Raw genomic sequence first — 57,671 nt, 5'->3', positions numbered from 1 at the left:
GGTGTTGATGTGAACCTCTTTAATAACAAGATCAGCATTGTTGCAGATTACTTCAAGAACAACATTACCGGTTTATTGCTGAATGCCCCTGTATTGTATACTGTAGGTATTCCAAATGCATCTGTTACCACCAACATCGGTTCTATGTACAACACCGGTTTTGAATTTACAGCAAATGCTACAGTACTAACATTAAAAGACTTTACCTGGACCAGCTCTGTAAACTTTACCTGGGTTAAGAATAAAGTTACCGGACTGGTAACTTCCTCTGATATCGTAGATGCTAACTTTTCTGCCGGTGTTGCAAGTGTTGGCAGACCGTTAGGCGAGTATAAATTGATCCGTTGGGCAGGTGTAGATGAGAACAATGGTAACTCCATGTTCTATGCTGCCAATGGTGATATTAAATCTTACGATCCCGTTACTAAAAGATGGACATTAGACGGTAAGGATACTACTGCTATCAGCAGCCGTGATGCCGTTTATACCGGCAAATCCGGTATTCCTAAATTCTATGGCGGTTGGGATAACACCTTTACCTACAAGAATTTTGATCTTAACATATCCCTGGTATACACTGGAGGTTTCTACGTGTACAACTCTACCAAATCTGCTATGCTTACCAACTATTTCCAGAATAACTATGTAGATATTATGGACCGTTGGACTACTCCAGGACAGGAAACAGATGTTCCTAAAATGTACATGAATGATAACGTAGGTAACCAAACCTCTACCCGGTTCCTGGAGAAAGGTGATTTCCTGCGTGCACGTACCATTGGCCTGGGCTACACCTTCAGACAACCGGTATTTTCCAGAATGGGTATCTCCAATCTGCGGTTATATGGCCAGGTGTATAATGCATTTGTGATCACTGGTTACAGCGGCCCTGATCCGGAAGTGAACTACAACCGGAATAACACAAACATTGCTACAGCAGTGGATAACCGCGCTGTTCCGCAACCAAGAACATATACACTGGGTTTAAATGTTGGTTTCTAATTGTTTTAAACAGCACACATGAAAAAGATGAGATTTTTGATAAATATGGGCGTGATCGGATGCATGCTCACCTTAGGTTCCTGTGAGAAACAGGTTTTCGAAGAACCTTTTGCGAACCTTTCTCCGGCCGATGCTTTCAGCTCTCCTGAAAGAATAGCAAAAGCTGCTACCGGTATGTATGATCAGCTGCAGAACGCTGAATTTTTTGGCGGCCGCATTTTGATCTATGCGGATATCAGGGGTATTGATGCAGGGGTGCCATCTTATTTTGGCCCTATGTCTCAGTTTTCGGGCTTATTGTCGGATAATAGTACTGTGAGTATTTCATGGAGAGACGCTTACCGTACCATTTACGAAGCCAACAACTTTCTGAAAGGGCTGGAAGCTAATCCCGGTAAGGTTTCTGCTGAGCAAACAGCACAGTATACGGGCGAAGCTAAGTTCATTCGCTCTCTGTGCTATTTTTACCTGGTGAACATGTGGGCACAACCTTACAAATTCACTGCCGGCGCCAGCCATCCTGGTGTGCCTTTGATCCTGACCGTTGCTGATGATCCTTTTTCTTCCAGCAACCAGGTACCCCGTAATACGGTAGCAGAAGTATATAATCAAATGGAAGCCGACCTGCTGGATGCAGAAGCTAAGCTGGCCTACCCTGCCGGACAGGTAAGGGAGTTTGCCGACGTTGCACGCGCCACCAAAGGTGCCGCACAAGGTTTGCTGATGCGTTTGTACCTGTACAAAGGCGATTATCAGAAAGCGCTGGATTATTCCAATAAGCTGATCACTTCCGGTAAATATGCGTTGAATACAGATGGCCCCGCAACAGCTTTCCGTACGTATACTACCAATGAAAGCATTTTCTCCGTTGCGCATAACGGTGCGGATAATCCGAATACCAATAATGCTTTGGGCCAGCATTATGCTCCGGATAAAAGAGGGGATATTCCCATCAGCCCTGGATATGTTGCCTTAATGGATACTGCTGATAAACGCAGAAAAGACCTGGTAAGAGATTATGCACCTACTCCCGGAACTTTATGGACCACCAAATATACCAGCATTACCGACTGGGTGCCGGTACTGCGTTATAGCGAAGTACTGCTGACGAAAGCAGAAGCACTGGCTAACCTGGGCACTGCGGTAGATGCAAATGCGATAGCCCTGATCAATGAAGTACGTACAAGGTCTAAAGCTAAACCTGTAGCGCCGCTGACCAAACAGGCTTTAATTGATGCCGTGTTACTGGAAAGAAGGATTGAGCTGGCATTTGAAGGTCAGGGAGAGCTGGATTTCTTACGCACTGGCAGAGGCATACCCGCGCACTCTACTGTGAATGCACAGCCTTACGGCTCTGACTTAGTTGTATTGCCTATACCTAAATATGATACGGATCAGAATCCGAATCTTCAACAGAACCACGGTTATTAATAGCGATTAACCAAGGAAACGTGAAAGGCTACCAATTTGGTAGCCTTTCACGTTTTATAATGCCGCTGTAACACTACTAGCTTAACTACTTCACCACTTCCTGCAGCTTCTGCTCCAGCGCATCGCCTCTTAAATTAGCAGCGATCACCTTACCCTGCGGATCCAGCAAAAAGTTAGTAGGAATAGCATTAATACCAAACAAAGGCACTACTGCGGAATCCCAGAACTTCAGGTCACTTACATGGTTCCAGGCCAGGCCATCAGATTGAATAGCTTTGAGCCAGGCATCTTTTTTCTGATCCAGGGACACGCCTAATACCGTAAAGTTCTTATTCTTGTATTGCTGGTAAGCTTTTACAACGTTAGGGTTTTCCATGCGGCTGCGTTGGCACCAGCTGGCCCAGAAATCACCCAGCACATATTTGCCACGGAAAGATTTCAGGCTTACCACTTTACCGGAAGGGTCGGGTAAGGAAAAATCCGGGGCAGTATCGCCTACTTTTACCGCGGTCATGTTTTCTTCTTCTTCGCCACCACCGCTGGCATTAGCGCCGCCCTGCTGCTCCATTTCCGTCATGCGTGCGGCCAGGCTTTGTACCAGGGTATTTTCCGGGAAACGTTTTTCTATGCTGCCTACTATCTGTTTTTCCTGGATCAGGATGTTCGGGTTATTGATCATGCTCAGGGCAAAAACAGCATTAGCGGGGTAGGGTGTTTTTTCTGCATAGCTCAGGAAAGACTGTTGCAGGTCCTGCTCTTTTTGCTGTAAGGCTTTTACTTTTTCCTGCAGAACGCTGTCCGGGATCTTAGCCGTTTGCAGGCTGTCGATCACGCGCATTTCGCCGGTGAGGGCCTGGCCCTTTTCATTGGCATCTGCCAGCAATTGCTGCAATGCTTCAGAGGCTTCAGAACCTTCTATTTTAATTTTATCCAGGTTATCGTAATCACCTTCTATTTTCATATCGCCGGCATCCAGCGCCAGGATAATATATTTACTGTTACCAAACCGGATACGGTACAGGCCCTGCTCCGGTACGGTGCCTTTCAGGGTAAATTTACCGCTGGCATCTTTCAGGGAGGTAGTATCCGCTACCTTTACTTCCTTCAGGGTCAGCTCCTCCAAAAATACGGGACCCAGGGGGGCATTGGTTAAATGAACGGCTATATTAAAAGTTCCTTTCTCCGCCTGCTGACCGCAACTTGCCAGCAACACGCCCAGGGCCAGCCAATATGTTATTTTTTTCATGAAAAATATTTTACGCTCTATATGCAATGTGCATTCCATCATTATCCTATCCGGCAAAAAAAGGAGTGCTGATGAACAATTGATCACCCAAAAGTAAGAAACAATGCTGGAATTAGTCCATGCTGCACGGCCCATGGTTCATAGCCCGGTTCATAATAGCGGATGCTGCATTAAAAGCAGGAGGGAAAATGGAGCTGTCACATCTATAAAAGGCTGTGAACCATACACTATTAATCCTGGCCAAAACTACTTTAATTTTTCTGCCAGCAGCTGGTTGGTCAGCTTGGGGTCTGCCTTACCCTGCGACAGTTTCATTACCTCACCTACAAACAGTCCTATCAGGCCTTTTTTACCGGCCTTATATTCGGCTACTTTGCCGGGGTATTTTGCCAGCACTTCATCAATAATTGGGGAGATATTGTCCACATTGGTATCCTGCAGCAGGTTAAGCGCCGTGGCTATTTCCAGCGGTGTTTTGCCGGGCTGCTGTATCATTTCCGGGAATATGCGTGAGGAGGCTATGGAAAAGCTCACCTTACCGGCTTCCACCAGCTGTATTAACGCTGCCATTCCGGCGGCCGTTAAAGGGAATTGCTCCAACCCGCAGGAGTGCTCATTAAGGTACTGTTTTACAGGCCCTAACAGCCAGTTGGCAGCGGCTTTATGTTGCGGCGCCACGGTTATTACCTGCTCAAAATAATCGGCGGTAGCTTTATCGTCGCACAGCACACGGGCATCGTATTCCGGCAGCCCGTATTGCTGTGTGTATTTCTGTACTAATTCATCCGGCAGGGCAGGTAAAGCACGCTGAATGCTTTCCAGGTAATCTGCCGTAATGCGGAAGGGGGCCAGGTCCGGCTCGGGGAAATAACGGTAATCATTGGCTTCTTCCTTGGAGCGCAGTGAAAAAGAGCTGCCATTGGAGGCATCAAAACTGCGGGTTTCCTGTACAATAGTGCCGCCGGTTTCAATGATCTCTATCTGCCGTTTGATCTCGTTCTCAATGGCCCTTTTCACGTTACGGATGGAGTTCATATTCTTTACCTCCACCTTGGTGCCCAGGGTAGTTACGCCTTTTAAGCGTACGGAAATATTGGCATCGCAGCGCATGCTGCCTTCTTCCATATTCCCATCGCATACTTCCAGGTAGCGCACCAGCCTTCTCAGGTTGGTGAGGTAAACATAAGCCTCATCTGCGTTGAATAAGTCTGGTTCTGTTACAATCTCTACCAACGGCACGCCGGCACGGTTGTAATCTACCAGGGTATTGGCAGGGTCCTGGTCGTGCAGGGATTTACCGGCATCTTCCTCCAGGTGTATGCGGTTCAACTGTATATTACGCTCTCCGGTAGCAGTGGTAATGGCTACATAACCACCATTACAAATGGGAGCAGTATGTTGGGATACCTGGTAACCTTTGGGAAGGTCCGGGTAAAAGTAGTTCTTGCGGGCAAAGTAATTTTCCTGCGCTATTTCGCAATGGCAGGCCAGTCCTAGCCTTACGGCATATTCCACCGCTTTGTGGTTCATGCGGGGCAGGGTGCCGGGATGCCCCAGTGTAATGGGACTGATATGAGTATTGGGAGCGCCGCCAAACGCTGCACTGTCGTTACAGAATAGCTTACTTTCTGTTAATAACTGGGCATGCACTTCCAGCCCTATCACGGCCTCATACTTGTTATAATCGATCGTTGCGCTCATAATTATCAATGTGCAAATTCTGCAAATGGGCAGGGGCGAAGATATATTTTTATTCGCACATCTTCCATACGGCGCGCGCTGCACTCATTTTTAGTAAATTGTAAACATGACTATAGGTGAAATACATGCAGCCCAACAAGCCTTTTTTGAATCGGGGCAAACCTTACCGTTATCCTTCCGTAAAACCCAGTTAAAAAAGCTAAAGCAGGGCATCAAAAAATATGAAAACGCACTCCTGGATGCGCTGTATGCCGATATGCGCAAACACCCTATGGAAGCTTATGGCAGCGAAGTAGGATTTGCCTATACAGAGATAGATCATATCCTTTCCTCCCTGCGTGAGTGGATGCGCCCACAGGAGGTTTCCAGCCCGCTGGAGCATTATCCCAGCCATAGTAAAGTGATCCGTTCGCCCCTGGGGTTAACGTTGATCATTGCGCCCTGGAACTACCCGTTTAACTTACTTATGGGCCCTCTGGCCGGCGCTATTGCGGGAGGTAACTGCGCCATATTAAAACCCTCCGAGCTGGCGCCGCACACGGCTGCCGTAATGGAGCAGCTGATCAAAGATACTTTTGACCCTGCCTATATCACACTGCTGCAGGGCGATGGCGGCCAGGTGATCCCTGAGCTGATGACCCACCGTTTTGATCATGTGTTCTTTACCGGCAGCATACCGGTGGGTAAAAAGATCCTGGAAATGGCGGCGCCGCATTTAACGCCTGTTACCCTGGAGCTGGGTGGAAAATCGCCCTGCCTGGTAGATGATAAAGTGAATATAAAAGTGGCGGCACGCCGCATTATATGGGGTAAATACTGGAATGCCGGGCAAACCTGCGTAGCGCCGGATTATGTGCTGGTGCACAGCCGTATAAAAGAGGCTTTTATTGCTGCCATGCAGCAGGCTATTGTGGATTTTTATGGAGATGATCCCGCTGCCAGCCCGGATTATAGCCGTATCATTAACGCCAAACGGTTTGATGTATTACAGGCTTATTTAAATCAGGGCCGTATTATTCACGGTGGTAATACCAACCGTGATGACCTGTACATAGCCCCTACCTTACTGGCAGATGTACCCTGGGATGTTCCGCTGATGCAGGAAGAGATCTTCGGGCCTATACTGCCTGTTATTACGTTTGATGAGCTGCCGCAGGCTGTGCAAATGATCCGCCGGCATCCGTATCCTTTATCATTATACGTGTTTACAAAACGTGCGTCTACCCGTAAGCTGTTTGAGGAGCAGGTACGTTTTGGCGGTGGTTGTATCAATAACACGCTGGTGCACCTTACTAATCCTGAGCTGCCCTTTGGCGGCATAGGACCCAGTGGCAGCGGGCGTTACCACGGCCGTTACAGTTTTGAAACCTTTACGCATCCCAAAGGTATTATGCGCTCCGCCACCTGGCTGGATGTGCCGCTGAAATATCCGCCCTTTAAAAAGAAGCTGAAGTATGTAAAAATGCTCATAAAGTAAAGTGCCCGTTCACCATTGGCGAACGGGCATCTTTACACACTTAAAACCATATCAAAAACTAAATCTTATAGATAGATGGATGAATGCTGAAATCAATGATCAATCGCTCCCGCATTTTCATCTTCACTTACAGGTCTGCTTTATTTAATTTTTTAGGAACACTGATAGAAAGGGTTTCCGTTTTATTGTTACGTTTAACCTTTGCTGTTATAGTGCCCTTCTCTTTATTTTCCTGGTAGGTATTTACTACATCTTTGGCAGAGGTAATGGCCTCGCCGGCTATTTCCGTAATAATATCATCCTGTTTAAATCCTGCTTTGGCAGCGGCGGAACCTTCGCTTACATTCAGTACACGGGCGCCATCGCCATTCTCTGTATCCTGTACAGACAAGCCCAGGCGGGTGCTGTTGCTGTTATCATCATTGAACCAGTTAAAGTCATTGCCAAATGGCTGACGGCCGCGTGGCTGGAAACGGAAATAATTATCATTACCGTCACGGGAGTTAGGTGGTGCAAAGTTGAAAATATTGGCGCCTTTGCGCTCATCCAGCTTAACGCTGACTTTGCTCTCCTTTTTATTACGCAGGAAGGTAACCGTTACTTTATCGCCCGGATCATGCGCGCCTATTTTTTCAAACAGGTCCTGCGGTTCCAGGATCTTATCGGCGTCTACTGCCGTAATAATATCTCCCTGTTGTATACCAGCTTTGGCGGCCGGGCTGCCTTTAGATACTTCCCGTACCGTTACACCGGCGGCTTCTTTCTTTTCTGTGATCACACCCAGCAGTGCTTTGCCACCGCGGATCTCCATGCCGTTATCATTATCCCCATCATTATTAAAGAACTGCAGGCCACGGTGCTGGTTTGCGAAGGGAAAAGCATTCCCGTCTACCGGGGTAATTTTACGCTTGTATACGGAAATATCACCGTCGTAATCTTCCAGCTTTTTACCATCTGCCCATACTTCTCCATCTTTGATCTCAACCGTTACTTTTCCGTCCTGGTTGTTCTTACGTTTGATGATGATCTCATCATACTCGCCCAGCTTATCGTTCTTTTTACCGGGAGCGGTATCCTGCGCTTGTACAGTAAGCGCTGTTGTGAGTGTGTAGCAGGTAAATCCTGCGAGGGTCAGTGTTTGGAGTAACTTGCCCATGTTCAATTCAGATTTTTATATAACAAATTTAAAGGGTACGGGTAACAAGGAAAAGTTAAAAGATGAGGAGGGGGAGTGAAGGGAATGTTAAAAAATAAGTCGTTTTGAAGCAAAATAGAATAACCTACGTTTAAGATCAGCCATTTATTTTTATAGCGTATTGTATTTCAGGTTATTATGTGATGGGTTGTCGATATTTTTTCGTAAATTTACAGATGCCAGGAGGGTCAAAATATCACATTAATATAGAGATTGACAAACTGACAAATAGTATAGTAAATACTATATCTGGAGATAGTTTTGAAACAGAAGTTTTACCTGTAGATGGGTCTGATCTAAAGGGGGTAACAAAGGGCAATAAATGGAATTTTAATTGGAAAGCAGAACTTAAACTTACAGACCGGCAGGTATATAAGCTCACGATTGTGGGTAATCCAAATATTATTCAGGGACTTGTGAGCATTAGCGATTATAAAGACCATTTTTATCTGCATTTAATTGAAAGCGCTCCGTTTAACATGGGAAGCCCTAAATTATATGAAGGTGTACCTGGGAATTTATTTGCGTTTACCTGTAAAGTTTCCAGTGAAAAAGGATATGATGGTTTTGTGGCTTTTACATCTAAAACCAGGCTAATAGCACATTATGAAAAGGCATTGGGTGCAGTTCATATTGGTAACCATAAAATGATTATCTTTCCTGAAACTGCCATGAGGCTTATTAACAGATACTATAAATTATAAAACATGGGATACATTAAAGAACCGAAAGGCATTGATTTTGTGGTTGATCCCCAGCCTTTAACTGAGAATGATAAATCTTTGATCAGTGAGGCCATTATTCACTATAAGCAAACTGGCCGCAAAAAGCGCGTTACCACAAAAAAACACATAAGTAATACAAAAAAGAAGACTAAACACTAAAAACAAAAACCCGCATAAAACTTTCGTCTTACGCGGGCCTGCTTATTCTTAATCCATTAATTCTTACCCCAACAACCCCTTCACTTTCTCCACCACTTCCTGCAGTTTCCCAACTTCCTGGCCGCCGGCTGTAGCAAAAGACTTTTGTCCGCCGCCACCGCCTTTGATCAGCGGAGCTACCTGCTCCTTAATGATCCTGGTAGCATCCCATCCTTTGGCAGCTACCAGGCTATCGGCTACCAGCAGGGCCACACTGGCTTTTCCGCCAATATTAGCTGCCAGCACTATTACATGGTTATCAATGCTTTTAAGCGCAGTACCCAATTGTTTCAGGCCTTCGGCATTGGTCAGGCTTACTACCTGGCCAATGAAGTTAACTCCATTAACAGGGCTTACCTGCTGTTTCAGCTCTGCAGCCAGGGCATTCACTTTTTCCAGCTCCAGCTGGGCCAGCTGTTTTTCCAGCCCGGCTTTATCCTGCACCAGGCTTTCAACCGCTTTAAGGGCATCTTTAGGCCCTTTCAGCGCGCCTTTAATATCTTTCAGCTGTTGCAGCTGCTCATTTACAAAAGACAGGGCTTTTGCGCCGGTTACGGCTTCTATACGGCGTACGCCGGCAGCCACCGCATTTTCTGCTAAAAATTTGAACAGGCCCAGCTCCCCGGTAGCGCCTACGTGGGTGCCGCCGCAAAGCTCAACAGAATAAGCGGGGTCCATGATCACTACGCGTACCACATCTCCGTACTTTTCGCCAAACAGGGCCATAGCGCCGGATTGCATGGCTTCTTCCTTACCCATTTCCTTAATGATAACGGGAATGTTCTGGCGGATCTTTTCATTTACAATATCCTCTATGCGGGCCAGCTCTTCGTCTGTTACCTTGGCAAAGTGAGAGAAGTCAAAACGCAGGTAATCTGCATTCACCAGTGATCCCTTTTGGGCTACATGTGTACCCAGCACCTGGCGTAATGCCGCGTGCAGCAGGTGTGTAGCGGAGTGGTGACGGGCAGTATCCTGTCGTTTATCTTTAGCTATTACCGCTTTAACGGCAACGGCTATATTAGCCGGCAGGTTATCTGTAAAATGAACAATGAGGTCATTTTCCTTTTTGGTATCTGTAACCGCAATAGTTTCGCCATCAAAGTACAGCAGGCCGGTACCACCTACCTGCCCGCCGCTTTCGGCATAAAAAGGCGTTTGTTCCAGTACCAGCTGGTACTGCTCTTTGCCTTTTGCCTTTATTTTACGGTACTTGGTAACCCGGGTGGTATTTTCCAGCAGCTCATAACCTACAAAGGTGGTAGCTGGTACTTCGTCCAGCACTACCCAGTCGCCCATATCCAGCTCAGTGGCGGCGCGGGAGCGGTTCTTCTGCTCCAGCATAGCGGTTTCAAAACCTTTCTCATCAACGGTAAGCCCGTTCTCAGTAGCAATCAGGCTGGTAAGGTCAAAGGGAAAACCGTAGGTATCGTATAGCTCAAAAGCGGCCCTGCCATCAATTACTTTACCGTTGGCTGTTTTGGCCACATCTTCCATCCGCTTAATGCCGCTGTCCAGCGTTCTTAAAAAGTTATTCTCTTCCTCAAATACTACCTTCTTCACAAAATCCAGCTGTTGCTGCAGCTCCGGGAACACTTTTCCAAACTGCTGCGCCAGTACAGGCACCAGCTCATGCAGCACAGGTTTTTTAGCATCCAGGAAAGAATAATAATACCGTACAGCCCTGCGTAAAATGCGGCGTATTACGTAACCGGCGCCGGTATTGGAAGGCAGCTGCCCATCGGCAATGGTAAAACAAATGGCGCGCAGGTGATCGGCTATTACGCGGAAAGCCACGTCGCGCTTTTCATCTGTGCCCTTATAGGTATGCCCGGTAAGTTTTTCCGTAGCATGAATGGTACCCATGAAAAGGTCCGTATCGTAGTTGGAGGTTTTACCCTGCAGCACACGCACCAGGCGTTCCAGGCCCATACCGGTATCCACATGTTTGGCTGGCAGCGGTTCCAGGCTGCCATTCTTCAGGCGGTTGAACTGCATGAACACGTTGTTCCAGATCTCTATCACCTGCGGGTGGTCGGCATTTACCAGGGTACGGCCATCCACCTGCTGCCTTTCGGCATCCGGGCGGCAGTCCACATGAATTTCTGAGCAGGGGCCACAAGGGCCGGTATCACCCATTTCCCAGAAGTTATCTTTTTTATTACCCAGCAGTATGCGGTCTTCGGCAATATGCCGTTTCCAGAAATTGTAGGCATCCTCGTCTTTAGGCAGGTTTTCTTTGGTATCCCCCTCAAAAACAGTCACATACAGGCGGTCTTTAGGTATTTTATAGATATCGGCCAGCAGCTCCCAGCTCCAGGCAATGGCTTCTTCTTTAAAATAGTCGCCAAAGCTCCAGTTGCCCAGCATTTCAAACATGGTATGGTGGTAGGTATCAATGCCCACCTCTTCCAGGTCGTTATGTTTGCCGCTTACCCGCAGGCATTTCTGGGTATCTGCCACCCGCGCGTAGGCGGAGGTTTTGTTACCCAAAAAATAGTCCTTGAACTGGTTCATGCCCGCATTGGTAAATAACAGGGTAGGGTCATTTTTTACCACAATAGGGGCAGAAGGCACGATATGGTGCCCTTTGGATGCAAAAAAGTCCAGGAATTGCTGTCGGATCTCGGATGCTGTCATAAGTATTATAGCCTGATGATATGTAATTAAAATTGTATAAATAAAATTGTGTTAGACCTAAATTTGACTTTAATTTGTATTTTAAGCCAAGCAGTGGGACTTAGAAAATTGACATTCAAAAGATTGCCATTGTAGTCTAATTCCATTAGGTTTGCACGCCCCTTGCCCGCTAAACCGTGGATTTGCTGAAGGGAGTGCAAAAATATTGAAACCTATAACATTATTCAAAAAAGCTGTGAGCAGTACGCATGAAGGTAGCCATCCCGGGAGGGAGGACCAGCCCTGCAGTACCCGCCGGCAGCATTTTATCCATGAGTTTGAGATGCCCTTTACACTAAAAAAGAAGGAATGACGTTAGGACATAGTCCTGGCTAAAAGCGAACCTGGTCCAATGAAGAAGGTCAAATACTTTTACAATACACAAACCCTTAAGTATGAAAAGCTCGTAATTTCCGTACGGGTAAAGATCCTCCGCATCCTGGGGTTTGTGTCCGCCGCCATTGTTACCGGCGTCCTCTTCCTGTCCGTTTCTTACCGGTTCCTGGATTCCCCCAAGGAAAAATCCCTGCGCCGTGACATTGACAATATGAAAGAGCAGTACGATGCCTTACAGCACCGTATGAATGAAGCCAAGATCCAGCTAACAGAATTACAGCAGCGCGATAATGAAATATACCGGGTGATCTTTGAAGCCTCTCCCATACCGGACAGCACCCGCGCCGGTAAAATTGAAAAGGACGAGGAGCTGGCCCAGCTGCAATCTTTTTCCAGCAACGATATTATTGCCAGTACCGCAGTATTGCTGAAAGAGCTGCTGAACCGCATTAAATCCCAGGAAAAATCTTACACTGAAATAGACGAGCTGGTAAAGAACAAACAAAAAATGCTGGCCTCCATACCGGCCATACAACCCGTTGCCAATAAAGACCTGAAGCGCATAGCCTCCGGCTTTGGCTACCGTATAGATCCCATTTACAAAACAGTGAAGTATCACGCCGGCCTGGATTTCTCCGCCCCCAGCGGCACCCCCATTTATGTAACCGGCGATGGGGTAGTTGAAGAAGCAGCCCTGAGTGATGTTGGTTACGGCAACCACGTTGTTGTACGCCATGGTTACGGCTACAAAACCCTGTACGGGCATATGCTGCGTACCAAGGTAAAAGCCGGGCAAACCGTAAAACGCGGCGATGTACTGGGCTGGGTAGGCAGCACCGGGAAATCTACCGGGCCCCACTGCCACTATGAAGTAATGAAAAACGGCGAAAAAGTAGACCCTGTATATTTCTTCTTTAACGACCTCTCACCCGAAGAATTTGACCGCATGTTAAAAATTGCCCGCTCGGGTAACCAGTCTTTTGATTAATTTGGCCTAGCTTTAAACCGTACGGCAGTACCTGATAATCATCGGAATTTGAGAATATAGCATGGTAATTGCAAAGCTTGACGGATATTTGTCACATTGATTTTCTGCCATGATGCACCAATTGGACCTTTTTGGCTCCCTGGAACCCGCTCCACCACCGGTGGAGAAGGCAGTAACAACACCGCCCGAAGCAGGGGTAGCCGCAGCCGTAAAACACAATACCGCTGCACCCGTAACAACCGCTACGCTTGCGCCGGTGAAAAAAAAGCGCGGGCGTAAATCTTTGAAGGAAGTAAGTGAAGATACAGATGTGATCAAAGAGCTGGACAAAATAACGCTGGACAAACAATACTACTCCATTAGTGAAGTAGCGGGCATGTTCCGTGTAAACACTTCCCTGATCCGCTACTGGGAAAATGAATTTGATATTCTGCAGCCCAAAAAGAACCGTAAAGGCGACCGCCTTTTCCGGCAGGAGGACATTCACAGCCTGAAACTGATCTATCACCTGCTGCGGGAAAGAAAATATACGATCGAAGGCGCCAAACAAAAACTAAAGGAAGATAAAAAGTTAGCCGCCCGGAATTTTGAAATGGTACAGGCTTTGCTAAAAGTAAGAGGTTTCTTAACAGAACTCAAAGATCAATTATAAAAAAACGGTTATGCGATTAAAAACATTATTACTGGGAGGTTTATTCTTATTTGCTGCAACTCTGGCCCAGGCGCAAAATGGCGGTAAGGTGCTGAAAGGCAAGCTGGATCTGAAGGCGTTAACCAGCGACAGTGCATATGCCTGGTTCTATACCGGCGTAAATAAATACCAGCCTAACGAAAGTATGCTGAACTATATTAAAGCCAACCGCGATAAATTTAATGTAGTAGCCCTGATAGGTACCTGGGATGCGCAAAGCCGCGACCTGTTCCCGAAACTATATAAGGTGATGGTGCTGGCCGGCAGCCCGGAAACACAGATGCTGATCTTTGGCGCAGATGAAAAGCTGGATACCGGCGCCCCCCAGGAATATAAGCTGAAAAGAGTACCCACCTTTATTATACAGAAAGAAGGGAAGGAAATAGGCCGCATTTCCGGCGATGTAAATGAATCTGTAGAAGCTGAGATCTCCCGCATTCTGCTGAAGAATGATACCAGCGATAAAAATAAAGGCAATGATTAAATAATGTGCAGGTGTGCAAATGTGCAGATATGCAAATGTACAACCATATGCACCTTACAAAACTTACATAAACCAAAAAAGTCCGGATCATTGACCCGGACTTTTTTATTAAACGGCGTACTGCCTACATCACGCACTTCCCAATTATTAATTCTTAATTATTAATCATTAATTCCCCAGCTGCACATCAATCTTTGTGCTCGGCAGCTTTATGCCCCGCTGCTCAAGCGCGCGGATAATGCCCAGGTTCACAGCCTCGCGCAGGGCTGCATATTGCAGGCCCTCTATAATATAGGTATTATAGACCACCTGCACCAGGTAAGTATCCTTATTAAAATCATGCAGGTTCACGGTAAAACCAGGCAGCACGCTGCTGTTATTCCGTAATATATCCTGTATATCCTGCAGTATTTTCAGCAGGGTATCGGAAGGTGTTTCTGTAGGCAGCTCCAGCTTCATGGCCACGCGTTGCTGCGTGCGCAGGGTCAGGTTGTCCAGGATACTGTCTACCATCTTTTTATTTGGCACGGTTACAAATGTTTTTTCAAGGGTTCGGATGCGGGTACTGCGTAAGCCGATCTTTTCCACGGTACCCTGGTAACTGTCTACTTTAACGCTATCGCCTACACGGAAAGGTTTGTCAAAGAAAATAATGAAAGAGCCAATGAGGTTCTCTATACTTTCCTTAGCAGCCAAAGCCAGGGCCGCCGCACCTATGCCCAGGCCTGCGATCAGCTTATTTACCAGCTCAGAGCCGAATAAAATGCGTATCAGCACTATAAAGCCCAGTATGGAAATAATGGCTTTGAAAAAGTCCCGGAAGAAAACAATGAACTGGTTATCCGTCAGATCTTCCGTGAGGTCGGCCTGTTTTTCCAGTATCAGCGCTATGAAATCAATGAGGCGCAGCAGGATCCATAAAACGCACACGCAGAAAGCGATCTGCATCAGTGTGCTGCTAAGATTCTTAAGCGTAAAGCCATTGTACACCGTTACATTCAGCTCCGGCGGAAACCGGAAATGATCTATGGTAAGCATAAAGGCCAGCAGCAACAGGAAAAACTCCAGCGGGCGTAATAACAGGTGGGCCAGCTCCCTTCTTTCTATCTGGGGCGACAGGTGTTTAACCAGGTTAAAACCCAGGGAAGCGATCCCCTTGGAAAGGAACCGTTTAACGGCAAACACTACCAGCAGCACTATTGCGAGTATAAGATAGCTGCGTATAGGGTTGCCTAAGATCAACAGGTCCAGGAAAGATTGCATGTTACAGTAATTCAGGCTGCAAATATAATAGTATAAAACTATATATATCTTTAGTTAATACCGCGGGAATATTTCTGATAAGATCCAAAATGCCTCATAATTGCTCCGTATAGCTATATTCCCACTCTCCTGCATTCCTTCCCAATCACCACCACCCCCGGTTGCTTCCCTTTTTCAAAACTTCCATACCGCCCTTCAATACCCAATGCACGGGCGCCATTCAGCGTAGCCCATTGTAACAGCTCTGCCAGCGGTATCTCCGGGAATTGCGCTTGTATAACCTGTATCTCTGCCCAAATGGATAACAGGTGATTAGAGGCCAGGCTGTCCGTACCCAGCGTAAGGGTAGCGCCCATGCGGCGCAGCAGCATTATATCCGGCAGGCGGCCTTCAATATACAGGTTGGCCAAAGGGCACAGGCACCAGTATACCGGCAGGGCGCGTTGCAGGGCGGCCTGTATATCTGCCGCATCGCTAAAGGTATTATGCACCAGCAGCAAAGGGCTATTGGCTAAATAAGGCAGGCAGGCCTGCAGGCTGTTGGTTTGCGGGGCGGTAAACCCGCTGATGTCCATGCTAAAGCGCTGGTAAAAATCCAGAAAAGCGCCGGTTTTATGCCGGTACAGCTCGTTTTCAGCCGCACATTCCTGGTTATGGATGCTGAGCGGTGCATTATCCTGCAACCCGGCCAGCAGCTCAAATAAAGCCGCGCTTACCGAATAAGGGGCATGGGGTACCAGGGAGCTGTTATGCCGGGGCCCGTTCAGCGCCCGGAACTGCTGGTATACCTCCTGGCTTTGGGCCAGCCGCTGGGGGGCAGCCGCCGGAATAAAACCCATGCATTCTATAAAGGAATGATAGTAAAGCGGGCTGTTTTGCTTCAAAGGCAGGGTCGTGGTAGTATTGCAAATATCGCCCACGGCTGCAATGCCTTCCTGCCACATGGCCGTTGCGGCCGCTTCCATGGCAGTTGTGGGGTCAACGGCAAAAGTGCCCCTTTGCGTCATTACCGTAGTCAGGAACGTGGGTAAACCGGTTTTTTCCGGTATTACGCCCTGCATATGGGACAGCTCCAGGTGGCAGTGGGTATTTACAAAACCGGGGCAAAGCATGCCATCCAGTAATTGTACGCCTTCACCGGCATCTGCCCGGTTCAGTATATCCAGTACCGTGCCTTGCTGATCCAGCACCAGCACCTTGTCAGCGCCTAAAAATTGCCTTCCGTTAAACAGATCTATGCCGCTTAATTTAACCGGTTGGGACATACCTTGTATTATTTTAATGAATTGGTGTTAATTTTGTGCCCGCCTAATAAGGCATCAAAGATAAACATGATAGATAAACTCGACGCGATAAAAGGCCGGTTTGAGCAGGTGTCACTGGCCCTGACCAACCCGGAAATAGTAAGTGATAACAAGAAGTTCAGCAAGCTGAGTAAGGAATACCGGCAGCTGGAAAAGGTGGTAACGGCCTATGATGCCTACCGCAAGCTGCTGGATGCGCTGGCCTTTAACAAGGAAGTGCTGGAAAGCGGCGATGATGAAATGCGCGAGCTGGCCAAGGAAGAAACCGAATCCCTGCACCAGCAGAAGGAGGAGCAGGAAGCTGCCATCCGCAACCTGCTGATACCCAAAGACCCGCAGGATGAAAGGAATGCCATCCTGGAAATACGGGGTGGTACCGGCGGCGATGAAGCCAGCCTTTTTGCCGGCGACCTGCTGCGCATGTACCTGCGCTTTTGTGAGAACAAGGGCTGGAGCGCTAACCTGATGAGCGAAACCCCCGGTGCAGTAGGCGGTTATAAAGAAGCCGTAGTAGAAGTAAGCGGGGATGATGTATATGGCACCCTTAAATTTGAGTCCGGCGTACACCGCGTACAGCGGGTACCCGCTACAGAAGCATCCGGCCGTGTGCATACCTCTGCCGCTACCATAGCCGTACTGCCCGAAGCTGATGAGGTGGATGTGGAAATACGGGATGCCGATATTAAGATGGACACCTTCCGTTCATCCGGCGCAGGCGGGCAGCACGTAAACAAAACGGAATCTGCCGTACGCTTAACGCACATTCCCACCGGAACAGTGGTGGAATGCCAGGAGGGCCGCAGCCAGCACTCCAACCGGGATATAGCTATGAAAATGCTGCGTACCCGTATCTATGAAGCTGCTGTGCGCAAGCATGAGGAGGCCATTGCCTCCCAGCGTAAAAGCCTGGTATCTACCGGCGACCGCTCCGCCAAAATACGTACCTATAACTACCCCCAGGGCCGTATTACGGACCACCGCATTGGCATGACCATCTATAACCTGGATGCTTTCATGAACGGGGAGATCCAGGAAATGATAGAAGCCCTGCAGTTTGCAGAGAACGCGGAAAAGCTGAAACAGGGCGGGATGTAAAAATCCCGGCGGCCGAACAATTTAAGCACCGGGGCTGTTTTACTACAATAACTTCATAAAGCTACACACCATGCTGGACCAACTCTTAAACCTCGTTAAGGAAAACGCACAAGGTGCGGTTATAAATAATCCCGCTGTTCCCAATGAGCAGAATGAGGCGGTTATACATGCTGCTACCGAATCCATTGCATCCGGCCTGCAGGATGAAATGGCCAATGGCAATACCAGCCAGGTAGTAAGCCTGCTGGGCGGCGCCGGTTCGGCAACAGACCCGCAAAACCCGGTAGTGAACAAGCTCTCCGGTAACCTGGCAGGTACCCTGCTGGAAAAATTTAACCTGCCTGCAGGTACCGCGCAGCAAATAGCCGGCAGCCTTATTCCTGCTGTATTAGGCTCGCTGGTAAAGAAAACAAACGATCCTAACGACCATAGCTTTAACCTGCAGGGCATCCTGAATTCCCTTACAGGTGGGCAGGCGTCCGGCATCAATTTGTCCGGCATACTGGGCCGCCTTTCCGGTGGGCTGGATAAGGATGGTGATGGTGATGTGGATCTGCAGGACCTGATGGGCGTACTCTCCAATGGCGCCAAACAACAACAGCAGCAACAGCCTTCTGAAGGCGGTTTGGGCGGCATGCTCAAAAATCTGCTGGGATAAAATTCGTAGTCATACCAGGCTAATTATCCACATAACTATTATGTGTATAAAATTTATTGTCTGTACTTCCGTAATGTCCAGTAATTTGGCGGCGGAATAAATGCGCCGGTTTTTGACTTTGGCAAAGAATTTGAATACAGCTTGTGTTATAAAACGGATACACTGGGGAAAACCCCGGTGTTACGTTACAACAAATCAAAATGACCTGGCCCATTCAATGCTCCTGCAAAACGAGCCGGTAATAATCAGCAACTCAATACTAGAATCCTTAGAAAATTAAAAAATTGTACGATGAAAAAATTGAATGCAATTGTAGCAATAGCCTTATCTGCCACTGTACTTTTTGGCTGCTCCACCTGGCAGGGTATGGACAATACTAAAAAAGGTGCCGTTATTGGCGTAGGCGGTGGTGCAGCTACCGGCGCTGCTATTGGTAAAGCAGCCGGTAACACTGCCCTGGGTGCCATTATAGGCGCTGCAGTAGGTGGTACAGCCGGTGTGCTGATCGGTAAAAAAATGGATAAGCAGGCACAGGAAATTAAAACAGAAGTACCCAATGCTACCGTAGAGCGTGTAGGTGAAGGTATCAATGTTACCTTCTCATCCGGTGTGCTGTTTGGCTTTGATAAAACAGATCTTTCAGCCACTGCGCAGGATAACATTAAACAGCTGGCACAGGTGCTTAACAAATACCCGGATACTTATGTACGGGTAGAAGGGCATACCGATGATAAAGGTACAGACGAGTATAACATGACCCTGTCTGAAAAGCGCGCTAATAACGTTGCCGCTTTCCTGAAAGCACAAGGAATAGCCGCTAACCGCGTACAGGCATACTGGTATGGTGAAAGCCAGCCTAAAGTGCCCAATGATTCTGACGAGAACAGGGCTAAGAACCGCCGCGTAGAGTTTGCGATCTTTGCCAATGACAAAATGAAAACAGACGCTAAGAACGATGCTGGCAAGCAATAAATAAACATCACTTATTTCTTATAAGGCCTGATGGGTGTAAACCTGTCGGGCCTTATTGTTTTTAAGGAACAGTTGAATTGTATTAAGAAATTGTTAAGCGCTGCTGCTTTAAATTATAAAGGCATTTTCCCGGGATAGTAGGCGGCCGGTAAAGGTAATGCTGGTAATAGTGAAGCTGAAGAAGAGGGGAATTATTTAATAGCGTTATTGGTACCTGGTTTCAGGAACCAGCGCCGGAACATGCGGAAGATCCATACACCGGCAATAGCGCCCAGTGCATCTGCAGCCGCATCGGTCATGTCAAAGCTGCGGTCTATCGTCAGGTACTTTTGAATATACTCAATAGCCAGGCCGTAAAGGGCCGCAAACACTACAAACATTAAAAGGGTTGCTGCGGAAAAACGGCCTTTATGCCAGTAAACCCCCAGGCACAGGAAAAATACAATACCGGCAAACAGGCCAAAGTGCACTATTTTATCCATATGTATCCGCTCCATCCAGCTTTCATGGGGAATATCCTTGCCGGGCAATGTACACATCACCAGGATAAAAAAAAGCCACACAATAGCCGGAATGTAATAACGAACTGTCTTCATGAATGGTTATACGAATGTGCAGATGTGCAAATGAGTTGTTGTGTCTTATGGATGATGTTCACTGTATAAATATGCAGCTGTGCAGGTATGCGGAAGGCCTTGATCTGCACATCTGCATATTTGCACAGCTACACATTAAATTATTGTTATTCTCCTACTAATGCCTGGTAAGCTGCTGCATCCAGCAGGGCTTCCACATCAGCGGGGTTCTTAACGGTTACTTTTACCATCCAGCCATCACCGTAAGGGTCTGTGTTCACCAGCTCAGGCGTGCCTTCCAGCTCCTGGTTAATTTCATTGATGGTGCCTGCAACGGGCAGGAACAGGTCAGAAACCGTTTTAACCGCTTCTACGGTGCCAAATACATCTTCTGCATCCAGGCTTTTGCCTACAGTAGGAATATCTACAAATACAATATCCCCTAATTCACGTTGCGCAAATTCAGTGATACCAATGGTGGCTATATTGCCTTCCAGCAATATCCATTCATGATCTTTTGTGTAACGCAGATTTGACGGAAAGTTCATAGTTAGTTTGATTTTGGCGGTAAAAGTAAGGAAATTACAATACTCTCCAATGCGGTTAGAACAGCAGCCACTTTTTCACCAGCCGTATCTTCATGGGCACATCTGTTAAGGGACGGTCGTTCCCATCTGTTTTCATGCCTGCGATCTTATCGATCACTTCCATCCCTGCTATTACCTGTCCAAAGATGGTGTAGCTCTGATCCAGCTGTGGGGTGCCGCCAATAGTTTTGTAGATCTCCCGCTGGTCTACCGGTATTTTACGGCCACCCAGGCGTCCCTGCTCCAGCTGGTCCAGCTCCGCATCCGTCCACTTTTTGCCCTGCACAATATAGAACTGGCAGCCGGACGATGCTTTGGCCGGGTTATCATCCCGCGCAGCAGCCAGCACACCTTTCTTGTGAAACAGGTCCAGGCGGAACTCTGCCGGCACCGTATAGCCGTTTTCCCCGTTACCCAGCATAACGCCGGGCTGCGCGTGTTTGGATTCAGGATCGCCACCCTGTATCATAAAGCCTTTTATTACGCGGTGAAACAGTATGCTGTCATAAAAATGTGCTTTCGCCAGCTTAATAAAGTTATTCCGGTGCAGGGGTGTTTGATCATACAGCTGAATGATCATGGTGCCATAAGGGGTGGTTACTTTTACCTTGCGGTGTTTGCTCATGGCTCCAAAGCCAGTGGATAGCAACAGTAATAACAGTAGTAGTTTTTTCATAAGATTATTAACAGCTCTTTTTTAATAACCAGTCCGTATCTGATTGCTGGCCTACCTTAAAAGTGTGCTCGCCAAACTTTTCAAAACCTTCCGATGCATAAAAGCGGAGGGCTTTGGTATTATGCTCCCATACACCCAGCCAAATGGTGGCTGCCTGGTGCTCCCGGGCCATGATATAGGCATGTTGTATTAAGGCTTTGCCCAGCTTATGGCCCTGGTAGGCTTTCAGCACATAGATCTTTTCCAGCTCTACGGGCGATGGCAGCTGCGTATGCGCCGCATCATCCGGCTGTTTGCCCAGGTTTAGCTTTATAAAACCAGCTATGTTCTCACCATAGTAAAGCAGGTAGTACAGGCTGCCCGGCTGCAGCAGCTGTTCCCGCAGGGCGGCAGCATCCTTTCTTTCCTGCATAAAAACAGCCAGGTCGTCCGGTTGGTGGGTAGGCCCAAAAGTTTCCATAAAGGTTTGCTGCTCCAGCTGTACCAGGGTTTCCAGCATGTTGGGTTCCACTGGTTTAATGACAATGGGTTGCATGGTTTATTCTTCTCCCTCTTCCTCAAAATACGCAATGATATGCTCCTGCAGAAATCTTTCCTGCTCGGCCATACCCATCTTGGGAATGGGCGCTGTTTCCTTAAAATGCGGCCAACCGTCCTGGTCATAGCCGTCCAGCTCGTAATAGCCGCTTTGGCTTAGCAGGGTACAGGTAGCAATATGCATCAGGTCCTGTTTCTGCTCTTTGGTATATTTCTTTTTCAGTTTTCCTAACTCCTGAATGCCTATCAGGAACAGGATTGCTTCCATATTCGGCTTCTTACCAAAACGTTCGGTTAACTGGTTGATAACCCCGTTCCATTGCTGCTCAAAATCGCTCATAAGTATATATGTGATTGTCAGGTAATGATTTGTTATAGCTGTAAAGGTACGTTATAAAAAAAGATGATATAAATATGGCAGGGCTTTATTAACTTGGGGCCGCCGGGTTAATTACGAATTATTCAATTATGACTCCGCGAAGCGGAGCATGAATGCAATTGAAAATCATTATGATATGAATAATTAGAATTTTGACCATTTGCTACAGCTGTTTACAGTACGTAATTAATAATTCTTAATTATATTAACAGCACTTTAACTGCCTAACCCGGCTGTGCTACAGCGTTTTGTGAGTAGAATGTTTATTTTAGCAAACTTGAAAAACACATACATCGCATGGAGAATACATCGCAAGATATCCGTCAATTGAATGAAAAGATCCACCAGGCCAGCGCATTCGTTGACCTGTTGAATATTGAGCTGGGAAAAGTGATAGTTGGCCAGCGCTACATGGTAGAACGCCTTTTAATTGGCCTGCTGGCCCAGGGGCACGTGCTGCTGGAAGGGGTGCCTGGTCTGGCAAAAACCTTGTCCATCAAGTCTTTAGCATCCGCTATTAATGCAAAATTCAGCCGTATACAGTTCACACCGGACCTTTTACCGGCCGATGTGGTAGGTACCATGATCTATAACCAGCAGCGCAATGAGTTTGTGGTGCGTAAAGGGCCCATCTTTGCCAACTTTATCCTGGCAGATGAAATTAACCGTGCCCCGGCAAAAGTGCAGAGCGCCCTGCTGGAAGCCATGCAGGAAAAGCAGATCACTATTGGCGATACTACCTTTAAGCTGGAAGAGCCTTTCCTGGTACTGGCCACCCAGAACCCGATAGAGCAGGAAGGTACCTATACCCTGCCCGAAGCACAGGTAGACCGTTTCATGCTGAAAGTAGTGATCGGCTATCCCACCAAGGAAGAAGAAAGACACATCATCCGCCAGAACCTGAACCCCGACGGTATGAGCGCCATTAACCCGGTAATAAACCCGGCCGATATTGTGCAGGCCCGCAAGCTGGTTAGGGAAGTGTATATGGATGAGAAAATAGAACGTTATATACTGGATATTGTATTTGCTACCCGCCACCCGGAAGAGTATAAGCTGCAAAAGCTGAAACCGCTGATCTCCTACGGCGGATCGCCCCGCGCCAGCATTAGTTTGGCCTGGGCTGCAAAATCCTATGCGTTCATGAAACGCCGCGGATACGTGATACCGGAAGATGTGCGCAGCATTTGTTTTGATGTAATGCGCCACCGCGTAGGCCTTACCTACGAAGCAGAAGCAGAGAACGTAACCTCTGAGAACATCCTGAGCGAAATACTGAATGCCGTTGAAGTACCATAAGCTAACCGGCCTTCACTATTAATTATTAATTATTCATTCTTAATTATTTGACTGGGTGGATACAGCAGAAATACTCAAAAAGGTAAGACGCATAGAAATGAAGACCCGCGGGCTCTCCAACCACATTTTTTCCGGGGAGTACCACAGCGCCTTTAAAGGAAGGGGCATGTCGTTCAGTGAGGTAAGGGAATACCAGTTTGGAGATGATGTACGGTCTATTGACTGGAATGTAACAGCACGGTTCAACCATCCCTTTGTAAAGATCTTTGAAGAGGAAAGAGAGCTAACGGTAATGCTGCTGGTGGATGTAAGTGAAAGCTCTGCATTTGGTACCGTGCACCAGAATAAACGTAACCTTACAACGGAAATATGCGCCGTACTGGCCTTTTCCGCTATCAATAACAATGATAAGGTGGGGGTGATATTTTTTAGCGATGGGGTGGAGAAATACATTCCTCCCAAAAAGGGCAAATCACATATCCTGTTCATTATCCGCGAGCTGCTGTCTTTCAAACCTAAAAAGAAAGGCACCAATATCCGGGAAACCCTTCGCTTCTTCAACAATGCCGCTAAAAAGCGGAGTATTGTTTTCCTGCTGAGCGATTTCCTGGCAGGCGACTACCAGGATGCATTAACCATAGCCTCCCGCCGGCATGATATGGTAGGTATACATGTGTATGACCAGCGCGATAAAGAGCTGCCGCCGGTAGGCCTTATACAGACCGTGGATGCTGAAACAGGCGGCCGCCAGTGGGTGGATGCTGCTGATAAACGGGTGCAGCAATATTACACCCAGCAGTTCCTGCAGCACACACAATACTGCCGCAGCGCATTCCTGAAAAGCGGGGCTGAGCTGGTAAGCGTACGTACCGACGAAGATTACGTAAAAGCATTGCAAACATTTTTCCTGAACCGGGCATAAGTTTTAAAGCGGAGCAAAAACCATCATGCGAAAAAGAATAATCTTACAGCGTATTTTTTTATGTGTATTGCTGGGATACCTGTGTCCTTTCCGCTTGCTGGCCCAGGACCATTACCAGGTAAAAGCCCTGGCCGATACCGATAAGATACGTATAGGCGAACAGGTTAAAGTGGAGCTGTCTGCCAAAGTAGATCTGAACCAGCTGAAAGCCGCCAGCCTGCGGCTCACTTTCCCTAACCTGCCGGATTCCTTTAATCATTGGGAGGTAGTAGACCGCTCTAAGCTGGATACTGTTACCAATGCCGGTAACAACGAAACATTTTTTAAACAAACCTTTACCCTTACCAGCTTTGACTCCGGCCGCTGGGATATACCCGCACTGCGGTTTGATGTATTTTCCCCTGCCGGTATGGTGGACTCTGCTTTTTCGGAGCCCATTGGTATAGATGTAAACACTGTTGCCGTAGATACTACCAAAGCATTTAAGCCTATTAAAAGTGTGCGCACCGTATCCTGGAACATTTGGGATTACTGGCTGTACATGGCTATTGGCGCAGCGGTAGTGCTGTTGGCCCTTGGCCTGTGGTTATACTTCCGTAAGCGACCGGTTAAGGAAAAAGTGGCGCCCGCAGTGCCGCTGGAACCGGTGTACGACCGTACCCTGCGCCTGTTAAAAGAGCTGGATGCAGAAAAAGTATGGCAACAGGGTAATGTGAAAGAATATTATACAAGGCTCACGGATATTTTGCGTACCTATTTTGAGGAGCAATTCGGCATAGCTGCGCTGGAACAAACTACGGCAGAACTGTTGCAGAACATAAAACCGGTGACCATCCTGAACCAGCAGCGCGATAAGCTGCGGGCGCTGTTGTCGCTGGCCGACCTGGCGAAGTTTGCAAAGCTGCAGCCTACACCGCAGGAGCACGAAGAAAGTATGTACAAAGCCGTTGAAATAGTGGAGTGGACCAAACCGGCCGCAAAACCGGAGGTAACGCAGAACGCAGAAAGCGCAAAACAGAAAGCATAACGCTGAAAGCACAAAGCACAAAGCAAACGTCTGCAACAAAACACGATCCGCATTTAGCATTAAGCCTTCAGCATAATTAATTGATTAATTTGTAATTGAACTAATGGACCTGTCGATCTGGAAAAATATAACATTTGCCTATCCCTGGTGTTTCTGGTTATTGTTACTGGTACCGGTGCTTATTTACTGGTATTTTAAACAACAGCAGCGGCAGCAGGGTGCTTTGCAGGTATCTTCCATACAGGGCCTTAAAGGGCTGCCGGTATCCTGGAAAGTACAGTTCCGGCCGGTGCTGCTGGTACTGCGTGTACTGGCTTTTACAGCCCTGGTTACAGCGCTGGCCCGCCCGCAAACCAGCAATACCTCTGAAAATATTGACAGTGAGGGTATAGACATTACCCTGAGTATAGACATTTCCGGCAGTATGCTGGCAGAAGACCTGCAGCCTAACCGCCTGGAAGCCGCCAAGAAAGTAGCCGTGGATTTTGTGAATAAACGCATCAGCGACCGTATTGGCCTGGTGATCTTTTCCGGCGAAAGTTTTACGCAATGCCCTATCACTACAGACCATGCGGTGCTGGAAAACCAGATCATGCAGGTAAAAAGCGGTATGCTGCAGGATGGTACTGCCATTGGAATGGGACTGGCCACCGCGGTAGACCGTTTACGCAGCAGCAAAGCCCAGAGTAAGGTCATTATCCTGCTTACAGATGGGGTGAATAATACCGGTCTGGTAGATCCCATTACCGCGCTGGAAATAGCCAAAGCCTTTAAGATCCGGGTATATACCATTGGTATTGGTACTTATGGCAAAGCGCCCTTCCCCATGACTATGCCGGATGGCAGCATACAGATGCAAATGCAGGATGTGCAGATCGATGAGCAGCTGATGAAAAAAATATCTTCTGAAACCGGCGGTAAATACTTCCGCGCCACCAATACCGTAGCCTTACAGCGCATTTACGATGAAATTGATAAGCTGGAAAAAACCAAGGTAGAGATCACCTCTTATAAACGTTACGCAGAACATTTCTTCCCGCTGGCTATGCTGGCCCTGGCCTGCCTGCTGCTGGAAGTGGTGCTGCGGTACACGGCTTTCCGTAGTTTACCGTAACTTCGCCCCTTCATGCAAGGAACCGTTTACAGATCTACCGGCAGCTGGTACCAGGTAAAAACAGTGGATGGCGGGTTTTACCAGGCCCGTATGAAAGGTGTTTTTAAGATGGATGAGGACATTACCTCTACCAATCCCATTGCCGTGGGCGACATTGTAGAAGTAGTGGAAGAAGAAAAAGAGGCGGCCAATGCCATGATCACGGAAATTGCGCCACGCCGCAATTACATTGTCCGCAGCTCTCCCCATAAAAGATCGCACAAACATATTGTAGCCGCCAACCTGGATCAGGCAGTGCTGGTATGCACCATTAAGGAGCCCCGCACCTCCCGCGGGTTTATAGACCGCTTCCTGGTAACGGCCGCTGCCTACCACATTCCAGCTGTTCTGGTGTTTAATAAAAAAGACCTGCTGAAAGAAAAGGACCGGGAAAAATTCCTGGAAATGGCAGATGTGTATACGGATATTGGCTACCCGGTGCTGCTTATTTCCGCCGCTAAGGGCGAAGGGATAACCGAGGTACAGGAAGTGCTGAAGGATAAGGTAACCTTAATGTCCGGCCACTCCGGGGTAGGCAAATCCTCCCTTATTAACCAGCTGCTGCCCGGTATGCAGCTGCGTACAAAAGAAGTAAGCGGCTGGAGCGGTAAAGGCCTGCACACCACCACTTTTGCAGAAATGTTTGACCTGCCGGGCGGCGGGCAAATAATAGATACCCCCGGTTTGCGGGAGTTCGGGATCATAGACATCCCTAAAACAGAATTATCGCATTACTTCCTGGAAATGCAGTCCTATATTACACAGTGCCAGTTTAATAACTGCCTGCATATCAATGAGCCTGGCTGCGCGGTAAAAGCCGCCGTAGAAGGGGGGGAGATAGATACAGATAGGTACATCAGCTACGCTACCATCCTGGAAACCATAGAAGAAGAACGTTATTAACCCCGTTTCTTGGGTTTATTCAGCTCATCCAGCACTTTTTCCGCACCCCAGTTCTTTTTGGGTTGAGGACAGCCGGTTTTCTGTGTTTTGCAGGCGCTCATGGTCAGCAGGCCGGCAACAATCAGTAATAGGGTAATTTTGTGTCGCATAGGGTATGGAATAGCTTAGAATACGCGGCTGTCCATTTGTTTACGGGCCTTCCGGTTCTCACTTTTATTGCCTTTGGTATAAAAGTTATTGGCGGGGCAGCCGTTTTGTGTAGCACACCCGGTAGCCACCATAGCGGTAAGCCACATCAGGAGTAAAAGTTTCTTCATAGGTATCTGTAATTTGTAATTTACTGCAATATAATGATTTTTTACTATTTGAACCAGCCTGAATACATGAGGTAATTGTTAGCAATCCGGTCTATTTCGCCGCTGATCAACTCCTGGCTGATGTCTTTTACCTTTTTAGCCGGCACCCCGGCATAAATGGTACCTGCCTCTACCTGGGTACCTTCCAGCACCACTGCCCCGGCGGCAATAATGCTGTTGCTGCCAATACGGGCATTATCCATTACAATGGCGCCCATGCCTATCAGCACATTATCATCTACGGTACAGCCATGCACAATGGCGTTATGGCCTATGGATACATTGTTGCCAATAATGGCTTTTGTTTTTTCGTAGGTGCAGTGAATAACGGCGCCGTCCTGTATATTCACCTTATTGCCTATACGAATACTGTTCACATCGCCCCGCACCACGGCATTAAACCATATGCTGCAATCGTTGCCCATAGTTACATCGCCTACAATGGTAGCGTTGGGAGCAATAAAACAGTTGTTGCCAAATTCCGGCTGTATTCCTTTTACTGGTAGTATAACAGGCATCATTTATAGATTTAATAGCAGTTAGCAATTAACTTTTAACCGTTAGTTGTAATAGCTGCAAGTTATTAGTTAACCGCTACAAATAATAATCCATAATGGCCCATCAGATAGAACGCATATTCTTTCTATTCTATTATAACCGGCCATTTTTCTTTCCCAAAGCTAAGCGCTGATCACCAACAGCTAAAAGCTTGTATAATTACTACCTTCGCATTTGTATGAACAACCGGCAGCTTTTTTTACGGCATGTAGCACAAACTTCAGATGCCCCGCTGGCGCTGGAGATCACCAAAGCCCAGGGAATGTATATGTGGGATGCAGCAGGCAAGCGCATCATGGATCTTATTGCAGGCATCAGTGTATGTAATATTGGGCACTGCCATCCAAAGGTGGTAAAGGCCATACAGGATCAGGCGCAGCAATACATGCACCTGCTGGTGTATGGTGAGCTGGTACAATCGCCCCAGGTAGCTTTTGCCGCCAGATTAACGGAGCACCTGCCTGCTGCGCTGGATAGCGTGTACTTTACCAACTCCGGTACAGAAGCAGTAGAAGGCGCCATGAAGCTGGCCAAACGATATACCGGCCGTACAGAGATCATTGCCTTTAAGAATAGCTACCATGGCTCTACCCAGGGCTCGTTGAGTATTATGGGGCAGGAGGAATGGCGCAATGCCTACCGCCCCCTGCTGCCGGATATTCAGCACCTGGATTATAATAATTTCAGCTCACTGGAGCATATTACTACCCGCACTGCCTGCGTAATTGCAGAAACCGTGCAGGCCGAAGCAGGCGTACGCCCGCCCCAACAGGAATGGCTACACGCCCTGCGCGAAAAGTGTACCCAAACCGGCACCCTCCTGGTGCTGGACGAGATACAATGTGGTCTGGGCCGCAACGGCGCCTTATGGGGTTTTGAGCGGTTTGGCATTGTGCCGGATGTATTATTGCTGGGCAAAGCCCTGGGCGGCGGTATGCCGCTAGGGGCCTTTATTTCCTCCCGCGATATTATGTGGAGCCTTACCCATAACCCGGTGCTGGGGCATATTACCACTTTTGGCGGCCACCCTGTTAGCTGCGCCGCCGGCTTAGCAGCCCTGAATGCCTTGCTGGATGAAGATATTATTCCATCGGTTAAAGAAAAGGAGCAGCTTTTTCACCAATACCTGCAGCACCCGGCCATTAAAGCAGTACGCTCCCAGGGCCTGCTGATGGCAATTGAGTTAGCGGACTTTCCCTTTAACAAAAAGGTGATAGATGAATGCATCAGCCAGGGCCTGCTCACCGACTGGTTCCTGTTTGCACCGGAATGTTTGCGTATAGCGCCGCCATTGATTATTAGTAAGGAGGAGATTAAAGAGGCCTGCGGGGTGATTGCAGCAGCGTTGGATAAAATGAGCAGGCAGTAAATGAGTGGGCAGTAATAGCCTGGCAGAGCTGCTTATCAACTGGTTCTGGTTCCCATTTGTACCGGAATGTTTGCGGATAATGTGTCATTGAAATCCTTGAACTGCCAGCGCAATAGCAGTGCTACCGCAACCGTGATCTGTGACGCCCGCTCTTGTAGGTCCAAACAACGGACCTTGGCTGGCGTCATTCGCTTGATAAAGCCCAATAGACCACCAACCCTGCTACGACAACAAAAAGCTTCATCGTTTGCCAAACAGGCAGGCACAGTTCGTTGCTGGACCTACAAGAGAACCCGCCATTAAGAAAACAATAATATTATACCGCACTATCACTAACCAATGTTAGCAAATCTTATTCGGCAGGCGGGCGCATGACCTACAAAGAACCTCTCCGTATTAAACAGCAATAAAGCACAAAACCAACTTTAACAAATCCTATATCCAATGATCCTCAATCATTTTCTTACCTAACACATCAAATAATTTTGTTAATCCAATATTTGCATTAACTTTGAATTACAAAGTGCTTTCTATATGAACGAACAGCAGCATCTGGAAACGTTAAGTGATATTAAACGCATAATGGAACGTAGCAGCCGTTTCATATCCCTTAGCGGCTTAAGCGGCGTATGGGCCGGCATTTGCGGCCTGGCCGGCGCCACAGTGGCTTACCTCTGGATCCATAGCTACTATCTTGCCTGGGATACCCGTGGCAGTTATTACGATGCCGACTACGCTATACTGCGTTATAAGCTGATCATCCTGGCAGCCGTGGTATTAGGGATCACCCTGGCCGGCGGCGCTTATTTTACCTGGCGCAAAGCCCGCCGTAATAACCTGCCCATTTGGGATGCTACTTCCCGCAAAGTTGCAGTAAATCTATGCCTGCCACTGGTAACCGGTGGTTTTTTTATACTGGGCTTAATGTATAATAACTATGAGCCTTTAATAGCCCCGTCCTGCCTGGTGTTCTATGGCCTGGCCCTGGTAAATGCCAGTAAATATACACTCACGGATATACGTTATTTAGGTATTACGGAAATTATACTGGGTATCCTGAATATCTTCTTTTTACGCCGCGGCCTTTATTTCTGGGCCCTGGGCTTTGGCGTGCTCCATATAATATATGGCCTTGTAATGTGGTGGAAATATGAAAGAGGAGTGAATGCAGAAGGCTGAAAACAGGAAAGCATATTTTTCTCCAATTAATTTATGGAAATTGTGATGCAATGAATCCAATAGGTAATCTCAATAAATTATTCGACAGCCGCATTCGCCTGGGCGTGATGAGCGTTCTCATGGTGAATGAGGAGGTGAGCTTCAACGACCTGAAGCAGGTGCTGGAAGTAACAGACGGCAACCTGGCTTCCCACCTGACCACGCTGGAGGAGAACGGTTACCTGAAAGTGCACAAGGGTTTTATTGGCCGTAAGACCAATACCACCTATTCCATTACCAAAGCCGGAGAGAAAGCCTTTAAAGGTCACCTGGCTGCGCTGGAAAATATGATCAGGTCTCTAGAGTGAAATTTTTTTTATCCCTACACTTTGAAATACAAAGTACTTTTTAAAACTTAAAACATGGAAACACCGCAAACCAACGGGAAGCAAACATTTATGCAACGTAATTCCTACTCCATTAAAGCCATGGTAATTGGCTTCCTGGTATTGGTATTACTTATTCCCACTGCCATGATCATGGGCCTTATTTCTGAACGGGAGCACCTGCAAACCGATGCTACCAAGGAAGTAAGCAGCAAATGGGCCAACGAGCAAACCATCACCGGCCCGGTGCTGGTAGTACCTTACACAGAGCTGAATGAGAAGAAAGAGCTGATCCGCAAACAAGCATGTTTTTTACCGGATAAGCTCAATATCAACGGGCAGCTGGCGCCGGAGATCCGCAAGCGGGGTATTTATGAAGTGGCCGTGTACAGCTCTCAGTTACAGCTAAGCGGCGCCTTTACCCCACCCGACCCCGCAGCGCTGAATATACCGGCTACCAGCTTTTTGTGGGATGAGGCGTATCTGTCAATCGGTATTACAGACATGCGCGGCATCACTAATCAGCTGCAGGTATTATGGAACGGACAGCCATATGTCTGCAACCCCGGCACTCCCGCCGTTGACTTACTGGGTAATGGTGTGCAAACACGCATTCCTTTAAGCGCTATGGTAGCCAATAGCGACACGGCCAGCTTTTCCATTAACCTGGGCCTTAAAGGATCCGGCCTTATCTATTTTTCACCGGTAGGCAAAACTACCCGGGTAAATATAAATGCACCCTGGGCCAATCCCAGCTTTGATGGCTCTGTACTGCCGGAAAAGCGCGATATCACGGCTAAAGGTTTTACCGCCAGCTGGCAGGTGCTGCACCTGAACCGCAACTTTCCCCAAAGCTGGAGTGTGGGAGATAAATATGATATTACAGATGCGGACTTTGGCGTAAAGCTTTTTTTACCGGTAGATGGTTATGCCAAATCCATGCGGGCCGTGAAATATGCTATACTGATCATCGGCCTTACCTTCCTCCTGTTCTACTTTATAGAATTACTGCAACATCACAGCGTTCATCCATTACAATATATACTCATCGGCGTGGCCTTATGCATTTTTTACACTTTGCTGATTGCCCTTGCTGAGCAGCTGAATTTTAACCTGGCATATATCATTGCCACCCTGTTAACCCTAAGCCTGGTAACTGCCTACGCGGCCAGCGTGTTCAGAAAAGCTGGTACCACGCTGGCTGTAGGCGGCACCCTGCTTACGTTGTACGGGTTTATTTATGTGATCATCCAGTCAGAAGATCAGGCATTGCTCATGGGCAGCCTGGGCCTATTCATCATCCTTGCCATCGTCATGTACTTTAGCCGCAAGATCCGTTGGAATACACTGGGCGGTAATATCGCATACGATCAGAATGCAAACGCATGATGTATGTGCGGAGTTCTTCCGAAGCAAGTTCGGAACAAGTTATCCGGCCAAACCGGAAGGAGGTTCATAGAGACAAATAAAAAGACATTGTGAACGGTATAAATAAAAAATATACTGATGAAAATTAAAATGATCCTGCCGGCATTAACGGAAGCCAAAAGCCCCTACTGGCGCCCCATTAAGTACTCCCTGTTTCCCCCGCTGGGATTGGCTACCCTGGCGGCCTACTGCGATGCGGATGATGAGATCACCCTGCAGGATGAGCATGTAGAAACACTGCAGCTGGATGATGATCCGCAGCTGGTGATCATACAGGTATACATTACCAATGCGTACCGCGCCTATGCCATTGCAGATCATTACCGCAGCAAAGGTTGTTATGTGTGCCTGGGTGGGTTGCATGTAACGTCGTTGCCGGAAGAGGCTATGCCTCATGCGGACAGTATCTTCATCGGTCCCGGTGAAGATACTTTTCCGCAGTTCTTTAAAGATCTTAAACAGCATCGCACGCAAAAGATCTACACTTCACAGCAACGTACCCTGCACAGCATACCACCTATACGCCGGGATCTGATCAGGCGTAACCTGTACCTGGTGCCCAATTCCATTGTAGTGTCCAGGGGCTGCCCGCACCATTGCGATTTCTGCTACAAGGATGCTTTTTTTGAAGGCGGCCGTTCTTTTTATGTGCAAAAGGCGGATGAAGCCCTGGCGGAAATAGACCGCCTGCCGGGCCGCCACTTGTATTTCCTGGATGATCACCTGCTGGGCGACCGTAAGTTTGCCAGTGCTTTGTTTGATGGCATGCAGGGCATGAACCGGGTGTTCCAGGGCGCCTCTACCGTGGAAGCTATTTTACGCGGCAACCTGATAGAACAGGCTGCAGCAGCGGGCTTGCGCAGTGTGTTCATAGGTTTTGAAACCTTCAGCAACCATAACCTGCAGCAAAGCAACAAAAAGCAGAATATCGGGAAAGACTATACGGAGGCCATCCGCCGCCTGCACGACCTGGGTATTATGATCAATGGCAGCTTTGTATTCGGGCTGGATGATGATCATGAAGATGTGTTTAAACGCACGGTAGACTGGGCAGTGAACAATGGTATTACCACCTGCACTTTTCATATACTCACGCCCTACCCGGGCACGGCCTTGTATAAACGAATGCAGCAGCAGGGCCGTTTGCTGCACAGCAACTGGGACCTGTATGATACCCGGCATGTGGTATACCGCACCAACGGCCTTTCAGCAGCGCAGCTGGAGCAGGGCTACAACTGGGCCTACCGCAATTTCTATAGCTGGCGCAACATTATCAGCGCCAGCCTGGCACATACGGAGCTGAAACATATGCTGAAACATTTTGCCTACGCCGGCGGCTGGAAAAAATTTGAACCTTTATGGAACTTCATTATCAAAACCAAAGGGCTCAATCAAATGCTGCCCGTACTGGAAGCTATTCTGTCAAAAGTACCGGGGGAACGGAAGAGCGCGTTATGCGACGGTACTGGTTTAAAAAATATGGATGGGCATACATTCCCATTAGCATAACCGGCAGCCTGGTAACCATTGCTGCTATACTGCTAACAGGGGCCTGTGTTTGGATCCTGGACCGCCAATGTTCATTCCTTAGCGATGCGCTGATCCACTTTTTTATTTATTTTACCTGTATTGCTTTCTGGTGGAAATGGATAGCGGAAAGCACGGCCCAAAAACCAAACAACCATGATGCCTCCTAAAAAGAACTACCTGCACCGCCGCCTGCACAGTTTCCGGTATGCCTTCAGCGGCATTGCTGCTTTTATAATATCAGAGCCGCATGCCCGCATACATGCTGTAGCCACGGTGCTGGTAATAGCGCTGGGCGCCTGGAGCCATATTACCGCAGTGCAGTGGATAGCCATTAGTATTGTTACAGGCATGGTATGGATAACGGAAATGCTGAACACCGTTATCGAAAAAATGATGGATCATTTGTCGCCTGACTACCACCCCCGCGTAAAATGGATCAAGGATGTAGCGGCCGGCGCCGTGCTCATAGCCGCCATGGTAGCCGTAATTACCGGTGCGGTGGTATTTCTGCCGGTTTTCTTTAAATAGCGGTTTTGAAACCAAACCATTATTCAACATTTCAATTAAGCATTAAATGCGTATGCAATTACCTACCATAGCAGGTAGCAGCAGAAAGGCCTTGTGGTTGGCTGTTACTTTTAGTATAATATTATTAACGTTCCGCTGTATCCATACCGGCAGCTGGAAATATACCTTTCTGCTGTGGAACCTGTTCCTGGCCTGGGTGCCCTATTACGTAACCTGGATGATGCGGCGCTTAGACAGCAGCAAATGGCCCTTACCGGTATGGATCCCTGTGTTCTGCTTATGGCTGTTATACCTGCCCAATGCACCTTATATACTTACAGACCTGTATCATTTACCGGAAGGCGGCGCACCTATGTGGTTTGATCTGATATTGATCCTGTCTTTTGCCTGGAACGGCCTGCTGCTGGGTTTTATATCCATTAAGCAAATGCAGGGTATGTTTATAACCCGCTTTCCCAAATGGCCGGTACAGCTGTTTATTTTACCGGTAATGTTTTTATGCGGCTGGGGCGTATACATTGGCCGTTACCTGCGCTGGAACAGCTGGGACCTGGTAGTGCAGCCGGTGCCGCTGTTGCGGGAAACAGGCGCCATGGTATTACATCCCATGGAGTATAGTCATGTATGGGGTTTTACTGTTTGCATGGGTTTGTTCATGCATATTCTTTACCACTTAAGATCTGCCACGCCTAAATAAAAAGAAATTATCTATTGTCCGGATACCCTATATCAATTAAAAAGGGGGTGTATCGTTTAATGATACACCCCCTTGCTGTATAAAGATGATTGTATTTGCTTAGAAATCTACGCCCATACCAAAGTACCAGATTGGGTTGCCGCGGAAGAACGCGATCATTGGCCAGCCGGCATCTACCCGCAGGAAGTAACCTGCAATAGTAGTGCGGGCGCCAAAACCATAACCGCCTACAAAGGGCCCCAGGAAGCCTTCTTTGATCTTCACCGTTACACCATCGCTGCCGTTATAATAAGTGTAGTTGGCATCTTTAAAGTTCAGCGTTTTATTCCACGCAGTACCCAGGTCTATAAAAGAGGTGAGCTGGAAGTTGCGCAGGAAGGCAGAGTTAATGGGTTTCTCAATAAAGGTGGCAAACACCGGCAGGCGCAGCTCTGTATTGAACAGCATTACATTATTACCATTCTTGGCATTTTGCTTGTATCCGCGCATGTTCACCGCCAGTGTCTGGAAGCCGTAGTTGGCCGTCAGGTCTACCGGTGTGTTGGTATTGATCTTTGGGTTCAGCCAGTTGTCTACACCACCCAGGTAGTACAGCAGCTTGCGGGTACCCCATGAAAGGTCGGCAGAGAAACGGGTAGCCCATATAAAGTTGCGGTATATTTTTTCATAGTGCCGCACATCAATACCCATGTTGTAGGTGAATTTGCCTTTACCCGCTGCGGTGGGGTTAAAGAAGCCATTCAGGTCACCGGAAAGCTGTGCGTTCATATCGCCATAGATCTTATACCGGGTACCGTTCCAGATATTAATAGCCGGGTTAATGGTATTGTCATACACATATTCCAGGCGTACCAGCGCATAGTTTTCGCTGAAGTCCTGCACTTTCAGGCTCTGATCGTCAGAGGCCAGTATCACCATACGGTCGTTACGGAAGCCGGTTTGCAGGCGCAGGCTGCGTACCTCGTCAAACGGATAACGTACTTCCAGCTGGTACAGGTTGGTCTTCAGCTTAATGGGATAAAAATCTCCCAAAGATGCCTTATCTACCTTACGGTAATAAGTGAATTTATAATCAAATCGTTTTTTCAGGTAAGCAAAAGAGGCAAAGTATTCCGTACCATCCAGGGAGGAAGGAATACGGAAGCCGCCGCTGAACTTATAGTCTTCCATCAGATCGCTCACGCCTATACGAATTAAGCCGTTCACCGGGTCTGTTAACCGGATGGGGCTTACCGGCGGGCCGGTAAAGGGCTGGTACTTGTTAATAAGTACGGAGTTATCTATCTGTGCAATCAGGTAGTCTGATGAGAATTTGAGCTTATACGGCAGCAGGCGCGCTTTTTTCAGCACAGCTTCTATCTGTGGTATTGAAATGGGCGGTATGCCATCTTGCACTGCTGCGCTGCTGTCTGCCGGTTCATTACCAAATTCGTTCTGGAAAAAGTCAGGCTTCTTGGCAGTATCCCTGGGAGGCTGCTGTCCGTGGTAGGTAGGCAATCCCATACGGATACTGTCCTGGTGCATCTGGTACTGGCGGAAGGCGGTAGGCCGGGCCGTTACATTACGTTTACGCAAGGCCGTAGTATCTACCTTCAGCTTCACCAAACGTTTAAAATTGTTAATGGCCGTTACTTCAGATACCATTCCCTGGTCGCCCGCTATGCGGGATTCTTTAATACCATACTGGTAGTTGCTTACCGGGAATACATAGGTTGAATCCTTAGTGATGGTAATTGCTGCCACGGAATCAGGAGCAGTAGCGCCATATGAGGAAAGCGCAGAATCCAGCTCAGAAGGATCCGGGTTATGCAGGATCTCTGAACCTACAAAGAATAAGCTGTCCACACCTGCTCTTTCCGATTTAAAGAAACCGGCAAAGCGGTTACGGATACCATTTTCGTCCGTTACAAATGTAAAGTGTGTGTTATTATACTGCATGGGAAGGCGCGCATCGCCATACTTCATATCTGTTAGCTGGGAGATCTGTTTTTCAGAGGTCTTGTTCCAGTTATCAACCAGGAATACATTATACCGGCCGCCGGGCAGCACGGTATCTGCACTGCGTGCCGTGGGCGAAGGGCGGTTGGATGAATAAATGATACCGCTTTTACCCGGGAAGGCTACAAAAGAAGGGTCCAGGTCATCATACACATCGTTGGTGATCTGTTCTGTTTTGTAGTTGCTGATGTTATAGGTGAAAATATCCGTATGCCCGTTCTTAACAGCAGAGAGCAGCAGGGTATTATCAAATTCAAAGAAGTACTTCATATCTATCACCCGGTCAAACATGTTCAGGTCCTGTTTGGTGGTGATCTTGCTGATCAGGTCATATACCATCAGCCGGGTGCGGCCTTCATATTCATAAACAACGGCAATGCGGTTACCCTTCTGGTTCCAGGCTATTTGCGGATAGTTGGGATCCAGCTGGTTGGCCAGCTGTTTTACGCCGCTGCGCAGCAGTATTTTAGGTTTATTGTCGCCAACCTGTATCTGCACGCGGTACAGGCCTTTCTTAAATTCTACTACAGCGTAGGAATTGTTCCGGGGATTGGCCTGGAAACGGTAAAAGTCAGATTTACCTACCTCACGCGTTACCACGGTGCGGCCACGGGCTATTTGCCGGCGGCGGCGGTTATCCTGCTGGTATTTCCTGAGGTTGTAGATCATGAAATCTTCCATAGCCTTTTTGGGCGTTTGGCTCAGCACCTGCTCAAAACCTCTTTTCAGGCCCCGGTTTATACGGGATATATACATGAGGTAGGGCACGGCATCTTTCCCGTATTTGCTCTCCACATAAAACCAGAATGCATGGCCGGCCAGCAGGGGATGGTCATATGCAAGGGAATTGAACTTGGTATATTTACCGGATTGCAGGATGGCTTTCAGCTCTTCATCTTTTTCCGCATTCCAGTTCTCTGCCGCATAGGCAATAAAGCCATCTGTAAACCATTTGGGGAAATCTATCAATACAGCATTACCGGCAAATTCGCCGATATCCTCACCAAACAAAAGGGTTTCCAGCATTACACGGGCTATGCCCTGCCGTATCTGGTTCTGCAGGTGTTTATGGTCGCCATCAAAATAAACGATCATTTTATTACCCACCAGTTTAGTAACCCCGCCGGTGTTCTGCCAGTCTACACCAATACCAATGTTGGACTGCTTCATTTCCCCAAAGCTGTTATAGACCACTATATTCAGCCTTTGACGGAAAGAGAACTCCATGAACTGTTCCAGCGAGGGTAATTCCTTCTCGGCTTCCTGGGCCACATACTTACCCAATTCCAGCCCGTTCTGACTAAAATAGGTGTTGAAATGCCGGGTTTGATAGTACCGCCACTTGAAATTCTTGTGCTGTACACGGTTTTGCCCGAATTCAACAGTATTAGTCTGTGCCTGGGATAGAAAATACGTGGTTAGTAATAGGGTACCGGTGAAGAATAACCTGGTAGTAAATCTGTTCATACAGAAAGTATTGATAATATTGTATCTGAATTAAAATTAGCAAAAATCGGGTAACAATGATTGAAATCAAATATTTCCCCTACAATCCTTTCGAGGAGAACACCTATTTGCTTATTAACGAAAAAAGGGATTGCATAATTATAGACCCTGGCTGTTATTTTGAGGAAGAAAGAAAAGAATTACTGGAGTATATCGAAAAAGAGGGGTTAAATGTTACCCGCCTGCTAAATACGCACTGCCACCTGGATCATATTTTTGGGAACCGCCTTATAGCAAAAACCTTTAATGTAGGGCTGGAGATCCACAAGCTGGAACAGCCGGTGCTGGACCGTTCGCCCCAGGCAGGCGCTATGTATAATGTACCTTTTGAGCCTTCGCCTATGCCTGCCCGTTATATGGAAGAAGGGGAAAAAATAACCCTGGGCGCCTATGAGCTGGAGGTGCTGCTTACACCCGGGCACTCCCCGGGCAGCGTATCATTCTACTGCGCGCAGGAACAGTTTGTAATTGCGGGCGATGTGCTCTTTTACCAGAGCATTGGCCGTACAGACCTGCCGGGCGGCCATCACCAGACCCTTTTGAACAGCATCCGTCAAAAGCTGTTTGTATTACCCGATGCCGTAAAAGTATATCCCGGGCACGGACCTGCCACTACTATCGGGTTTGAGAAACTACACAATCCTTTCCTGAAATAATTAATAATCGTTATGCATGCATTTCACGTACATGCGGCCCCTTTATTGTGTAATTGTTACCGGAGATACTTCCCAACAAAAGGCAGCCGCTGAAACTCTTTGCGCTCCATGCGCAATATAAACCAGCCGTATGCCGCAAATAAGAGGGTAGCTACGATCAGCGAAAGTGGTTTTAAAGCATATACATTGCCAGGGGAAAGCAGGTGGGTATTCAGTAAGTGGAATACAAACCAGGTTACTACTGCCAGGCCAATGTAGGTGAGGATCCTGGGCAGGTGGTAAGGTACCGGGTAATGTTTTTGCCCCCATACATAACAAACCGCCATCTGGATAAAGTAACATACCATGGTGGCCAGTGCAGCGCCATAATAGCCCATAACAGGTATCCACCAGTAGTTAAATAAAAAGGCCAGCGCAGCGGTGATCAGTGTAATAACAGCGCCGGCCCGCGTACGGTCCGTAAGTTTGAACCAGATGGTAAGGTTATAATAAATACCCAGGAACATATTGGCCAGCAACAACACCGGCACTATACGCATACCCTGGTAGTAGAAAGGTTTGCGTAAAAAGATCTTCCAAACATTCAGGTACAGGCTTACAAACAGGAACATAAAACAAAGCAGTATTACAAACAGCTTCATAATACGGGCATATATCCGTTGTGGGTTTTCGCCTTCCGCCTGTTTAAAAAAATAAGGCTCTGCACCTAACCGGAATGCCTGTATGAACATGGTGATGAGGATGGCCAGCTTGTAATTGGCGCTGTACAGCCCTATGATCACTTTTTTAGCTTCCATATCATTACCCGGCAGGAACTGCGGCAGGAACCAGGCCCGGTCAAAGGTTTCATTTACCATACCGGCCATACCTACAATGATCAGCGGCAGGGCATATTGTACCATCTGCTTCCACAGTACAGCATCAAACTTCCATTGGATCTTTAAGATCTGCGGCACAAATAACAGTAAGGTAAGGCCGCTGCCCAGCATATTGCTCAGGTACACATACCCCAGCGGGTCTGCATTCACCTGCACATTGGGCACCCAATGGTGGCCTGCCTGGTAAAGCAGGGGGCACAGGTACAGGAAAAACACGTTAAAGAAAACAGTGGCTGCAATGCCGGCTATACGAATGGCCGCATAACGGATGGGCCGCCCCTCCAGCCGTAGCTGCGCAAAGGGAATAGCCGTTAGCGCATCAAACGCCATGATCAGTATTACATAATAGTAAAACCCGGGATGGGCCGTTAACCCCGCCAGGTTACCCGCATAGGAATGGGCTACCGGGCCGCGTAACAGGAATAATATAAGGGTTACGCTTACCGTGGAGATCAGCAGGGAAATAGTAGCGCTGCTGAGCACCTGCTGGCGGTTATCCTTTTTGGCAAAGCGGAAAAAGGCCGTTTCCATACCATAGGTAAGCACAATATTCATGAAGGGAATGTAGGCATACACGTTGTTCATCTCCCCAAAATCGGCAGGGGTAATTATTCCCAGGTAAAAAGGCGTCAGGAAATAGTTGAGCAGTTTGCTCGCTATATTACTTAATCCGTAGTAAATGGTTTGTCCTGCCAGTGATTTAATGCTCAATGCCCTGAATTTTGATCAAAAGTAAGCGTTATTATTCCATCCCGCCCCGCCGCATCTGTTTTTTATCTGACAGGCGTTTTTTGAACTGCAGCCGCTTTTCTATCATTGCTTTGCTAGGTTTGGAAGCCTTTCGTTTTTTAGGAACAATTAAGGCTTTATGTACCAGCTCCAGCATTTTTTTAACTACCAGCTGTTTGTTGGCCAGCTGGGTGCGGGCCTCCTGGGAGCGTACCTGCAGCACGCCTTCCGCATTAATACGGTTGGCCAGCTTTTCCTGTATTAAGGTTTTTTGTTCAGGGGTTAACAGGGCAGATCCGGGTACATTAAAATAGCCTTCTACCATGGTTTCCACCTTGTTTACATTTTGTCCGCCCTTGCCGCCGCTGCGGGCGGTGCGGAAACTGATCTCACTGGAAATATCCGGTTGCATGTATGCAATTTATTAACTTCCGCACAAAATTATTGAATATGCGGGCAGTTATACAACGGGTAACACAGGCATCTGTTACGGTTGATGGGAAAATTACCGGTGAAATAGGGCCGGGACTGCTGGTATTAGTGGGTATTGAGGATGCTGATGGCCAGGAAGATATTACCTGGCTGAGTAATAAAATAACAAACCTGCGAATTTTTGGCGATGAAGCCGGGGTCATGAACCTGTCTGTTAAAGAAACCGGTGGCGGCATTTTGCTGGTAAGCCAGTTTACCCTGCACGCCAGCACTAAAAAAGGCAACCGTCCTTCGTATATACGCGCAAGTAAGCCGGAAATTGCCATTCCCATGTATGAAAAAATGATTGCGCAGCTGGGGCAGGACCTGGGTAAACCCGTGCAAACCGGCATTTTTGGGGCAGATATGAAAGTAGCCCTGCTAAACGACGGGCCGGTGACCATTACCATAGATACACAGGCAAGGGAGTAAGCCCAGGCTGGTTATAACAGGCCGCGCTACGCAATGATAGCTGCTTCGTATACACGTGCCCTTAAGGACAGGGAACTTTTACAAAAGGGGTAGTATCAAATTTTATACGGGCGGCATCTTCCTCAAACACCGGCTCTCCCTGATTATTAAAAGAAGCAGGCAGGCCTTCATACAGGCTATCGCCTGCCAGCTTAAACACCACAGCACGGGTGCTTGTTACCCCTTCGCTCATAAAATGATATTGCAGGCGGAGGATGTTGTTTTGAATAGTACCTTCAAAATCCCCTTCATTGGAGTCTTTTTCATAGCGATGGTATTCCAGGCGCCCGGTAACACTGTCATTATTAACTTTCATAAATAGAGAGGCCTCATCTTTCCCTACAGTTTGAGTAAAACATCGCAGATCAATAGCTGGTTGGCTGGTTGTAGCTGCGGCAGCCGTATCTGCTGATATTACAGTGCTGTCGCCGGTATGGTCAGTGGTAGTGCCGCTTTGCTGGCAGCTAACAGCCAGCATGGCGCCGGCTAATAATAAAAAGGAAAATGGTTTCATGTGTTTACAATAGGTTGCAGCGAATATAACGATATCCATGCCAATCCTTTATCTTTAAGGAAATAAAGCCATAAGCATGACCATACAGGAAGCCCAGGAAAAAATAGATCAATGGATCACCACCACTGGTGTGCGCTATTTCAGTGAGCTCACCAATATGGCCATTTTAACGGAAGAAGTAGGCGAAGTAGCCCGTATCATGGCCCGCCAGTATGGCGATCAATCCGCTAAAGAATCCGATAAAAAGAAAGACCTGGCCGATGAGCTGGCGGATGTGATGTGGGTGCTGCTCTGCATTGCCAACCAAACCGGCATTGATATGACGGTAGCCCTGGAAAAGAATTTTGATAAAAAGAACATCCGGGATGCTACCAGGCATCAGCAGAATGAAAAACTGAAATGATCCGCTCAGGGCAGGGTCCTGAACCTGGCCTGCAGGTACGATTTTGGATCACCACATGTTGTCAGCCTGAAAAATTCTACATATGCAGCTCTCTACCGGGATAAAAACTTACTGGACTATACTTAAACAAACCTTCAGCGATTTTATTGACGACAAGGTGCTGAAGTTAAGCGCCTCCCTGGCCTATTATACCATTTTCTCCGTGGCGCCCATGCTGATTGTGATCATCTTTTTCTGCGACCTGTTCCTGGGCCGGGAAGCCATAGAAGGTACCCTGTACAGCCAGATCAAGGGGCTGATAGGCAGCGAGGCCGCCATACAGGTACAGCAAATGATCCGTAATGCCTCCCTCTCGGAGGATATGAGCTGGGCCACCATCGTGGGTTTTGTAACACTGTTCATTGGCGCTACCGGCGTGTTTGCAGAAATACAGGATTCCATTAACACCATCTGGCGGCTAAAATCCAAGCCCAAAAAGGGTAAAGGCCTGGTGCGTATGATCATGAACCGCCTGCAGTCCTTTTCACTGGTAATAAGCATGGGGTTTATTCTGCTGGTATCCCTGGTAGTGAATGGTATCATAGAGATCTTTAACCAGCGCCTGGCCAATCTGTTCCCGCAGGTAGGCATGGTTGTTATCTACCTGGTGAATCTGGCCATTACCTTTGCGGTGATCACCGCCCTGTTTGCTGTTATCTTTAAAGTATTGCCGGATGCCCGTATCCGCTGGCGCGATGTGATCGTAGGCTCCATTGCCACGGCCATCCTGTTTATGCTGGGTAAGTTTGCCATCGGCGTTTACCTGGGCGCCAGCAAGGTTGGCTCTACCTATGGCGCCGCCGGTTCCATCGTTATCATCCTCCTATGGGTATATTATTCGGCGGCTATCCTTTACTTTGGGGCAGAGTTTACCCGGGTATATGTACAGCATTTTGGGGCCCGCATTTACCCGAATGACTATGCCGTATGGATTAAGCAGGTGGAGGTGGAAGAGGAAACCATTAATTGATGCGCAGGTATGCAAAGGATAACTTCAACTGGCTGAACATCAATACATTAAAATAATTTTAATCCATTTGTACATCTGCATATTCGCACATTTGCACATTCTCACATTCCCCTTATCTTTGCGCCACTATGGCAACAGATCAGAACAAGTTCCAGGCGATCATATCGCATTGTAAAGAATACGGATTCGTTTTCCCATCCAGTGAAATATACGACGGGTTAAGCGCAGTATATGACTATGGTCAGTACGGTGCTCAGCTGAAGAAGAATATACGTGACTATTGGTGGACGAGCATGACCCAGATGCACGAGAACATTGTGGGCATTGATGCCGCCATTTTCATGCACCCTACTACCTGGAAGGCATCGGGCCACGTGGATAATTTCAGCGATCCCATGATCGATAACAAGGATAGCAAAAAACGCTACCGCGTAGATCACCTGCTGGAAGCGCATGCAGAAACCCTGACCCCGGAAGCCGGCGATGCCCTGTTGCAAAAAATGAACGACCTGCTGAAAGAGAATGACTACGCAGGTCTTAAACAGCTCATAGAATCCAACAATATAAAATGTACCGTAAGCGGTACTAATAACTGGACAGATGTACGCCAGTTCAACCTCATGTTCTCTACCCAGCTGGGTAGTGTAACAGACGAAGCCAGCGAAATATACCTGCGCCCCGAAACAGCCCAGGGTATTTTTGTGTACTTCCTGTACGTGCAGAAAACCGGCCGCATGAAAATTCCGTTTGGTATTGCCCAGATAGGAAAGGCTTTCCGGAATGAGATCGTAGCCCGCCAGTTTATTTTCCGTATGCGTGAATTTGAGCAGATGGAAATGCAGTTCTTCATTCGCCCCGGCTCCCAGAAAGAGTGGTATGCCTACTGGAAAGAGGAACGTATGAAATGGCACCAGAGCCTGGGTACACCGGCCACCAGCTACCGTTTCAAAGACCACGAAAAACTGGCCCACTATGCAGATGCTGCCGTGGATATTGAATATGAATTTCCCATTGGCTTTAAGGAAGTGGAAGGGATCCATAGCCGTACAGATTTTGACCTTAAAAGCCACCAGGAATACAGTAAGAAAAAGCTTCAGTATTTTGATCCGGAAGTGAACCAGAATTACATTCCCTATGTAATTGAAACCTCCATCGGGTTAGACCGTATGTTCCTCTTAACCGTATGCAATGCCTACGAAGAGCAGGACCTGAGCACCCCCGAAAAGGCGGACAGCCGCGTGGTAATGCATTTCCCCGCAAAATTGTCTCCCATTAAGCTGGCTATCTTCCCGCTTACTAAAAAGGATGGTTTGCCGGAATTAGCGCATGAGCTGTTAGATCAGTGTAAATCTTCTTTCTATTGCTACTATGAGGAAAAAGATAGCATTGGTAAGCGCTCCCGCCGCCAGGATGCCATTGGTACACCCTTCTGCGTAACCATTGATCATCAGACCAAGGAAGATAACACTGTTACCATCCGCTACCGCGATAGTATGGAGCAGGAGCGCATTCCGCTGAGTGAGGTAAGGGAGCGGGTGCTGAAGGCTATTCTGTAACTTTTATGTCCACCACGCGCTATGGCGGTTATCCGATTCCCTGGGTAAAGGGCAGTATAGGTTTTAATTGCTGGTCTGTTAGTCGTACAGTTCCAGGTGTATGGCTTTACGGTCGTATCCCAGGTCCAGTATGCGCTGCCTGGCCTCATTGATCATATTCTTCCAGCCGCACAGGAAAAAATTAGCGGGTTTATTGCCGCCTTCAAGCATTTCTTCATAAATAGTATGCACGTATCCTTTACGCCCGGTCCAGCCTGTACTGTCCTCACGGGATAAGGTTGGCAGGTAGTAGAATCCCGGATGTGCTGCCTGCAGTTCTTCCATTTCACCGGGGTATAGCAGGTCTTTAATATAGCGGCTGCCATAAATGAGGTAAATATTTTTATGGGGAATGTTGTGCAGGTGAATGTATTTAGCCATAGACCGGAACGGCGCAATGCCCGTACCCGTGCACACCAGGAACAGGTCCTTATCCAGCACCTCCGGCAGCACAAATTTGCCCAAAGGCCCGCGCAGCAATAGGTTGCTGCCTTCCTTTATTTCATTGAAAAGGTAAGTAGTGCCGGCCCCGCCTTCCAGCAATACGATCACCAGCTCTATTTCATTGCTGCCATTGGGGTGCGATGCAATGGAATAGCTGCGCCATCGTTTATGCTTGTTCTCATGAATGGGAAGGTCCAGGGTAACGAACTGTCCGGGCTTAAAATCAAAAAGGTCCATATCCGGTATCTGTATCCAGAAGCGGCGTGTATTGTAGGTTTCATCTACAATTCTGGTAACCGTGCCGTTGTACCATTGCTCCAGCATATGGGGTGTTTTTGTGTTATTAAATATAGGGAAAAAAGTCCACGGTCCATAGTCCATGGTCCGTTGCCTTTTTCAAAATAAACAAACTGCGTAGCCAAACCCTCAGCCTCACACCGTACTGCTACAATATGCACAAGGCAATGGACTATGGACCATCGACTATGGACCAAAAAATTACTATCTTTGCACCCTTCATGAATCTACAGGGTGTTTTACAGCTTTTTCAACGAGACCCCCGCCTGCAGCAGCTGGTGAAAGGGCTACATATGCCCGCTCCGCAATATTTCCAGCTTACAGGCCTTACTGGCAGCGCTGTTAACTTCCTGGCCGTTACCACCTGGGCAAATATGGAAAATGCTAACCACCTCTTTATTTTAAATGATAAAGAAGAGGCAGCCTACTTTCATAACGACCTGGAACAGCTAAGCCAGGCGCTGGATATTTTCTACTTCCCGGATTCCTTTAAAAAAACCGGGCAGTTCCAGGAGCTGAATAGCAGCCATAGCATGCTGCGTACAGAAGCCCTCATGAAATTTTCAGGCGGTATTATCCGTAAAAAAATATTGGTTACCTATCCGGAAGCTTTATGGGAAAAAGTAGCCGGCTCTGCCGCCTTTAATACCAACATGGTGCAGTTAAAGGTGGGCGATGTGCTGAAGGTGGATGAGCTGCTGGAAAAGCTGGTTGGCTGGGGCTTTCATTATACTGATTTTGTGTATGAGCCCGGCCAGTATGCCGTGCGTGGCGGTATCCTGGATATTTATTCTTTTGGCAACGATAAGCCATACCGTATTGAGCTGTTTGGGGAAGATATAGATTCTATCCGCCTGTTTGATCCGGAAACGCAGCTGAGTGAGCGTAAGCTGAACCAGGTAACGCTGATTGCCAACATGGATACCCATGCTAAAGATCACCATAAAACCGCGCTCACAGAATTTCTGCCGGCCAATACCATGGTATGGATGAAAGACCCGGGTTATGTGCAGGAAGTGATACAGCAACTGGAGCAGCGCCTGGACGATTGGCTGCAAACCGGCAATAAGGTAAAGGTGGATGAAGATGAGGACATGATGCTTACGGAAGATGATTTTGTAAAAGCATCCGTGCTCATGGAGCAGCTGCTGCAGCGCCACTGTGTAGTATTTGGCAACCGCCAATGGTGGCAGGAAACCGGCCGCCCCGCTACGGTTATAACCTTTGAAACGCAGGAGCAGCCGGTGTTTAACCGGCAGTTTGAAATGCTGCTGAAAGACCTGTCGCAGCATAACAATAACAAATACACGTTATTCATATTTGCAGAAAATGCCCGCCAGCTGGAACGGCTGCGCAGCATTTTTGAAGACCTGAAAGCACAGTTCGTTTTCTATCCCATACCCGTAGCCATTGGCCATGGGTTTATAGATCATACCTTAAAGCTGGTATGTTATACAGATCACCAGATCTTCCAGCGCTACCACAAGTACAAGGTAAAACAGGCCTATAACAAGAACAAGGCTATTACCATGAAAACCTTGCGGGAGCTGCAGTCCGGCGATTTTGTAACGCACATTGACCATGGCGTGGGCATGTACAGCGGCTTGCAGAAAATAGAGGTGGGCGGTAAAATGCAGGAAGCCATCCGCATTATTTACAAGAACAATGACCTGTTGTATGTAAACATTAACTCCCTGCACAAGATCAGCAAATACTCCGGTAAGGAAGGTGTGGAGCCGCGCGTGAATAAGCTGGGCAGCGATGCCTGGGATAAGCTGAAGGAAAAGGCTAAGACCCAGGTAAAAGATATTGCCAAGGACCTTATACGCTTGTATGCCGCCCGTAAAGCACAGGAAGGATTTGCCCACTCACCCGATACCTATTTGCAAACAGAGCTGGAAGCCTCTTTTATTTACGATGATACGCCGGACCAGAGCAAGGCTACTGCCGATGTGAAGCGCGACATGGAATCACCACACCCTATGGACCGCCTGGTGTGTGGCGATGTAGGTTTTGGTAAAACAGAAGTAGCCGTACGTGCCGCCTTTAAAAGCCTGGTGGATGGTAAGCAGGCCGCTATACTGGTACCCACTACCATCCTGGCTTTCCAGCACTACAAAACATTTTCAGACCGCTTAAAGGATTTCCCCTGCACGGTTGATTACCTGAACCGGTTTAAATCAGCCAAGGAAAAGAAAGAAACGCTGCAAAAGCTGGCAGAGGGGAAAATTGATATCATTGTAGGCACACACGCCCTGTTAAGTAAAGATGTGAAGTTTAAAGACCTGGGTGTGCTGATTGTGGATGAGGAACAAAAGTTTGGCGTATCAGCCAAAGAAAAGCTGAAGCAGATAAAGGTGAATGTAGATACGCTTACCCTAACGGCTACGCCTATACCACGTACACTGCAGTTCTCCCTCATGGGTGCGCGCGACCTCTCTATCATAAACACACCGCCGCCTAACCGCCAGTCTATTGAAACAGAACTGCATGTATTTGACCATGACCTGATCCGCGATGCTATTTACTTTGAAGCAGAACGGGGCGGGCAGGTATATTTTGTATACAACCGCGTACATGGTTTGGGTGAGATGGCATCCCTTATCCGCGGCCTTTGCCCGGACCTGGCCGTTGCTACGGCGCATGGGCAAATGGAAGGCCATAAGCTGGAAGAGGTGATCCTGGATTTTATAGACCGTAAGTATGATGTGCTGGTATGTACCAACATTGTAGAAAGCGGGGTGGATATTCCCAATGCCAATACCATTATCATTAATAACGCGCACCATTTTGGTTTAAGTGATCTGCACCAGCTGCGCGGGCGTGTAGGCCGCAGTAATAAAAAGGCCTTCTGTTATTTATTGGCGCCACCGGTAAGCACCTTACCGGCTGATAGCCGCAAACGCCTGCAAACACTGGAACAGCACAGTGAGCTGGGTAGCGGCTTCCAGATCTCTATGCGCGACCTGGATATACGCGGCGCCGGTAACCTGTTAGGCGCAGAGCAAAGCGGTTTTGTAGCAGAAATAGGTTTTGATATGTACCAGAAGATCCTGGACGAAGCCATCCGCGAGCTGAAACAAAATGAGTTCCGGGATCTGTTCAAGGAACAGCTGGAGCAAAAGAAAGATTTCGTCAGCGATTGTACCATTGATACCGACCTGGAAATACTGATCCCCGACAGTTATATAGAAAGTATACAGGAACGTTTAAACCTGTACCAGGAATTAGATAACATTACCCAGGAAGATAAGCTGAAGGAGTTTACCGCTGGCCTGCAGGACCGCTTTGGGCCTATGCCGCAGCCGGTAGATGACTTGCTGATCATGATCCGTTGCCGTTGGATGGCCATAGCCCTGGGCTTTGAGAAAATGATGCTGAAAGAAGAAACCCTGCGCTGTTATTTCATTAACAACCCGGATTCTCCTTACTTTGAATCACCCACTTTTAATCATATACTCACCTATGTGCAAACGCGCGTAAACAATGCCCGTTTAAAACAGGTAGGTAAGAATTTTATGCTGGTAGTAGAGCGCATCCGTACTATGACAGACCTGTACAACTTCCTGAAAGCAATGGAAGACGCAAGAAGCTAACTACGCATGTAACATAATCCACCGCCCATCCGTTCCACCCTCCGTAGCATCATTAAAAACTTTTTTTAAACCCTTTATGGAATCCATCCCGCAACCTGCATCATGCTGTTGTAAAAAGGAATACACATCATTTAAAACAAATCATATGAAAAAGGTAATGTTAGTATTAGCCGGATTATTGTTAACAGTAAGCACCTGGGCACAGCAAACAGATAATAAACCTCCTGTAAAGAAAATAGAGGTGAACGGCTCCGCAGAAATGGAGATCACCCCGGATGAGATCTATCTCAGCATCACGCTTAAAGAATACTATCAGTCCAAGAACAAAACCAATAAGGTAGACATCAGCACCCTGGAAAAACAGCTGCAGCAGGCAGTGGCAAATGCAGGCATTCCCAAGGAAAATCTGACCATTGAAAATGTATTTGGTTTCAATCCCGACTGGTGGAGGGGCAAAAAGAAGAACGACCCCGATTTCCTGGCAGAAAAGAGATACCGCTTAAAGCTTAACAAGCTGGATAAAACCAATATTATTCTGGCCGCGGTAGATGAAGAAGGCATCTCTAACGTAAACATTTCTTCCTACACACACAGTAAAATGGAAGAATACCGCAAAGAGGTAAAAATGAAAGCCATACAGGCTGCTAAAGCTAAAGCCACCTACCTGTTAGGCGCTATTGACGAAAGCATTGCCGGTATACTGGAAGTGCAGGATATAAATACAGATAATTACAGCGATGCAGTAAGGCCCATCCAGGTAAATGCATATATGGCACAGGCACGGATGACAACAGAAGCAGCAGAGTCTGACATTGATTTCAAAACCATTAAGATCCGTGCAGAGGTAAGAACCGTGTTTAGCATTAAATAATTAGGTTCTCTTTAACAATAGATGCCATGCTGTGCAATACAGCATGGCATTGTTTTGGTGTAAACATATACGTTACCAAAACCTAATGTTATGCGTAGTCAGATTAAAATCGGAGAATATGCAATAGAGTCCAGTGTTTTGCTGAAAGGTATTGGGCTGGGACTGGCAATTACAGCTGGAGTGCTGGGATGGATGTGGAGAAGAAAGATAGCCGGCAGCGTACAGGAACATGTACGGCACTATAATAGTAATGATAACAACGTATTCAGGAGATCAGGCCGCAGATGGCCGCAGGCAGTGCCTGTTAAGTAACTAAAATAAAAAGCCCCGCCTGGAAAGGCGGGGCGTGTCGATGGAAAAAGATTTCAAAAAAAACGATGATCTAGTTAATGTTGACTTTAAAAGTCCCGTCCGTTAATGGCTTTTCTGTTTCGCCACTTTTACTTAACGTGCCTTGGAAAGTACCCTCGGCACGTTTACTATTAATGCTTGTAATTTCTACGTTTATAGATGATACCCCTATATAACCCGATTCTATTGAATCCGTTACCGGCATCAGTGATGCTGCAGAACCACCATAAGTGCCTATCGGCATTTCACCATCCGGTGAAGTGATCATGAGCTGCATGTGTTCCTTGAAATTATTGGTAACCCCATCGATCACCAGTGTCTTTTTACCGGTGATTACGGTATCAGAGTAGTAAGCGGAGGTGCCGCTGGATACATATTGTTTACCCTCGAATGTAAATGAAAACACCGATTCTGGTTGAGCATCGTCCTTCTTACAGGCGCTGAAGATCATTGCAGCCACCACAAAAATGGCTGCCACTCGGGATAATTTCATAGGTATAGGTTTATCGCTTTATTGCTTTCGGTATAGGTATAAATCTGAGTGCAAGATAGTGATATTTGCAATAAATTATATAAATAACCTATAAGTTTTTTTAATAAAATAACAGTTTCCTCTATAGTTTTTTGATAATCAATAACCTGGCCTTGCTAAATTGGTTCAGCATTATTAACATGTTGAAACGCTTAATTATAGCCGTTTTTCAAGGATGAGTTTGACCAACTTGCTGTCCTTCCACCAGTTGTAGTATTTAGCTAAAACCCGTGCATTAATTAGTATATATAAACAAAAACCCCGGACTTTATGCCCGGGGTTTTATTTATAACGTATAACGATATACGGTTAAGCGTCAATCTTAGCGTATTTGGCATGGGATTCTATGAATTCCCTGCGTGGAGGTACCTCATCACCCATCAGCATACTGAATACACGGTCTGCTTCCGCAGCGCTTTCAATAGTTACCCGTTTCAGCGTACGGTGCTCCGGATTCAGCGTGGTTTCCCACAGCTGCTCTGCGTTCATTTCACCCAAACCTTTATAACGCTGTATCACTACATTCTCTTCCTTACCTTCACCGGCTATGCGGCTTACTGCAGCCCTGCGCTGTTCTTCTGTCCAGGCGTATTCCTGTTCCTTACCCTTTTTCACCAGGTATAACGGCGGTTGTGCAATGTACACATACCCTTGTTCTACCAGGGCTTTCATATAACGGAATACAAAGGTCAGGATCAGGGTTGCAATGTGGCTGCCATCCACATCGGCATCGGTCATAATGATCAGCTTATGGTACCGCAGCTTGGTCAGGTTCAGGGCTTTATCATCTTCTTCCGTACCAATGGTTACCCCCAGTGCGGTAAAAATGTTCTTGATCTCCTCGTTCTCATAGATCTTGTGCTCCATAGCTTTTTCTACGTTCAGGATCTTACCCCTTAACGGTAATATAGCCTGGAAAGCACGGTTGCGGCCCTGTTTAGCCGTACCACCTGCGGAGTCTCCTTCCACCAGGTACAGCTCACATTTTCCGGGATCACTTTCAGAGCAGTCAGCCAGCTTACCAGGTAAGCCGCTGCCGGTTAGCACGCTTTTGCGCTGTACCAGCTGCCTTGCTTTACGCGCGGCTTCGCGGGCTTGTGCAGCCAGCACTACTTTGTTGATCACGATTTTGGCTTCGCGCGGATGTTCTTCCAGGTAAGCATTCAGCACATCTGCAACAGCGCTGTCCACTACACCCATTACATCAGAGTTACCCAGCTTGGTTTTGGTTTGTCCTTCAAACTGCGGCTCCGGCACCTTTACGCTTATTATAGCGCTCAGCCCTTCGCGGAAGTCATCACCCGTAACCTCGATCTTTGATTTCTCAAACAGCTTGTTCTTATCGCCATAGCTTTTGAATACACGGGTAATGGCGCGGCGGAAGCCTGCCACATGTGTACCGCCTTCTATGGTATTGATGTTATTTACGTAAGAGAAAATGTTCTCACTGAAAGAGTCATTGTACTGCAGCGCTACTTCTACCGCTACATTGGAGCTTGGCTCATGCGCTTCTATAAAAATAGGGGTCGGCAGCAAGGAGTTACGGCGGCCATTACGGTCCAGCATCTGCACAAATTCTACAATACCGCCTTCACTGTAAAAAGTTTCACTGACTACGTTGCCCGCATCATCTTTCTCGCGTTCATCGATCAGCTCAATCTTTATTTTACGGTTCAGGTAAGCCAGCTCACGCAGGCGACCGGCCAGTATTTCCCGGTTGTAGATAATATCCTTGAAAATTTCAGTGTCCGGCTTAAAATGTACAATAGTACCTGTATCATCAGCCTCACCGATTTCCCGTACACCATATTGCGGTGCGCCACGGTGGTATTCCTGTTCAAATATTTTTCCTTCGCGGTGTACGGTTACGTGCAGCACAGAGCTTAATGCGTTTACGCAGCTTACACCTACCCCGTGCAAACCACCGGATACCTTGTAAGTGTTCTTATCAAACTTACCACCCGCGTGTAATACGGTCATTACTACCTCCAGGGCTGAACGGCCTTCCTTGGTATTCATACCGGTAGGAATGCCACGGCCATCATCTTTACAACGGATGGAATTATCTTCGCAAATGGTAACTTCAATATTCTTACAATAGCCGGCAAGCGCTTCATCTATGGCATTATCCACTACTTCATACACCAGGTGGTGTAACCCTTTAACACCAATATCGCCTATATACATGGCCGGCCGCTTGCGTACCGCTTCCAGGCCTTCCAATACCTGAATACTATCCGCATCATATGTGTTGGTGGCGGCAATTACTTGCGTTAATTCTTCGCTCATATCTTGATGTAAAAATGCTAATTGATTAAATGTCTCGTGAATTGTGCAAATATACGAAAAATGGGCCTTATTTCAATAAAAAACAGGCAGTTTTTGGGTGGCATGGATGCCTTTTTTTAATGCAGGTACACGGCAGTGCAGGGGTGTGTATAGATGGTGTACAAATAAAATAAGAATATGAGGATAATATCAGATTTTTCAATTATTCATAAGTACATTTTTAGAGCTTAATATTTGCAGCAATAGCAGTTTCTTTTACACCGGTAAACAACGTTTTCCAAACCAGGTTAAAGAACGATTTTTGTGGATCGCGTGTATACTTCACATGGGCTACTTTAACGGGCTCCCCATTATCTGGAGGGTTGCTGTCATTAATGGCAATGGCATTGGCAAACAGGCTAAGCAAGCCTTTGCGCTTAAGCTGGTGTGTATCATCATCCTTTTTTAAGATGCTTATTTTTAAATGGTCGTATATCATCTTCACTTCAGCAGTAGCACTTTTTTCATTACCCTGCATGCTGAAAGTAAGGTCATGTATCTGGGCCGATTTTACCTCAACCAGCGCTAGTGGCCTTGTTACAGGCGTAAGCTGCCGCCCGTCCATATCCTTTAGCTGGCCGGTAATGGCAAAAGCGCCATTGGGCTCCCCCAATAAAAAATCAAAGCGCGCCCGCAGCATACCGCTTTGCATAAATACGGCATCCATATCCGCCACCAGGTGTTTATTCTTTGCGATCATGGAATCAATGTTGGTAAGGTTCCGGAAAACACCATGCACCTGTTTAAACAGCAGGGTGCCTGTTTGCAGCGATTTAGGATTCACCTCTGCATAAGACAGCTCCACCTTTTTGCCTATCAGCGTATCCACATAAACAGCTACTGCCAGCTTTTGCAGCAGCTGATGCGGGAACTGCCCTGTCTTGATCTCGCCGGAAGGAGGCAGGCTGCGGTTATGATAAATATCAATGCTGCCATTTTCAATTTCCACATGCCTTGCCCACAGCTGCTGTTGTTGCAGCAGGGCATAGGGCTGCAGCTCTTGTACAAGAATGTTATTCAACCGTACATCATAACGGTCGCGCTGGTATTTTACCTTACGGTCAAATGCAGCCTTTTCATAACGCGGCTCTACGCGGAACTGGCCCAGGTGCAGGGTACGTTCTGCGGCATTATAGCTCACATCCCGTACGATCATCCAGTACAGGCTATCTTTTGTACGATGCCGGTAAGCGCGTAAATGTAGCTCATAATTGCGTGCATATAAGAACCTGGATGGATCTTCCATAGCTACAGAATCGATCAGCAGGTCCTTTACGTGTATGCTCAGGCGGTGTAGCTGGGTAATGATCAATCCACTGTCTTTTTTGATATACGTATATTTCAGATTAGTGCTGTCCAGCCGCAAAGAGCCGATGGATAAGGATCTGATGCGGGCAGATATATTTTCATATGCAGAACGGTGACGGCTGGTATCTACATTCCGCGCATTTTGTTCCAGCACAATACTGGGTTTTTCCAGCACCAGGGATCCGGCGCTTAGCTCCTTTTTCATAAAATACCGCCATGCCTTGAAGAAGCTCACGGATACACGGTCTGCACTGAAAGAATATAACATGGAAGGCGCTTTTTGCTGCGCCTGTAAATGATGGTAAACCGCGGTATCCGTTATCAGGCTTACACTGTCAATAGTAAGGCTGCCACTGAGAATATTCAGCTTTACTTTTTTATAATTGAGCACATACAGGCTGTCCGACATTTCTGTTGTATAATCTTTTAACTGGCTGCGTAGCTTATTGCTCCAGTGCCGGCTCAGGTATAAACCCGTACCCACAATTACTAACACTAACGCCCCTATGACAATAAAGATTATCTTGAGAAACTTTTGCAGGCGGGAAGAATTTTTCATAACTTTTAGTAGTACGAAATCCATACCAAGGGCATTCATAATGAATATGAAAGGGCTGGTGGAGCCTGCTGTGTATTTTAATCCACAACTATCACCCGATTGTCATTGTTACCCCACTTATTTGTTAAGTAAATGTGAATCCATAAATTTGTGAGGTTTTTAATTACAGTTAATTGGAGATGAAGGAGCTACAGGACATATTATCACTGGCCATACCACAACCGGCAATGAGCGACCAGCTGCAGCTTGCAGAGCAGGATGCCGTAAGCGTACCGGATTGCCTTGATTTTACCCTGCAGCGCTTTACTTACGATAAACCTTTGCCCGTTGAGGATGTAGCCATGGTGGTGTACCAGCCGGCCAAAAGAGGCCAGTCTGCCGCCGTGGAGCTGCGTTACTGCGTAGCCGGTAACCGCTACTGCCAGAACCCTTCCTGCACAGATGAGCTGTGCGCCAAGGGCCAGAAAGGCAACTGTAAGGAAAAGGTAGCCTCTGTAGATATGATCACCGTGCGTTTTCAGCCTGCCTTTATCCAATCCCTGCAAAAGGGCGCTACCACTACTACCTTATTTGAATTACAATCCCGCAAGCCTTTTGTAAAAACCATACAGCCCTGCACCAAATCCAAATCGGTGCTGGAACAAATGGTACATCATAATTACGAAGGGGTGCTGAAGCATATTTTCCTGCAAAGCAAGGCGCTGGAGCTGCTGTTATTCAGCTCCGACCAGTTCATGCAAAATGACCCGGACGAGCGTTATGGCTGCCGCTTCCTCACCCACATGGAGGACCGGGAAAAGATAGAAAAAGCCCGCAGCATTTTGCTGGAGCAGCTGGATGCCCCCATTACCATCCGCGACCTGGCCCGCCGGGTAGCTATGAACGAGTGTTATCTGAAAAAAGGCTTCAAAGCTATGTACGGTACCACTATTTACGATTACTTCCAGAAAGAACGGATGGAAAAGGCCAAGAGCCTCCTGTATGAAAAAGGAATGTCCGTTTCTGATGTAGCCATTCTCATGGGCTATTCCTGTATTTCCCACTTCTCTACCGCCTTTAAAAAGCATACCGGCTTAAAGCCCTGCGAGCTGCTGCTGCGCTAAATTAATGAGCAGCTATACAAATAAATGCGCTGATATGCTGACGTGTAATACACTGGATTTACCAGTGTTAACCGGCGCATAGCTACCTTACCGGTACACATTTACCTAGTCCCTTGCATGCCTGCATATCCGCACAACTCTATAATTGCATATTTATCAATTAATTAATTAAGCCATCCACCCTTCATTCTCACATCTTCCCAACCTTTTCCCTTTTCGATCATTTCTTTTCCCGATTTCGTAAGCACCCCCAGATAATTCGGCGTTTCTTTGTATCACGATCGGCAGATATCTATCCCGATTTTATAAGCTTCCTTATCAGATTTGACCATTGGAGGGAGGCTTACCAGGCATAAAAAGTGAGTAAAGCCATACATTCTTGCACAATCTTCAAACACCAATGACCTTAGTGCATATTGCCGGTAAGTTTCCCGCCATTATACAAAAAAGCCACCGCAGATATGTAATGCCCCCATAAAGTTGGACACTTTATGGGGGCATTTTTTATGGATAAACGAGGCAAATACAGTTTTAAGGAG

54 protein-coding genes and 1 pseudogene (1 of these 55 running past the window's edge) are annotated in these 57,671 nt (G+C 47.4%); 33 read left to right on the top strand and 22 right to left on the bottom strand.

Annotation, left to right across the window (positions count from 1 at the left end; translation table 11 throughout):
- On the top strand, positions 1 to 1,002 hold the final stretch of the coding sequence (locus tag KVT36_RS13065; protein ID WP_217603944.1) for a TonB-dependent receptor. 2,154 nt of this gene lie to the left of the window's left edge; 1,002 of the gene's 3,156 nt are visible here — the last part of the coding sequence; its start codon lies off the left edge, out of view; its stop codon occupies positions 1,000 to 1,002.
- A gap of 18 nt (positions 1,003 to 1,020) precedes the next feature.
- A complete protein-coding gene (locus KVT36_RS13060; RefSeq protein ID WP_217603943.1) occupies positions 1,021 to 2,433 on the top strand; it encodes a RagB/SusD family nutrient uptake outer membrane protein in 1,413 nt (470 codons plus the stop codon).
- Between the two features lie 85 nt (positions 2,434 to 2,518).
- Here the strand turns inward: KVT36_RS13060 and KVT36_RS13055 are convergent, their stop codons facing one another.
- Together KVT36_RS13055 and gatB are read right to left on the bottom strand one after the other, a co-directional pair.
- Positions 2,519 to 3,679 carry a TlpA disulfide reductase family protein gene (locus KVT36_RS13055; protein ID WP_217603942.1) on the bottom strand — a complete coding sequence of 387 codons (1,161 nt, stop codon included), beginning with the start codon at positions 3,677 to 3,679 and terminating at the stop codon, positions 2,519 to 2,521.
- A 246-nt stretch (positions 3,680 to 3,925) separates the two neighbouring features.
- Positions 3,926 to 5,380 (bottom strand): Asp-tRNA(Asn)/Glu-tRNA(Gln) amidotransferase subunit GatB, encoded by a 1,455-nt coding sequence (gene gatB / locus KVT36_RS13050; RefSeq protein WP_217603941.1) that lies wholly within the window; start codon positions 5,378 to 5,380, stop codon positions 3,926 to 3,928.
- Between the two features lie 106 nt (positions 5,381 to 5,486).
- Between gatB and KVT36_RS13045 the strand changes: the two genes are divergently transcribed.
- Positions 5,487 to 6,857: an aldehyde dehydrogenase gene (locus KVT36_RS13045; RefSeq protein ID WP_217603940.1), complete on the top strand. Its 1,371-nt coding sequence runs from the start codon at positions 5,487 to 5,489 to the stop codon at positions 6,855 to 6,857.
- A gap of 127 nt (positions 6,858 to 6,984) precedes the next feature.
- Here KVT36_RS13045 and KVT36_RS13040 read toward each other — a convergent pair whose 3' ends face one another.
- Positions 6,985 to 8,013: a PDZ domain-containing protein gene (locus KVT36_RS13040; protein WP_217603939.1), complete on the bottom strand. Its 1,029-nt coding sequence runs from the start codon at positions 8,011 to 8,013 to the stop codon at positions 6,985 to 6,987.
- Between the two features lie 215 nt (positions 8,014 to 8,228).
- Here KVT36_RS13040 and KVT36_RS13035 point away from each other — a divergent pair, with 215 nt between their 5' ends.
- Together KVT36_RS13035 and KVT36_RS13030 are read left to right on the top strand one after the other, a co-directional pair.
- Positions 8,229 to 8,756, top strand: a complete 528-nt coding sequence (locus KVT36_RS13035; RefSeq protein ID WP_217603938.1) for a hypothetical protein — start codon at positions 8,229 to 8,231, stop codon at positions 8,754 to 8,756.
- A gap of 3 nt (positions 8,757 to 8,759) precedes the next feature.
- Positions 8,760 to 8,936, top strand: a complete 177-nt coding sequence (locus tag KVT36_RS13030; protein WP_217603937.1) for a hypothetical protein — start codon at positions 8,760 to 8,762, stop codon at positions 8,934 to 8,936.
- 63 nt (positions 8,937 to 8,999) lie between these two features.
- Here KVT36_RS13030 and alaS read toward each other — a convergent pair whose 3' ends face one another.
- Entirely contained in the window at positions 9,000 to 11,615 is a 2,616-nt protein-coding gene (alaS, locus tag KVT36_RS13025; protein ID WP_217603936.1) for an alanine--tRNA ligase, read from the bottom strand.
- Between the two features lie 391 nt (positions 11,616 to 12,006).
- Here alaS and KVT36_RS13020 point away from each other — a divergent pair, with 391 nt between their 5' ends.
- From KVT36_RS13020 to KVT36_RS13010, 3 genes are all read left to right on the top strand, one after another.
- Positions 12,007 to 12,978, top strand: coding sequence for a M23 family metallopeptidase (locus KVT36_RS13020; protein WP_217603935.1), 972 nt, complete (start codon positions 12,007 to 12,009; stop codon positions 12,976 to 12,978).
- 109 nt (positions 12,979 to 13,087) lie between these two features.
- A complete protein-coding gene (locus KVT36_RS13015; protein ID WP_254639972.1) occupies positions 13,088 to 13,630 on the top strand; it encodes a MerR family transcriptional regulator in 543 nt (180 codons plus the stop codon).
- Positions 13,631 to 13,640: 10 nt separating this feature from the next.
- Positions 13,641 to 14,153: a hypothetical protein gene (locus KVT36_RS13010; protein WP_217603934.1), complete on the top strand. Its 513-nt coding sequence runs from the start codon at positions 13,641 to 13,643 to the stop codon at positions 14,151 to 14,153.
- Between the two features lie 168 nt (positions 14,154 to 14,321).
- Here the strand turns inward: KVT36_RS13010 and KVT36_RS13005 are convergent, their stop codons facing one another.
- Together KVT36_RS13005 and KVT36_RS13000 are read right to left on the bottom strand one after the other, a co-directional pair.
- Positions 14,322 to 15,416: a mechanosensitive ion channel family protein gene (locus KVT36_RS13005; RefSeq protein WP_217603933.1), complete on the bottom strand. Its 1,095-nt coding sequence runs from the start codon at positions 15,414 to 15,416 to the stop codon at positions 14,322 to 14,324.
- Between the two features lie 113 nt (positions 15,417 to 15,529).
- On the bottom strand, positions 15,530 to 16,681 hold the full coding sequence (locus KVT36_RS13000) for an amidohydrolase family protein (protein ID WP_217603932.1): 1,152 nt from the start codon (positions 16,679 to 16,681) through the stop codon (positions 15,530 to 15,532).
- Positions 16,682 to 16,747: 66 nt separating this feature from the next.
- On the opposite strand from KVT36_RS13000, the gene prfA reads away from it, so the two are divergent.
- From prfA to KVT36_RS12985, 3 genes are all read left to right on the top strand, one after another.
- Positions 16,748 to 17,815, top strand: coding sequence for a peptide chain release factor 1 (gene prfA, locus KVT36_RS12995; RefSeq protein WP_217603931.1), 1,068 nt, complete (start codon positions 16,748 to 16,750; stop codon positions 17,813 to 17,815).
- Between the two features lie 70 nt (positions 17,816 to 17,885).
- Entirely contained in the window at positions 17,886 to 18,473 is a 588-nt protein-coding gene (locus tag KVT36_RS12990) for a hypothetical protein (RefSeq protein ID WP_217603930.1), read from the top strand.
- 291 nt (positions 18,474 to 18,764) lie between these two features.
- Complete coding sequence (locus tag KVT36_RS12985; RefSeq protein WP_217603929.1) at positions 18,765 to 19,445, top strand: OmpA family protein; 681 nt, start codon at positions 18,765 to 18,767, stop codon at positions 19,443 to 19,445.
- A gap of 191 nt (positions 19,446 to 19,636) precedes the next feature.
- On the opposite strand, the gene KVT36_RS12980 is transcribed toward KVT36_RS12985, so the two are convergent.
- From KVT36_RS12980 to KVT36_RS12960, 5 genes are all read right to left on the bottom strand, one after another.
- Positions 19,637 to 20,041, bottom strand: a complete 405-nt coding sequence (locus KVT36_RS12980; protein WP_217603928.1) for a VanZ family protein — start codon at positions 20,039 to 20,041, stop codon at positions 19,637 to 19,639.
- 146 nt (positions 20,042 to 20,187) lie between these two features.
- Positions 20,188 to 20,568, bottom strand: coding sequence for a glycine cleavage system protein GcvH (gene gcvH / locus KVT36_RS12975; RefSeq protein ID WP_217603927.1), 381 nt, complete (start codon positions 20,566 to 20,568; stop codon positions 20,188 to 20,190).
- Between the two features lie 55 nt (positions 20,569 to 20,623).
- Positions 20,624 to 21,283: a peptidylprolyl isomerase gene (locus KVT36_RS12970; protein WP_217603926.1), complete on the bottom strand. Its 660-nt coding sequence runs from the start codon at positions 21,281 to 21,283 to the stop codon at positions 20,624 to 20,626.
- A 7-nt stretch (positions 21,284 to 21,290) separates the two neighbouring features.
- Positions 21,291 to 21,818, bottom strand: coding sequence for an N-acetyltransferase (locus KVT36_RS12965; RefSeq protein ID WP_217603925.1), 528 nt, complete (start codon positions 21,816 to 21,818; stop codon positions 21,291 to 21,293).
- Positions 21,819 to 21,821: 3 nt separating this feature from the next.
- Positions 21,822 to 22,160, bottom strand: coding sequence for a hypothetical protein (locus KVT36_RS12960; protein WP_217603924.1), 339 nt, complete (start codon positions 22,158 to 22,160; stop codon positions 21,822 to 21,824).
- Between the two features lie 336 nt (positions 22,161 to 22,496).
- On the opposite strand from KVT36_RS12960, the gene KVT36_RS12955 reads away from it, so the two are divergent.
- The 5 genes from KVT36_RS12955 to rsgA all read left to right on the top strand — a co-directional run bounded on the left by KVT36_RS12955 (position 22,497) and on the right by rsgA (position 27,503).
- Positions 22,497 to 23,498, top strand: coding sequence for a MoxR family ATPase (locus KVT36_RS12955; protein ID WP_217603923.1), 1,002 nt, complete (start codon positions 22,497 to 22,499; stop codon positions 23,496 to 23,498).
- A gap of 97 nt (positions 23,499 to 23,595) precedes the next feature.
- Entirely contained in the window at positions 23,596 to 24,420 is an 825-nt protein-coding gene (locus KVT36_RS12950; protein ID WP_254639971.1) for a DUF58 domain-containing protein, read from the top strand.
- A gap of 25 nt (positions 24,421 to 24,445) precedes the next feature.
- A complete protein-coding gene (locus KVT36_RS12945; protein WP_217603921.1) occupies positions 24,446 to 25,447 on the top strand; it encodes a hypothetical protein in 1,002 nt (333 codons plus the stop codon).
- Positions 25,448 to 25,550: 103 nt separating this feature from the next.
- A complete protein-coding gene (locus tag KVT36_RS12940) occupies positions 25,551 to 26,561 on the top strand; it encodes a VWA domain-containing protein (RefSeq protein WP_217603920.1) in 1,011 nt (336 codons plus the stop codon).
- A 12-nt stretch (positions 26,562 to 26,573) separates the two neighbouring features.
- A complete protein-coding gene (rsgA, locus tag KVT36_RS12935) occupies positions 26,574 to 27,503 on the top strand; it encodes a ribosome small subunit-dependent GTPase A (protein ID WP_217603919.1) in 930 nt (309 codons plus the stop codon).
- Here the strand turns inward: rsgA and KVT36_RS12930 are convergent.
- From KVT36_RS12930 to KVT36_RS12920, 3 genes are read right to left on the bottom strand one after another with little or no spacing between them, the layout of a single operon-like run.
- The gene (locus KVT36_RS12930) at positions 27,500 to 27,652 is read right to left on the bottom strand and encodes a hypothetical protein (protein WP_156093006.1); all 153 of its coding nucleotides are present in this window, start codon (positions 27,650 to 27,652) and stop codon (positions 27,500 to 27,502) included. The genes rsgA and KVT36_RS12930 overlap by 4 nt on opposite strands.
- Before the next feature lie 15 nt (positions 27,653 to 27,667).
- Positions 27,668 to 27,820 carry a hypothetical protein gene (locus KVT36_RS12925; RefSeq protein ID WP_217603918.1) on the bottom strand — a complete coding sequence of 51 codons (153 nt, stop codon included), beginning with the start codon at positions 27,818 to 27,820 and terminating at the stop codon, positions 27,668 to 27,670.
- A gap of 44 nt (positions 27,821 to 27,864) precedes the next feature.
- Positions 27,865 to 28,380: a gamma carbonic anhydrase family protein gene (locus KVT36_RS12920; RefSeq protein ID WP_254639970.1), complete on the bottom strand. Its 516-nt coding sequence runs from the start codon at positions 28,378 to 28,380 to the stop codon at positions 27,865 to 27,867.
- Between the two features lie 215 nt (positions 28,381 to 28,595).
- Here KVT36_RS12920 and KVT36_RS12915 point away from each other — a divergent pair, with 215 nt between their 5' ends.
- The 8 genes from KVT36_RS12915 to KVT36_RS12880 all read left to right on the top strand — a co-directional run bounded on the left by KVT36_RS12915 (position 28,596) and on the right by KVT36_RS12880 (position 35,513).
- Positions 28,596 to 29,786, top strand: coding sequence for an aspartate aminotransferase family protein (locus KVT36_RS12915; RefSeq protein ID WP_217603917.1), 1,191 nt, complete (start codon positions 28,596 to 28,598; stop codon positions 29,784 to 29,786).
- Between the two features lie 534 nt (positions 29,787 to 30,320).
- Positions 30,321 to 30,965 carry a hypothetical protein gene (locus tag KVT36_RS12910; protein WP_217603916.1) on the top strand — a complete coding sequence of 215 codons (645 nt, stop codon included), beginning with the start codon at positions 30,321 to 30,323 and terminating at the stop codon, positions 30,963 to 30,965.
- A 50-nt stretch (positions 30,966 to 31,015) separates the two neighbouring features.
- Positions 31,016 to 31,312, top strand: coding sequence for a transcriptional regulator (locus KVT36_RS12905; protein ID WP_217603915.1), 297 nt, complete (start codon positions 31,016 to 31,018; stop codon positions 31,310 to 31,312).
- 54 nt (positions 31,313 to 31,366) lie between these two features.
- Entirely contained in the window at positions 31,367 to 32,719 is a 1,353-nt protein-coding gene (creD, locus tag KVT36_RS12900; RefSeq protein ID WP_217603914.1) for a cell envelope integrity protein CreD, read from the top strand.
- A gap of 117 nt (positions 32,720 to 32,836) precedes the next feature.
- Positions 32,837 to 34,267 carry a radical SAM protein gene (locus KVT36_RS12895; RefSeq protein WP_254639969.1) on the top strand — a complete coding sequence of 477 codons (1,431 nt, stop codon included), beginning with the start codon at positions 32,837 to 32,839 and terminating at the stop codon, positions 34,265 to 34,267.
- A complete protein-coding gene (locus KVT36_RS12890) occupies positions 34,213 to 34,455 on the top strand; it encodes a hypothetical protein (protein ID WP_217604034.1) in 243 nt (80 codons plus the stop codon). The genes KVT36_RS12895 and KVT36_RS12890 overlap by 55 nt, the downstream gene beginning before the upstream one ends.
- Positions 34,442 to 34,816: a diacylglycerol kinase family protein gene (locus tag KVT36_RS12885; RefSeq protein ID WP_254639968.1), complete on the top strand. Its 375-nt coding sequence runs from the start codon at positions 34,442 to 34,444 to the stop codon at positions 34,814 to 34,816. Before KVT36_RS12890 ends, KVT36_RS12885 begins: the two co-directional genes overlap by 14 nt.
- Before the next feature lie 46 nt (positions 34,817 to 34,862).
- A complete protein-coding gene (locus KVT36_RS12880) occupies positions 34,863 to 35,513 on the top strand; it encodes a DUF1361 domain-containing protein (protein WP_217603913.1) in 651 nt (216 codons plus the stop codon).
- Positions 35,514 to 35,612: 99 nt separating this feature from the next.
- Here KVT36_RS12880 and KVT36_RS12875 read toward each other — a convergent pair whose 3' ends face one another.
- Positions 35,613 to 38,978 (bottom strand): hypothetical protein, encoded by a 3,366-nt coding sequence (locus KVT36_RS12875; protein ID WP_217603912.1) that lies wholly within the window; start codon positions 38,976 to 38,978, stop codon positions 35,613 to 35,615.
- 56 nt (positions 38,979 to 39,034) lie between these two features.
- On the opposite strand from KVT36_RS12875, the gene KVT36_RS12870 reads away from it, so the two are divergent.
- The gene (locus tag KVT36_RS12870; protein WP_089906621.1) at positions 39,035 to 39,673 is read left to right on the top strand and encodes an MBL fold metallo-hydrolase; all 639 of its coding nucleotides are present in this window, start codon (positions 39,035 to 39,037) and stop codon (positions 39,671 to 39,673) included.
- 56 nt (positions 39,674 to 39,729) lie between these two features.
- Here KVT36_RS12870 and KVT36_RS12865 read toward each other — a convergent pair whose 3' ends face one another.
- Positions 39,730 to 41,262, bottom strand: a complete 1,533-nt coding sequence (locus KVT36_RS12865; RefSeq protein WP_217603911.1) for a polysaccharide biosynthesis C-terminal domain-containing protein — start codon at positions 41,260 to 41,262, stop codon at positions 39,730 to 39,732.
- A gap of 31 nt (positions 41,263 to 41,293) precedes the next feature.
- Positions 41,294 to 41,692: pseudogene (gene arfB / locus KVT36_RS12860) on the bottom strand (alternative ribosome rescue aminoacyl-tRNA hydrolase ArfB); the annotation flags it as partial.
- Positions 41,693 to 41,730: 38 nt separating this feature from the next.
- On the opposite strand from arfB, the gene dtd reads away from it, so the two are divergent.
- Complete coding sequence (gene dtd, locus KVT36_RS12855) at positions 41,731 to 42,183, top strand: D-aminoacyl-tRNA deacylase (RefSeq protein ID WP_217603909.1); 453 nt, start codon at positions 41,731 to 41,733, stop codon at positions 42,181 to 42,183.
- A gap of 61 nt (positions 42,184 to 42,244) precedes the next feature.
- On the opposite strand, the gene KVT36_RS12850 is transcribed toward dtd, so the two are convergent.
- The gene (locus tag KVT36_RS12850; protein WP_217603908.1) at positions 42,245 to 42,736 is read right to left on the bottom strand and encodes a hypothetical protein; all 492 of its coding nucleotides are present in this window, start codon (positions 42,734 to 42,736) and stop codon (positions 42,245 to 42,247) included.
- A 76-nt stretch (positions 42,737 to 42,812) separates the two neighbouring features.
- On the opposite strand from KVT36_RS12850, the gene KVT36_RS12845 reads away from it, so the two are divergent.
- The 3 genes from KVT36_RS12845 to KVT36_RS12835 all read left to right on the top strand — a co-directional run bounded on the left by KVT36_RS12845 (position 42,813) and on the right by KVT36_RS12835 (position 45,704).
- Positions 42,813 to 43,139, top strand: coding sequence for a nucleotide pyrophosphohydrolase (locus KVT36_RS12845; RefSeq protein ID WP_217603907.1), 327 nt, complete (start codon positions 42,813 to 42,815; stop codon positions 43,137 to 43,139).
- Positions 43,140 to 43,221: 82 nt separating this feature from the next.
- A complete protein-coding gene (locus KVT36_RS12840; RefSeq protein WP_217603906.1) occupies positions 43,222 to 44,148 on the top strand; it encodes a YihY/virulence factor BrkB family protein in 927 nt (308 codons plus the stop codon).
- A 128-nt stretch (positions 44,149 to 44,276) separates the two neighbouring features.
- Positions 44,277 to 45,704, top strand: coding sequence for a glycine--tRNA ligase (locus KVT36_RS12835; RefSeq protein WP_217603905.1), 1,428 nt, complete (start codon positions 44,277 to 44,279; stop codon positions 45,702 to 45,704).
- Positions 45,705 to 45,782: 78 nt separating this feature from the next.
- Here the strand turns inward: KVT36_RS12835 and KVT36_RS12830 are convergent, their stop codons facing one another.
- The gene (locus KVT36_RS12830) at positions 45,783 to 46,511 is read right to left on the bottom strand and encodes a ferredoxin--NADP reductase (RefSeq protein WP_217603904.1); all 729 of its coding nucleotides are present in this window, start codon (positions 46,509 to 46,511) and stop codon (positions 45,783 to 45,785) included.
- Positions 46,512 to 46,705: 194 nt separating this feature from the next.
- Here KVT36_RS12830 and mfd point away from each other — a divergent pair, with 194 nt between their 5' ends.
- From mfd to KVT36_RS12815, 3 genes are all read left to right on the top strand, one after another.
- The gene (gene mfd / locus KVT36_RS12825) at positions 46,706 to 50,080 is read left to right on the top strand and encodes a transcription-repair coupling factor (protein WP_217603903.1); all 3,375 of its coding nucleotides are present in this window, start codon (positions 46,706 to 46,708) and stop codon (positions 50,078 to 50,080) included.
- A gap of 145 nt (positions 50,081 to 50,225) precedes the next feature.
- Entirely contained in the window at positions 50,226 to 50,951 is a 726-nt protein-coding gene (locus KVT36_RS12820; protein WP_217603902.1) for an SIMPL domain-containing protein, read from the top strand.
- A 90-nt stretch (positions 50,952 to 51,041) separates the two neighbouring features.
- On the top strand, positions 51,042 to 51,263 hold the full coding sequence (locus KVT36_RS12815; protein WP_217603901.1) for a hypothetical protein: 222 nt from the start codon (positions 51,042 to 51,044) through the stop codon (positions 51,261 to 51,263).
- 70 nt (positions 51,264 to 51,333) lie between these two features.
- On the opposite strand, the gene KVT36_RS12810 is transcribed toward KVT36_RS12815, so the two are convergent.
- From KVT36_RS12810 to KVT36_RS12800, 3 genes are all read right to left on the bottom strand, one after another.
- Positions 51,334 to 51,795: a hypothetical protein gene (locus tag KVT36_RS12810; protein WP_217603900.1), complete on the bottom strand. Its 462-nt coding sequence runs from the start codon at positions 51,793 to 51,795 to the stop codon at positions 51,334 to 51,336.
- A gap of 348 nt (positions 51,796 to 52,143) precedes the next feature.
- Complete coding sequence (gene gyrB / locus KVT36_RS12805; protein ID WP_217603899.1) at positions 52,144 to 54,123, bottom strand: DNA topoisomerase (ATP-hydrolyzing) subunit B; 1,980 nt, start codon at positions 54,121 to 54,123, stop codon at positions 52,144 to 52,146.
- Positions 54,124 to 54,343: 220 nt separating this feature from the next.
- On the bottom strand, positions 54,344 to 56,029 hold the full coding sequence (locus tag KVT36_RS12800) for a hypothetical protein (RefSeq protein ID WP_217603898.1): 1,686 nt from the start codon (positions 56,027 to 56,029) through the stop codon (positions 54,344 to 54,346).
- 179 nt (positions 56,030 to 56,208) lie between these two features.
- Here KVT36_RS12800 and KVT36_RS12795 point away from each other — a divergent pair, with 179 nt between their 5' ends.
- Positions 56,209 to 57,132, top strand: a complete 924-nt coding sequence (locus KVT36_RS12795) for an AraC family transcriptional regulator (RefSeq protein WP_217603897.1) — start codon at positions 56,209 to 56,211, stop codon at positions 57,130 to 57,132.
- Positions 57,133 to 57,671 lie beyond the last annotated feature (539 nt).

Origin of the sequence: Chitinophaga sp. GbtcB8 (assembly GCF_019091455.1) — a bacterium.
In the GTDB taxonomy this organism is placed as follows: domain Bacteria; phylum Bacteroidota; class Bacteroidia; order Chitinophagales; family Chitinophagaceae; genus Chitinophaga.
The sequence above is the reverse complement of the archived record's forward strand: the minus strand, read 5'-3'. Positions and strand labels throughout refer to the sequence as shown.

Coding starts and splice junctions, on each gene's coding strand:
- creD (WP_217603914.1), top strand. CDS start 31,367: ATGGAAACACCGCAAACCAACGGGAAGCAAACATTTATGCAACGTAAT.
- KVT36_RS12850 (WP_217603908.1), bottom strand. CDS start 42,736: ATGAAACCATTTTCCTTTTTATTATTAGCCGGCGCCATGCTGGCTGTT.
- KVT36_RS13045 (WP_217603940.1), top strand. CDS start 5,487: ATGACTATAGGTGAAATACATGCAGCCCAACAAGCCTTTTTTGAATCG.
- alaS (WP_217603936.1), bottom strand. CDS start 11,615: ATGACAGCATCCGAGATCCGACAGCAATTCCTGGACTTTTTTGCATCC.
- KVT36_RS12815 (WP_217603901.1), top strand. CDS start 51,042: ATGCGTAGTCAGATTAAAATCGGAGAATATGCAATAGAGTCCAGTGTT.
- KVT36_RS13040 (WP_217603939.1), bottom strand. CDS start 8,013: ATGGGCAAGTTACTCCAAACACTGACCCTCGCAGGATTTACCTGCTAC.
- KVT36_RS12875 (WP_217603912.1), bottom strand. CDS start 38,978: ATGAACAGATTTACTACCAGGTTATTCTTCACCGGTACCCTATTACTA.
- KVT36_RS12820 (WP_217603902.1), top strand. CDS start 50,226: ATGAAAAAGGTAATGTTAGTATTAGCCGGATTATTGTTAACAGTAAGC.
- KVT36_RS12970 (WP_217603926.1), bottom strand. CDS start 21,283: ATGAAAAAACTACTACTGTTATTACTGTTGCTATCCACTGGCTTTGGA.
- mfd (WP_217603903.1), top strand. CDS start 46,706: ATGAATCTACAGGGTGTTTTACAGCTTTTTCAACGAGACCCCCGCCTG.
- KVT36_RS13010 (WP_217603934.1), top strand. CDS start 13,641: ATGCGATTAAAAACATTATTACTGGGAGGTTTATTCTTATTTGCTGCA.
- KVT36_RS12835 (WP_217603905.1), top strand. CDS start 44,277: ATGGCAACAGATCAGAACAAGTTCCAGGCGATCATATCGCATTGTAAA.
- KVT36_RS12795 (WP_217603897.1), top strand. CDS start 56,209: ATGAAGGAGCTACAGGACATATTATCACTGGCCATACCACAACCGGCA.
- dtd (WP_217603909.1), top strand. CDS start 41,731: ATGCGGGCAGTTATACAACGGGTAACACAGGCATCTGTTACGGTTGAT.
- KVT36_RS12870 (WP_089906621.1), top strand. CDS start 39,035: ATGATTGAAATCAAATATTTCCCCTACAATCCTTTCGAGGAGAACACC.
- KVT36_RS12930 (WP_156093006.1), bottom strand. CDS start 27,652: ATGCGACACAAAATTACCCTATTACTGATTGTTGCCGGCCTGCTGACC.
- KVT36_RS13030 (WP_217603937.1), top strand. CDS start 8,760: ATGGGATACATTAAAGAACCGAAAGGCATTGATTTTGTGGTTGATCCC.
- KVT36_RS12910 (WP_217603916.1), top strand. CDS start 30,321: ATGAACGAACAGCAGCATCTGGAAACGTTAAGTGATATTAAACGCATA.
- KVT36_RS12980 (WP_217603928.1), bottom strand. CDS start 20,041: ATGAAGACAGTTCGTTATTACATTCCGGCTATTGTGTGGCTTTTTTTT.
- KVT36_RS12890 (WP_217604034.1), top strand. CDS start 34,213: ATGCGACGGTACTGGTTTAAAAAATATGGATGGGCATACATTCCCATT.
- gcvH (WP_217603927.1), bottom strand. CDS start 20,568: ATGAACTTTCCGTCAAATCTGCGTTACACAAAAGATCATGAATGGATA.
- KVT36_RS12965 (WP_217603925.1), bottom strand. CDS start 21,818: ATGCAACCCATTGTCATTAAACCAGTGGAACCCAACATGCTGGAAACC.
- KVT36_RS13005 (WP_217603933.1), bottom strand. CDS start 15,416: ATGCAATCTTTCCTGGACCTGTTGATCTTAGGCAACCCTATACGCAGC.
- KVT36_RS12845 (WP_217603907.1), top strand. CDS start 42,813: ATGACCATACAGGAAGCCCAGGAAAAAATAGATCAATGGATCACCACC.
- KVT36_RS12945 (WP_217603921.1), top strand. CDS start 24,446: ATGCGAAAAAGAATAATCTTACAGCGTATTTTTTTATGTGTATTGCTG.
- KVT36_RS12800 (WP_217603898.1), bottom strand. CDS start 56,029: ATGAAAAATTCTTCCCGCCTGCAAAAGTTTCTCAAGATAATCTTTATT.
- KVT36_RS12920 (WP_254639970.1), bottom strand. CDS start 28,380: ATGATGCCTGTTATACTACCAGTAAAAGGAATACAGCCGGAATTTGGC.
- KVT36_RS12960 (WP_217603924.1), bottom strand. CDS start 22,160: ATGAGCGATTTTGAGCAGCAATGGAACGGGGTTATCAACCAGTTAACC.
- KVT36_RS12880 (WP_217603913.1), top strand. CDS start 34,863: ATGCGTATGCAATTACCTACCATAGCAGGTAGCAGCAGAAAGGCCTTG.
- KVT36_RS12925 (WP_217603918.1), bottom strand. CDS start 27,820: ATGAAGAAACTTTTACTCCTGATGTGGCTTACCGCTATGGTGGCTACC.
- KVT36_RS12985 (WP_217603929.1), top strand. CDS start 18,765: ATGAAAAAATTGAATGCAATTGTAGCAATAGCCTTATCTGCCACTGTA.
- KVT36_RS12905 (WP_217603915.1), top strand. CDS start 31,016: ATGAATCCAATAGGTAATCTCAATAAATTATTCGACAGCCGCATTCGC.
- KVT36_RS12840 (WP_217603906.1), top strand. CDS start 43,222: ATGCAGCTCTCTACCGGGATAAAAACTTACTGGACTATACTTAAACAA.
- KVT36_RS13060 (WP_217603943.1), top strand. CDS start 1,021: ATGAAAAAGATGAGATTTTTGATAAATATGGGCGTGATCGGATGCATG.
- KVT36_RS12940 (WP_217603920.1), top strand. CDS start 25,551: ATGGACCTGTCGATCTGGAAAAATATAACATTTGCCTATCCCTGGTGT.
- KVT36_RS12915 (WP_217603917.1), top strand. CDS start 28,596: ATGAACAACCGGCAGCTTTTTTTACGGCATGTAGCACAAACTTCAGAT.
- rsgA (WP_217603919.1), top strand. CDS start 26,574: ATGCAAGGAACCGTTTACAGATCTACCGGCAGCTGGTACCAGGTAAAA.
- KVT36_RS12885 (WP_254639968.1), top strand. CDS start 34,442: ATGATGCCTCCTAAAAAGAACTACCTGCACCGCCGCCTGCACAGTTTC.
- prfA (WP_217603931.1), top strand. CDS start 16,748: ATGATAGATAAACTCGACGCGATAAAAGGCCGGTTTGAGCAGGTGTCA.
- KVT36_RS12810 (WP_217603900.1), bottom strand. CDS start 51,795: ATGAAATTATCCCGAGTGGCAGCCATTTTTGTGGTGGCTGCAATGATC.
- KVT36_RS13055 (WP_217603942.1), bottom strand. CDS start 3,679: ATGAAAAAAATAACATATTGGCTGGCCCTGGGCGTGTTGCTGGCAAGT.
- gatB (WP_217603941.1), bottom strand. CDS start 5,380: ATGAGCGCAACGATCGATTATAACAAGTATGAGGCCGTGATAGGGCTG.
- KVT36_RS12955 (WP_217603923.1), top strand. CDS start 22,497: ATGGAGAATACATCGCAAGATATCCGTCAATTGAATGAAAAGATCCAC.
- KVT36_RS12895 (WP_254639969.1), top strand. CDS start 32,837: ATGAAAATTAAAATGATCCTGCCGGCATTAACGGAAGCCAAAAGCCCC.
- KVT36_RS12830 (WP_217603904.1), bottom strand. CDS start 46,511: ATGCTGGAGCAATGGTACAACGGCACGGTTACCAGAATTGTAGATGAA.
- KVT36_RS13035 (WP_217603938.1), top strand. CDS start 8,229: ATGCCAGGAGGGTCAAAATATCACATTAATATAGAGATTGACAAACTG.
- KVT36_RS13020 (WP_217603935.1), top strand. CDS start 12,007: ATGAAGAAGGTCAAATACTTTTACAATACACAAACCCTTAAGTATGAA.
- KVT36_RS13000 (WP_217603932.1), bottom strand. CDS start 16,681: ATGTCCCAACCGGTTAAATTAAGCGGCATAGATCTGTTTAACGGAAGG.
- KVT36_RS12990 (WP_217603930.1), top strand. CDS start 17,886: ATGCTGGACCAACTCTTAAACCTCGTTAAGGAAAACGCACAAGGTGCG.
- KVT36_RS13015 (WP_254639972.1), top strand. CDS start 13,088: ATGATGCACCAATTGGACCTTTTTGGCTCCCTGGAACCCGCTCCACCA.
- KVT36_RS12950 (WP_254639971.1), top strand. CDS start 23,596: ATGAAGACCCGCGGGCTCTCCAACCACATTTTTTCCGGGGAGTACCAC.
- gyrB (WP_217603899.1), bottom strand. CDS start 54,123: ATGAGCGAAGAATTAACGCAAGTAATTGCCGCCACCAACACATATGAT.